Raw genomic sequence first — 57,671 nt, forward strand, 5'->3', positions numbered from 1 at the left:
AAGTAAAACAGACACAACCAACACCCCCGGGAAAACGGGACATGCCAGCTGCACAAAATTTGAAACCAGCTGTAAAAACCAGACCACACCACGGGGTGGCGGATCCAGTCAATTCAACCAATTCAATACAATAAATTGGTATCAACAAACTTGGCACACTATTGAGTTCTCAAACAACAGACACACCCGGCACCACCACAACCACAGGTCGCAGATCGCTCCGGAGCAACTTCACAAACTTACCGGGCCGCTTCACCCTTGNGGGCCGCTTCACCCTTGTCAAATCGGTGCCCCGACCCGTTCTCGCCGTGAGGCTTCTGGGTCTTGGTGGCCGTTCAACTCCGGGGAGCAGCGCGGAAATAAACTCTACCACCACTTTGCCCCGCTGACAAAAGCAGCCTGACGGCCCTCCTGCCGGGCACCAAAAAGCCCGGAATCGCGCGGATTCCGGGCTTTTCGGGGAAGCCTGGGCTGCCCGATCCGTCTTGCTTGCCGCTCGTTACCCCAAAGGGGTGAAGTACGCGGCGCCCAGCGGCGGCAGCGTGACGGTAAGCGTGGCCGGCTGGCCGTCGATCTCGAGGTCAGCCGCCGTCAGCTTGCCTTCGTTCAGGACACCGGATCCGCCGTACGCTTCCGCGTCGGTGTTCAGCAGTTCCCGCCATTCCCCTGCTGCGGGAACGCCGAGACGGAAGTCGGCGTGCGGGGCACCCGAGAAGTTGAATGCGCACACGACAGGGCTGCCTTGGGCGTCCCGGCGGATGAACGTCAGGACATTGCGGTTTGAATCCCCGCCGTTGATCCACTGGAAGCCAGCGGGATCATTGTCCTGTTCGTAGAGCGCCGGCGTGGCGCTGTACACCTCATTGAGATCCTTGGTCAGCAGCTGCAGCCCGCGGTGCGCCGGGGTCTCGGCCAGCCACCAGTCCAGGCCGTGCTGTTCGGACCATTCGGCCTCCTGGCCGAATTCGGTGCCCATGAAGATCAGCTGCTTGCCCGGGTGCGCCCACTGGTAACCAAGGAACGCACGCAAGTTCGCCAGCTGCTGCCAGCGGTCCCCCGGCATCTTCCGCAGCATCGAGCCCTTGCCGTGCACGACCTCGTCGTGGCTGATCGGCAGCAGGAAGTTCTCCGTGTAGGCGTACACCATCGAGAAGGTGACGGTGCCGTGGTGCCACCGGCGGTTGATCGGTTCTTCCGACATGTACTTGAGCGTGTCGTGCATCCAGCCCATGTTCCATTTGATGCCGAAGCCCAGGCCGCCCTTGCTGGTGGGCGCCGTGACACCCGGGAACGCGGTTGATTCCTCGGCGATCATGACTGCACCGGGGTGGGTCTTGTAGACCGTGGCGTTGACTTCCTGCAGGAAGGAAATGGCCTCGAGGTTCTCCCGCCCGCCGAAGCGGTTAGGCTGCCACTGGCCTGCCTCGCGGGAGTAGTCGAGATAGAGCATCGAGGCAACGGCGTCCACCCTCAGGCCGTCGATGTGGAATTCGTCGAGCCAGTACAGCGCGTTCGCGACCAGGAAGTTGCGGACCTCCCGCCGGCCGAAGTCGAAGATCAGGGTTCCCCAGTCCGGGTGTTCGCCCAGGTTGGGGTCGGCGTGCTCGTACAGGGCCTCACCGTCGAACCGCGCCAGCGCCCACTCATCCTTGGGGAAGTGCGCCGGCACCCAGTCCAGCAGGACGCCGATGCCGGCCTGGTGAAGTTCATCCACGAGGTACCGGAATTCGTCGGGATGGCCGAAGCGCGAGGTCGGGGCGAAGTAGGACGTGACCTGGTAGCCCCAGGAGCCGCCGAACGGGTGCTCCGCGACCGGCATGAACTCCACGTGGGTGAAGCCGAGCCACTTGACGTACTCGACCAGTTCCTTGGCCAGCTCGCGGTAGCTGAGACCGACCTTCCACGATCCAAGGTGCACTTCGTAGACACTCATCGGCGAGTTGTGCGGATCCCGTCCGGCCCGCGTTTCCATCCATTCCGCATCCTTGAACGCGTAGGAGGGCTCCACGACGCGCGACGCCGTCAGCGGCGGAACCTCGGTGCCGAAGGCCAGCGGATCCGCCTTCTCCACCCAGTAACCGTGCTTGGTCCGGACTTCAAATTTGTAGCACGCCCCTGCTAAAACGCCGGGGATGAACAGTTCCCAGACCCCGGAGGAGCCGAGGGAACGCATCGAGTGCTGCCGGCCATCCCAGCCGTTGAAATCGCCCTTGACCCGGACGGACTGGGCGTTTGGCGCCCAGACGGCGAAGGACACGCCGTCGACGTCGCCCAGAGCCGACTTGTAGTGCTGGACGTGCGCGCCGAGCACATCCCAGAGGCGCTCGTGACGGCCTTCACCGATCAGGTGCAGGTCCAGTTCGCCAATCGTGGGCAGGTAACGGTAGGGATCGTCGGCCGGCTGCGGCGCCAGGCCCTTGTAGCTCACTTCCAGCCGGTAATCCGGCACGTGGCCGCTTTCCAGCGGCTCCAGCACGGCAACCCATACGCCGCCGGACTCGTGCTCCATCGGGTACGTTCCGGCTGCGGTCACAACGGAGACTGCTTCGGCGAGGTGTTTGACCGTGCGGATGGTGACGTGTCCGTGGTCGTCCAGGTGCGCCCCCAGAACGGAGTGCGGCGCGTGGTGTTCCCCGGCGGCGACCCGCGCCAGGGTATCCGCGTCCACCGGGAGCGGACTTCCGGGACTATCGATACGGGCTGAACCTGTCATTTTGATACCTTCCGCTGCGGCTTCGGCGGGGTCGCCGGAACCTGTACTTCCGAGGAGACGACGTGACGAATGGACCGGAATGGAGAGCCAGTCCGGCCTGTTGCGTAGTTCGTAGATGACTTCGTAGAGCGCTTTGTCGAGCCAAAGCGCAACGAAGAGGGGCGAATCGCGGTCGATGCCGCCGGGGATGACACCTGCGTACCCGGCCAGGAAGGCCTCGGCGCAGTCGTCCACCCAGGTGGCCGGGACGTTGGCCTCCGGGTGCTCGCGGATTGCGGCGCCGGCGGCGTAGTCAAAGGACCGCAGCATTCCGACGACATCCCGCAACGGGACATCCGGGGAGTTCCGCTCCGAGATCGGCCGGAGTGGCTCCCCCTCGAAGTCGAGGATGGCCCAGCGCGGCGCTTCCCCGGCGCCGCCCGAAACCTGCAGGATCTGGCCGAGGTGCAGGTCGCCATGGATCCGTTGCAGGGGCCCGGCGCTGCTGCCGTCGAGGCGCTGCAGGAGCCTGTCCAGCGCTTCACCGTAAGGCCCGACGGCGGCTCCGGCCTGCGCCCAGGACTGCCGCACCCGCTGGGCCACACCGGGAGCAATGTCGCCGCCCGGGACGGACTCGGAGGCGACGCCGAGCGTCTGGGCCAGGCGGCGGTGCACCGTGGCGGTGGCGGCGCCGAGCGCGTAGGCCTCGGCGGCGAAGCTCCGGCCGATGGTTGCGGCGTCGACGGCCAGCCGCCAGGCATCCAGCCCGCCGGCGAGAAATTCGTGCGCCACGGCCAGTTCGCCGTGCGCGCGCCGGGCGGCGCCCGGCTCCCCGGCAGGGGTCTCCCATTCACCGGTGACCCAGCCAAGGGTTGCGGGCACCTCAGTGGTGCCCCCTGCCGTCAGGGCAGCTCCGATTTCCACTTCGGGGTTCTGCCCGTCGGAGAGAACCCGGAAGAATTTCAGGATCGCGGCTGATTCGCCGTCATCGATGACCACCGAACTGTTGGATTGCTCCCCGGTGAGGACCTTCACGACGCCGGTCGCCCGGGGCAGGCGGTAGCCGGACTCAACGAGGTGGCCGGACGCGTTCCCGGACGGGCTGCCGCCGCGGAGCCGGATGAGTTCCAGCCACGCCGCGATGAACGCCGGGTCGTGGACGCCGTCGTAAATCCACCGGGCTTCGGGCCCGCCGCCGGCGTCGGCGGCCGCACCGGCGGGGCCTGCTCCGGAGAGCTGGCCGATCAGCGCTGCATCGGCCCCGGCGAGGGGCGAGCGGCGGATGCTGAGCGGGACCTGGACGACGTCGGTCCGGGAGCCGTCCGGCGTCGGGTAGCTCACGGCCAGCAGCAGTACCTCGAGTTCGGCTGCGTCGGGCAAGCCGGGACCGCTCCCGAGGCTCAGTCCCCCGGCGGGCTCGAAGCTGAACGCCGCGCTCTTGACGGGGAACCAGCGCTGGCGCGGAAGCCAGTCGCCGAGCAGGCCGCTCAGGGCGGGGGTAAGCGTGGGTCGGGTCATGTCAGCCTTCGATGGACAGGATAGGCATGGCCTGGGTGTAGGGCGACGCGGGGTTGGAGGCGGCCGAGCGGATCCTCAGCCAGAAAAAGTCGTGGCTGCCCAGGGTCAGCGTCAGGGTGCCGTCCTCCGAGATCCCGGGGAACGCCTGCCCGCCGAACACGTCCCTCAGGCCCCGGCCCGCGAACCGCGGCACCCGCAGGGTGGTGGCGACAGGGTGCTGGGAGAGGTTAAAGGCACACAGGATGGTCTCGCTCTCCTCGCCGGCCGAGTTGCCCTCCGGCAACTCCCGCAGGTAGGCGAGGACCACGTCGTGGTCGGCCTCCACATGCTCGAACCCGCCCAGCCCAAAGGCCGGGTGGTTCTTCCGCACGCTCAGGATCTGCCGGGTCCAGCGCAGCAGCGACCCCGAGTGGGCAGCCTCCGCCTCAACATTGGCCATGCTGTAGTTGTAGACCAGCGACTGGATCACCGGAAGGTACAGCTTGCCGGGGTCCGCGCTGGAGAACCCGGCGTTGCGGTCCGGGTTCCACTGCATCGGGGTCCGGACGGCGTCGCGGTCCTCGAGCCAGATGTTGTCTCCCATGCCGATCTCGTCCCCGTAGTACAGGAACGGGCTGCCGGGCAGCGAGAGCAGCAGGGCGTTGATGAGTTCAATCTCGGAGCGGGAATTGTCCAGCAGCGGCGCCAGCCGCCGACGGATACCGATGTTGGCCCGCATGCGCGGGTCCGGCGCGTACCAGCCGAGCATGGCCGCCCGTTCGTCGGCGGTGACCATTTCCAGCGTGAGCTCGTCGTGGTTGCGCAGGAAAGTGCCCCACTGGGCGCCTTCGGGAATTGCCGGGGTGTCCTTCATCGTCTCGATGATGGGTGCGGCCTTCTGGTCCCGCAGCGCATAGTACAGCCGGGGCATAATCGGGAAGTGGAACGCCATGTGGCATTCCGGTTCCGCTTCGGTGCCGAAGTATTCGACCACTTCAGCGGGCGGCTGGTTGGCCTCCGCGATGATCACGCGGCCCGGGTAGTTGTCGTCGACCATCTTGCGCAGTTTCCGCAGGAATTCGTGGGTCTGCGGCAGGTTTTCGCAGTTGGTGCCCTCTTCTTCGAAGAGGTACGGGATGGCGTCGGCGCGGAAGCCGTCGATCCCCTGGTCCAGCCAGAACCGGACGACGTCGAAGAGGGCGTCGATGACCTTGGGGTTCTCGAAGTTCAGGTCCGGCTGGTGGCTGAAGAAGCGGTGCCAGAAGAACTGGCGCCGGATCGGGTCGAAGGTCCAGTTGGATTCCTCGGTGTCCACGAAGATGATACGCGCATCCTCGTACTTCTCGTCCGTGTCGCTCCAGACGTAGAAGTCGCCAAACGGACCCTCCGGGTCCTTGCGCGACTCCTGGAACCAGGGGTGCTGGTCGGAGGTGTGGTTCAGCGGCAGGTCGATGATGACCCGCACGCCGCGGGCGTGGGCTTCCGCAACGAGACGCTTGAAATCGCTGATGGTGCCGAATTCGTCCAGCACGGAGTTGTAGTCCGAGATGTCGTAGCCGCCGTCCCGGAGCGGGGACTGGAAGAAGGGCGGGAGCCAGAGGCAGTCGACGCCGAGCCACTGCAGGTAGTCCAGCTTCTCGATCAGGCCGTGGAAGTCGCCCGAGCCGTCACCGTTACCGTCGGCGAACCCGCGGACCAGCACTTCGTAGAAGACCGCCTTGCGGTACCAGTGCGGATCGTGCTGGAGGCCGGGCGCGTTCAGTTCAAAGGACCCCTTCGGGCTGAAGTGCTGGTTGGGATTGGTCGGGCTGAAACTCACGCGTGCTGCCTCCGGATGCTAAGAATGTGTGCGGGTTCGACATGGGCGTCCAATCGAACGTAGTTGTACTCCCCCCATTCCCAGCTTTCGCCGGTCAACAGATCATCCACCATGAACCGGCCATTGTGCGTGAGGTTCTCCGGGTCCAGTTCCAGCGCCGCCAGATCCAGCGTCACGGTACTCTCGCGGATGCCGTGCGGATCCACGTTGACGACGATGATCAGGGTGTCCTTCGTGCCGTCGGGGAGGGTCTTGTGCTTCGAATAGACGACGGTGGCATTGTCCGTGCTCTCGTGCACCGTCAGGTTCTGCAGATCCCCCAGGGCGGGGTGGGCGTGCCGGATCGCGTTGAGCCGGGTGATGTAGGGGGCCAGCGTGCGGCCGGATTCGGTGGCCGCGTCCCAGTCACGGGCCTTGTACTCGAACTTCTCGTTGTCGATGTATTCCTCGGCGCCGGGCCGGGCCACGTGCTCGTAGAGTTCGAAGCCGGCGTAGACGCCCCAGATGGGGCTCGCGGTGGCGGCCAGCGCGGCCCGGATCTTGAACGCGGCCGGCCCGCCGTACTGCAGGAATTCGGTCAGGATGTCCGGGGTGTTGACGAAGAAGTTCGGCCGGAAGTAGGCCGGGGATTCGTGGCTGACTTCCTGGAAGTACTCCTCCAGCTCCTCCTTGGTGTTCCGCCAGGTGAAGTACGTGTAGGACTGCTGGAAGCCGGCCCGGCCCAGTGCGTGCATCATGGCCGGGCGGGTGAACGCCTCGGCGAGGAAGACGACGTCGGGGTGCTTCATGTTGACCTTGCCGATCAGCCATTCCCAGAACCACACCGGTTTGGTGTGCGGGTTGTCAACGCGGAAGATCTTGACGCCGTGGCTCACCCAAAGGAAGACAATGCGCAGGATCTCGTTGGAGAGGCCGGCGGGATCGTTGTCGAAGTTGAGCGGGAAGATGTCCTGGTACTTTTTCGGCGGGTTCTCGGCGTAGGCGATGCTGCCGTCGACCCGGGTGGTGAACCACTCGGGGTGGCTTTCGACCCAGGGGTGGTCCGGGGCGGCCTGCAGCGCCAGGTCCAGGGCCACTTCCAGCCCCAGCTGTCCGGCCCGCGCCACAAATGCGTCGAAGTCCTCAAAGGTGCCCAGGTCCGGGTGGATGGCGTCGTGGCCGCCTTCCTTGGCCCCGATGGCCCACGGCGAGCCGGGATCGTGCGGTCCGGCCAGCAGGGTGTTGTTCGGGCCCTTGCGGTGCTGGATGCCGATCGGGTGGATCGGCGGCATGTAAATGATGTCGAAACCCATCGCCGCGACGGCATCGAGACGCCTGGCTGCGGTCCGGAAGTTCCCGGAGGTCCACTCGCCGGTTTCATGGTTGCGCACGGCACCCTCTGACCGCGGGAAAAACTCGTACCAGGCGCCCCGGCCGGCGAGTTCGCGCTCCACCAGCAGCGGGTACGGCTCGGACACGGTGACCTGTTCCCGGATCGGCTGGCGCTCGACGACGGCGGTCACCTCCGGGCTGAACCCGGCGGCGAGGCGTTCCTCGACGGACTTGCCGGCGTCGTTGAGCCCGACGACGGCCATCCGGAGCGTCCGCCGGTCGGCGGACGGGCGGGAGGGGTCCTCGGACGCTTCGGCGAGCAGCGCGGCGCCCTCGGCCAGCATCAGTTCGACGTCGATGCCGGCTTCCACCTTGACCTCGGCGTTGTGGTGCCAGGTCCCGTAGCTGTCATGCCAGGCCTCGATCACGAAGGACCAGGCGCCGGTGGCGGACGGGGTCAGGAGTCCTTCCCAGCGGTCGGTTCCCTGGCCGCGGGGGCCCCGGGGCGGTGCGAGACGGACGCGCTGGCGTTCCTTCCCGCGCGGATCGAGCAGGACGGCGCTCACCCCGAGCCGGTCGTGGCCTTCGCGGAAAGCGGTGGCACCCACCACCAGGGTTTCTCCCACCGTGGCCTTGGCGGGGAACTTCCCGCCGTCGACTGCGGGCTGCACGGCGGTGATCGGAAACCGGCCAAAATGGAGACCCTCCGTGATCAGAGCCTTCGGCTTTTGCTTGGACATGGCACTGCTTCGCGAGTTAGTCGTCACAGCCTCGACGTTAGCGACAAATTGGCGAGATTGCTAAGCCTGCTCCGTTTTTCCGGAGGTTTTCCGGACCCCGGTCCGTCATTTACGCAAATGCGACTGGAAGCCGTGACGAGCCCGCCAGTTGTCGGTTAGTGTTTCGCAGGTGAAGGCAATCCGCAGATTTACCGTCCGAACCGTCCTCCCCGAGTCCATCCGGCCGCTGGCCCGCTTGGCCACCAACCTCCGGTGGTCCTGGCACCGGCCCACACGGGAGCTGTTCAAGGGCCTCAACCCGAAGATCTGGGCCGAAAGCGACCACGACCCGGTGAGCTTCCTCGGCCTGGTCAGCCGCGAGGAGCTGCAGCGGCTCGCCGCCGACCTGGACGTGGTGCGCCGGGTCCACGCCGCTGCCGAGGACCTCGACCGGTACCTCGAACAGCCCCGCTGGTACCAGAGCCTCGGCGACGGCGCACCGGCGTGCATCGCCTACTTCTCCCCGGAATTCGGCATCACCGAAGTGCTGCCGCAGTACTCGGGGGGCCTCGGCATCCTCGCCGGCGACCACCTGAAAGCGGCTTCGGACCTGGGCGTGCCGCTGATCGGCGTCGGACTGCTGTATCAGGCCGGCTATTTCAAGCAGTCCCTGTCCCGCGACGCCTGGCAGCAGGAAACCTATCCGGTCCTGGATCCGGACGGGCTGCCGCTGACCCTGCTCCGCGAGGCCTCCGCCGACGGCAACGGCAAGCCCGTCCAGATCTCCCTGCCACTCCCCAACGGACGGCGGCTGCTCGCGCATGTCTGGCGGGCCGACGTCGGGCGTGTTCCGCTTCTGCTGCTTGACTCCAACGTTCCGGGCAACGACGAAGCCGCGCGCGGCATCACGGACCGGCTGTACGGCGGCGGCGGCGACCACCGCCTTCAGCAGGAGCTGCTGCTCGGCATGGGCGGGGTCAAGGCCCTGCGTGCGTTCCAGAAAATCACCGGCAGCCCCGCGCCGGAAGTGTTCCACACCAACGAAGGCCACGCCGGTTTCCTCGGGGTCGAGCGGATCCAGGAACTGATGGCCGCCGACGAGCCGCTGAGCTGGGAGGAAGCCCTGGCCGCGGGCCGCGCCTCGACTGTCTTCACGACCCACACCCCGGTCCCGGCCGGCATCGACCGTTTTGAAGTCTCGCAGATCCAGCACTTCTTCGACGCCGGGCTGGCCCCCAACGTGCCGGTGGGCAAGATCCTGAGCCTCGGACGCGAGGACTACACCGACGGCAACCCGTTCGTGTTCAACATGGCGGTAATGGGCCTGCGGCTGGCGCAGCGCGCCAACGGCGTGGCCAAACTGCACGGCGTGGTGTCCCGCGGAATGTTCTCCGCGCTGTGGCCGGGATTCGACCACTCGGAAGTGCCCATCACGTCCGTCACCAATGGCGTGCACGTGCCGACCTGGGTGGACCCGCGGGTGTCCGCACTGGCACGGGACCAGTTCGGCGCCGACGCGGAAACGCAGGGCCGCTGGGACCTCGCCTACAACGTCAGCGACGAGGATGTCTGGTCCCTGCGCCGGGAGATGCGCATGTCCCTCGTTGAGGACGTCCGGCGCCGCCTCCGCGCCGCCTGGAAGAAGCGCGGGGCGGCCGACGCCGAGCTCGCGTGGACCGATTCCGTGCTGGACCCTGATGTCCTGACCATCGGCTTCGCCCGGCGTGTGCCGACCTACAAGCGGCTCACGCTGATGCTGCGCGAGCCCGACCGGCTCAAGGCCCTGCTGCTGCACAAGACGCACCCGATTCAGCTGGTTATCGCGGGCAAGTCGCACCCGGCGGACGACGCGGGCAAGAAGATGATCCAGGACCTCGTCCGGTTCACCGACGACCCGGCCGTGCGGCACCGGATCGTGTTCCTGCCCAACTACGACATCGCCATGGCGCGGACCCTGTTCCCGGGGTGCGATGTGTGGCTGAACAACCCGCTGCGTCCGCTCGAGGCGTGCGGAACCTCGGGCATGAAGGCAGCCCTGAACGGATCGCTCAACCTCTCCGTGCTCGACGGCTGGTGGGATGAGATGTTCGACGGCGAGAACGGCTGGGCGATTCCGACCGCCAACAACGACGCATCGCCCGAGGAACGCGATGACATCGAGGCGGCCGCGCTGTACGAGCTGCTGGAGAAGCAGGTCGCCCCGCGCTTCTACGGGCTTACGGTGTCCGACGGCGCCGGCGCGGCAGGGCCCTCGCAGCCCGGCCGGCAGGCGGTCCCCACGCACTGGGTGTCGATGATCAAGCACACCATGTCGCACCTGGGCCCGGCCGTCTCCGCCGACCGGATGCTCAAGGACTACGTCAACGTCCTGTACCGGCCGGCCGCCGTCGCCGGCCGCCGGGCCGGACAGGACAATTTCGCCGAGGCCAAGGCCCTCGCGGCCTGGATTTCCCGGATCCGAGCCGCGTGGCCGCAGATCCAGGTGGAGCATGTGGACTCGGTCGGCGTCTCGGAGGACCCGCAGATCGGCGACATCCTCCAGGTCAACGCCTACGTGGCGCTGCACGATCTCACCCCGGACGATGTGTCCGTAGAGGTGGCATACGGCAGGGCGGAGGACAGCGACGAACTGGCCGACATCACGGTGGCGGAGCTGAAGGCGGCCGAAGACCTTGGCAGGGGCCGGCACCTTTTCAGCGGCACCCTGGTGATCGACCGCTCCGGTTCCTTCGGGTACACCGTCCGGGTGCTCCCCAAGCACGACGCCCTCGCGTCCAAGGCGGAACTGGGCCTGATCGTCAACGCCTGAGCCGCAGGCAGCCGGCGCTGGCGGCATGCGGCTGGCGAGGGCAGCTGGCGCCAGTTGCCAGCTTGCTGGCGCACCAGCCATCAACAGCGCCGCACCCCGGATGGCCGGGGCGCGGCGCTGTGGTTTGTTCCGGCGCTTGTTTTAGTGCCCGGCTACAGGCAGACGGCGATGACGGCCAGGTTCTTGCCGGCGTACCGCTCGGCGTCCTGCAGGATTTCGCAGACGACGCCGAAGGACCGGTCGGAACGGAAGGCGGCCGGGACCTCCCAAATGAAGGTGATCGGGGTCTGGCCGTCGTCGGCGACCGCGTCGGCGAAGTCATGCAGCGAGTCGTTGAGGGCGTCGAGGTTCACGCCGTAGTCCGGCGGGAAGTCCAGCGTCTCGGCGAACGTTTCGAGGACGCTGCGTTTGGTGTCGGCGGCGGGAATCAACACGGCGCGCCGTCCGGCGTCGGCCACGAGCGCCTGCAGTTCCTCGTTGGTCCAGGTGTCCGCGGAGTAAATTTTCAAGGGTTCCCTACTTGCCTTCGACGATGAATTTGAACGAGTTGTAGTGGTCCGGAGTGTAGTACTTTTCGCCGGCTTGGCCGGCCACGATCCGGCGGGCTCCGCGGTCCGATTCACCCGGGGTTTTGACCGTGTATTCCTTGTAGTAGCCGGAGGATTTCCGCGGAAGAATCCGCTCGAAATTTCCAAACGTGACGTCATCCCGGGTATAGGGATACGGGCCGCCCCGGGCGATGAGCGCCAGGGTCTCGCGGGCTTCGGCGGGAAGCTCGGAGGCCCTGACCTCCGGCAGCCCGGACTGGTTGGCAATGGCGCGCGGCGGGGCCGGGGCGGGCGCAGCAGGCTCCGCGGTGCTGGGCTGGGCCCGGCCCGGCTGTGCTGCCGGGCCCGTTGCGGCGGTGCTGCTGCCGGAACTGGTGGTTCCGGCCCCGGGCGGGGTTCCCGTCGTCGGGACACCTGCCAGGACGAACGCCAGCACTGCGAGTGCGGCCAGCAGGGCAAGCAGGGCCGTCAGCCGCTGGACCTTCATTGTGAGTTTCCTTCTGAATCCAAGGCCGGGCTAGGTGCGGTAGATGCTGATGGAATTGGCCTGCACGACGTCCCGTTCCCCGGAAGCGACCCGGACGCCCTGGCGCAGGTCGTGGAGCCCGGAGGTGGTCAGGCGCAGTTCGAAGAGCCGGTTGCCGGTCCCGTCCTCATTGCTGAGCCGCGGCAGCGTGACCTTGACGTCCCTGGCGTCGCCGTTGACCACGACGAGGCCGTCCATGTGGCCGTCGTCGGAACCGAGCAGGAGCTGCACCACCCGGTACCCCGGATCCTGCCAGCGCTCTCCGGCCATCGGCTCGCCATGTTCGTCGAACCAGTGGAAGTACGACTGCAGTTCGCGCGTCGGGTAATCATGCGGCTGACCGGCCAGGAATTCCTTGCGGGCCCGGATCACTCGCTTAGTGGTGCGGAGCATGGAGTGTGATTCGGGAGTGCTGGTCCAGTCGATCCAGTTGATGGGGTTGTCCTGGCAGTAGGCGTTGTTGTTGCCCTGCTGGGTCCGGGCGATCTCGTCGCCGGCGGTGATCATCGGAACGCCCTGGGAAATCATCAGCGAAGCCATCAGGTTGCGGCTGGACTGCGCACGTTTGGCCAGGATGTCCTCGTCCTCCGTGGGACCCTCGAAGCCGTGGTTGTAGCTGCGGTTGTCTCCGTGGCCGTCACGGTTCTGTTCGCCGTTGGCCTCGTTGTGCTTGCGGTCGTAGGACACGAGGTCAGCCAGGGTGAAGCCGTCATGGGCGGTGACGAAGTTGAGCGAAGCGAGCCGGGACCGGCCGGATGGCTCAAACAGGCGCGCGGAACCGGAGAGCGCGTCCGCCAGACGCGCCACCGAGCCGCCCTGCCCGCCGGCGTCGATCGCGGCGCGGTCCGCAAGCCAAAAGCTGCGGACGGCGTCGCGGAAGTGATCGTTCCAGTCCACCCAGCCCGCCGGGAAACGGCCGGTCTGCCAGCCGCCGTAACCGACGTCCCAGGGCTCGGCGATGAGCTTCGTCGCGGACAGCACCGGATCGGCTCCGACCGCGACCAGGAACGGGTGCCGCGGATCGAACTCGTTGGCAGCGTTCCGCGCCAGCGTCACCGCAAGGTCGAAGCGGAAGCCGTCGATGTGGAACTCCGTCACCCAGTACCGCAGCGAATCCAGCACCAGCTGCACCACGCGGGGATCACCGAAGTTTAGGCTGTTGCCGCATCCGGTGGTGTCCACGTATCTGCCGTGGCCGTCATTGCGGTAGTACGTCATCTCGCCGAGGCCACGGAAGCTGAGCGCCCGGCCGTCCCTGCCGCCCTCGGCCGTGTGGTTGTAGACGACGTCCAGGATGACTTCGATGCCAGCGGCGTGCAGGAGTTTGACCATGCCCTTGAACTCGTCCTGGACGGCCTGGGCGCCCGCAGCCTGAGCTGCCTGCGTGGCGTAGCCGGGGTGCAGGGCGAAGAACGCGGCCGTGTTGTAGCCCCAGTAGTTGGTCATTCCGAGATTCTGCAGGTGTGGTTCGTCCACGTGGAAGTGCACCGGAAGGAGCTGGACGGCGGTAATGCCCAGCGCGATCAAGTGCTCGATCATGGCCGGGTGCGCCAGCCCGGCATAGGTGCCCTGGAGGTGCTCGGGAACGTCCGGGTGGAGCTTGGTCTGGCCGCGGACGTGGGCCTCGTAGATGATCGTGTTGCGCCACGGAATCCTGGGACCGCGGTCGTGGCCCCAGTCGAAGCCGCTGTGCACCCTGACGCTTGTAATGAAATCCTCGCGCTCGTCCACGGCGCGGCCGTAGGGGTCCAGCAGCAGCGGCTGCTCACCGCCGGCGTCGAAATCCGGGGCGGGCATGGACAGCGGGAGGGCCTCGTGGTCCGGGGTGGCCCGGAAACCGTAGCGCGAACCGGTCGGGATGCCTTCGACGATGCCGTGGTGCACGCCGTCGGACACGTTTGGCAGGGTCTTCAACTGCCAGGTGCCGCCGGGAGCCTGATAGGCGATCTCCAGGGTCGTCACTCCCGGCGCGTAGACAGCGACATTAGCTAAGGCACCCCGAGGATCGTCCATTGCCGGCGAACCGGTGTTCGGATCGCTGAGTCCCAGCGGAAACGCACGCGAGGCGTCTACGGTGGAAGCTGTGTCTACGTAGGGCATAACCATTGCTTAAAGTTTAGCGGGACCGAACAAATAGCCCCTGATTCCGTTTTCCTGACGAAGTGCAGTTTACGGAATGGCGGCGTTGCATACTGGAACCGGCGCCAAAATTTGGAGGTAATTGTGCGGATTGCACTCGCTCAAATCATTACCGGACGCGATCTAGCCGGAAATCTTGCCCTCGTGGAGGACTATGCGGCCCGCGCCAGGGCCGGCGGCGCTGAGCTGGTGGTGTTCCCCGAGGCCACGATGCGGGCCTTCGGTAACTCGCTGCTGGACATCGCGGAACCGCTGGACGGCCCATGGGCTGCCCGGGTGCGCACCATTGCGGCGGAACAGGACATCGTGATCGTCGCGGGCATGTTCACACCCGGTGCCGCGGGCGACGGCGCCAAAGTGCGCAACACGCTGCTGGTCACCGGCAGCGGGGTGGAGGCCAGCTATGACAAGATCCACCTCTTCGATGCCTTTGGTTTCGCGGAATCGGACACCGTGGACGCCGGGACGGAGCCCGTCACCTTTGAGTTCGACGGCGTGACGTTCGGCTTGGCCACCTGCTACGACATCCGTTTCCCGGACCTGTTCACCGAGAACGCGGACCGCGGCGCCGAGGTGAACATTGTGTGCGCCTCCTGGGGCTCCGGTCCCGGCAAAGCCGAGCAGTGGAAGCTCCTGGCCCGCGCCCGTGCCGCGGATTCCACCACGCTGGTCCTGGCCTGCGGCCAGGGCGACCCGGCCAGCCAGGGACTCCAGTCCAAGGGCGCGGCGCCCACCGGCGTCGGGCACTCCCTTGTCGTGTCACCTTTCGGTGAGGTCCTGGAGGAGCTCGACGGCGCCCCGGGGCTGCTGTTCGCCGACCTGGACCCCGCCGTCGTCGAGGAAGCCCGCGCCAAGCTCCCGGTCCTCGCCAACCGCCACAAGTTCTAAGCCTGCCACGGGGCTTGCCTTGGCGGCTTTCGCGGACGCCAGCGCCTTGCCGTCACTCTGACGCGGCGCTTTCAGCCTGGCGACGCGCGGCTTCCCTGACGCGTCCGAATACCCGTAGCGCCAGAAGAGCTTGCGCGTCACAGGAACGTTTGCGCGTCGCAGGAGAGGGGCTGCGCGCTTCCAGGAACGTTGGCGCGTCCTGTCTAGCGCTCCACGCAAGACCCCGGCGCCCGCCTGAACATCCGGCACCGCGCCCCAAGGTACGTCAGGCCAGAACCGCTCCCCTGATGCCGCGGATTAAATGCCTACGCTCCCCCACGAGACGTGAGGGAGCGTATGGGCATTGCGCGCCAAAAGTGCGGGAGCGCTTGGGCATTGCGCGCCAAAAGTGCGGGAGCGTATGGGCATTGCGCGCCAAAAGTGCGGGAGCGTCAGAGCCGTAACTTGCGGGGACTACTTGGCGGAGCGCTGCCGGGAGATCTCGTAGAGGGAGATGCCGACGGCCATGGAGGCGTTGAGCGACTCCATTGCGGAGTCGATCGGGATTGAAACGATCTGGTCGCAGTTTTCGCGGACCAGGCGGCTGAGGCCCTTGCCCTCGGAACCAACGACGAGGCAGACCGGCTCGGTGGCCAGGGCGAGGTCGGGCAGCGAAACGTCGCCGTCGCCGTCGAGCCCCAGAACATAGATGCCCATGTTCTTGAAGGCCTTCAGCGTGTTGTTCAGGTTGGCTGCGCGTGCCACCGGAACGCGGACGGCTGCGCCGGCGCTGGTCTTCCAGGCCGAGGCGGTGACGCCGACGGAGCGGCGCTCCGGCACGATGACGCCGTGGCCGCTGAAGGCCGAGACCGAGCGGATGATGGCGCCAAGGTTGCGCGGATCGGTGATGCCGTCGAGCGCGACGAAGAGCGGCGCATTGCTGACGTGGCCCTTCTTCCAGCTCTCAAGGGTCTCCTCGGCCAGCTCGAAGGCGTCCTGGTATTCGTACGGCGGGATCTGCAGCACAAGGCCCTGGTGGATGGCGTCGTCGGTCATCCGGTCCAGCTCGGGCTTGCCGGTTTCGAGCAGCGGGATGCCCCGTTCGGCGGCCAGCTTGAGGGACTCCTTGACCCGGTCGTCCATCTCGATGCGGATGGCGACGTGCAGGGCCTTGGCCGGGATGCCGGCGCGCAGTGCCTCGACCACGGAGTTGCGTCCGGTGACGACTTCCTCGGTGGCACGGCCCTTGGGGCCGGAGCGTGCGCCGGCGCTGCGCGGGGCGCCCGGCCGTTTGGCTGCGGAGCGTTCCGCGAGCTGCTTGTTCTTGTGAGCCTTGTGGTAGGGACGGTCCTCCGCCTTGGGAGTCGGGCCCTTGCCTTCGAGAGCCTTGCGGCCGTGACCGCCGGTTCCGACGCTGGGGCCCTTCTTCATTTTGACCGACCGGCGACCGTTGTTGGCCATAAGTTTCACCCTTTTAGATACGCGATTCGTTAATAAGTCTGAACTCCAGTCTACTGACTCGGGTTAAATCCTGAACCGCAGGGTCAGCCGGGGCCCAATCCGGGCGCCGGAATGGTGCCGGATCCGGGCCGGAAGGGCGCCGGAACGGCGCCGGAACGGCTCGGGAACGGCGCCGGATCAGCCCCGCTTGAGGCTCCAGCTTGCGCCGTCCGCGCCGTCCTCGACGACGACGCCGGCGGCGGCGAGCGTATCGCGGATGGAGTCCGAGGCGGCCCAGTCCTTGTTGGCGCGGGCCAGGGCGCGGGCGGCCAGTTGCGCTTCGACGAGGACGCCCAGGGCCGTGCTGCCCTGTTCGTCAACCTCCGGTCCGGCGGTATCGCTGATACCCAGCACACGCAGCATGTCGTTGACGCTGAGGAGCGCCTGCCGGGCGGCGTCGAGTTCCCCGGCGGTGAGGGCGGTGTTTCCGGCGCGGACGGTTTCGTGGAGCACCGCCAGGGCCTGCGGGACGTTGAGGTCATCGTCCATCGCGGCCGCGAAAGCGTCGGGGACGGCGCCGTAGCTGGCGAAGCCGTAGCCTGCAGGGGTGCCGCCGTCGACGCCGGCAAGTGTCCGGACGGCGCGGCCGATGAAGCCGTCGATGCGTTCCACCGCGGCGCCGGCCTCCTGCAGGGACGTCGGCTGGTAGTCCAGCACCGAGCGGTACTGCGCCTGGCCGAGGTAGTAGCGGACCACCCGCGGTGACGCGCCTTCCAGCATTTCGGCCGGGCTGACGGTGTTGCCGATCGACTTGGACATCTTCTCACCGGCGTAGGTGACCATGCCGTTGTGCATCCAGAAGTTGGCGAAGCCGTGGCCGGCCGCCTGGGACTGGGCCATCTCGTTTTCGTGGTGCGGGAACCTCAGGTCCAGCCCGCCGCCGTGGATGTCGAACTCGGGGCCGAGGTATTTGGTGACCATTGCGGAGCACTCCAGGTGCCAGCCCGGCCGGCCGGCGCCCCACGGCGAGGCCCAGCTCGCCGTCGCCGGCTCGCCTGCTTTGTGGCCCTTCCAGAGCGCAAAGTCACGCGGGTCCTTCTTCCTGTTGCTGAACTGGGCCTCGACGTCCGGGGCCCCCTGCATGTCGTCGATCTTCTGCCGGGTCAGTGAGCCGTACTTGTCCCAGGAGCGCACGTCGAAGTACACGTCCCCGGAGTCATCAAGGGCGGGGTAGGCGTGGCCGCGGTCGATCAGCTGCTGGATCAGGGCGTGCATTTCCGGGATGTGGCCGGTGGCGCGCGGCTCATAGGTGGGGCGGGAAACGCCGAGGGTGTCGTAGGCCTTGAGGAATTCCTGCTCGTAACGGTAGGCCAGCGCCCACCATTCCTCCTCGCGGACAGTGCCCGGCTCGCCCTCAAAGTCAGGGGCGAAGGAATCGGCCGACTTGGCCAGGATCTTGTCATCGATGTCGGTGACGTTGCGGACCACCGTGACGCGGAATTGCCGGTACTGCAGCCAGCGGGTGAGCTGGTCGAAGGCGATGGCGGAGCGGATGTGCCCGACGTGCGGCATGCCCTGCACCGTGGCGCCGCAGTAGTACAGGCTCACTTTGCCCGGAACGAGGGGGACGAAGTCGCGGACTTCGGCGGATGCAGTGTCATAGAAGCGCAGGGTCACCGCTCCAGATTAGCCGATGGGGCCCCGGACCTGGCGTGCGGGCTGCCCGGCGGGACTACTTGCAGTGTTCGCCGATCTTGTTCATTTGTTCGGCGAGTTGTTTGTCCTGTTCGGCGCTCTTGGCCCCGAGGGACGTGCCGGAGACTGCTTTCATGATGTCGGCCATCTTCTGGATCGGGGCCGCCACCTCGGGCGCCACCTTGTCCGCGACTTCCTGGTAGTGCTTTGAGATCTGTTCAGCCTGCTGCTGCTGGTTTCCGGTGGGGACGAACGTGTCCTCATTCAGGAACGCGCAGCTGTCCGGGATGTTCATTTTCGGGGTCCCGGCGCAGCCGGTGAGCAGCAGTCCGGCCATAAGTACGACGGCGGGCAGCAGCTTCTTCACGGCGGGTCTCCTGGTGTTATGGAAAGGCATATGTCCGTTAAGCCTAGGCGACGGACGTCGGGGACGCCGCGACGGACGGGTAGACGAGGGCCGTAGCCGTGGCCGAGATCCCTTCGCCGCGGCCGGTGAAGCCGAGACCGTCGCTGGTGGTTGCCGAGACGCTGACCGGGGCGCCCGCGGCCGCACTTAGGACGCGCTGTGATTCCTCCCGGCGCGGCCCGAATTTCGGCCGGTTGGCAACGAACTGCACGGCAATGTTCCCGATCTCGAAGCCCGCGGCGCGGACGATCCGCGCAGCCTCGGCCAACAGGGTCACGCCGGAGGCCCCGGCGTACTCCGGGCGGTCGGTGCCGAAGTGCGTCCCGAGGTCACCGACGCCGCAGGCGGAGAACAGGGCATCGGCGGCGGCGTGCGCGACGGGGTCGCCGTCGGAGTGGCCGGACAGTCCGCGCTCCCCGTCCCACAACAGCCCACCGAGCCAGAGCGGTTGGGGCGCGTCCTCGGGCGCGTAGGCGTGGACGTCGATGCCGATGCCGGTCCGCGGGATGGGTGGCAGCGGGGTGTTCTGGGTTCCGGACATGCTCAGCCTTCCACCCAGCGGGCGCCCAGCGGTCCCTCGAGGAGCCCCTCGGCGATGATCAGGTCCAGCGGCGTGGTGATCTTCAGCGACTGGCTGGCGCCGCGCACCGCGTGGACCGGGACACCCAGGAGTTCCACCAGCATGGCGTCGTCGGTAACGGCCGCTGCCTGGCCGGCGTCGAACCCTGACGCGGCCTCGTGGGCACGTTTCAGGGTGGCCAGTTCGAAGCCCTGCGGCGTCTGCACTGCCCGGAGGGTTTCCCGGGCTGCGGTACCGGTGACGAGCTCCGGGGCGATCGAGGCGCCGTCGCCGGTTGTCGGTGTCACCGTCTTGACCGTGTCCACCACAGGGATGACCGGGATGACGGCCAGGGCGCCGGCCGCAAGGGCGTGGGAGACCCGGCGGAAGACACCCTCGGGCGTCAGGGCACGGGCGGCGTCATGGACCAGGACGGCTTCCGTGGCAGGCAGCAGCGCCGCCAGCGCGGCCCGGACCGATTCGGCGCGGCTTGCGCCGCCGTCAACAACGGTCACCACGGGGATCTGCACGCCGTCCCCCGGGGCGCCCGGGTGCCCGCGCTCCACTTTGAGTTCCTGCTCGAAGGCCGCACAGAGCGCCCGGACTTCCCGATCCCCGGGCGGGATGGCGATGCAGATCTGCTGCGCGAGGCCTGCAGCGGCGACACCGCGCAGGGCGTGGGTGAGGATGCTGTCCCCGCCCAGCGGAACCTTGGCTTTTGGCAGGCCGTAGCCCAGCCGCTGGCCGGAGCCGGCGGCGACGACGATGACTGCGGTGACGGGAGTTCTCGATGCAGAGTCCATGCGCACAAGACTACGTCGCGGCGGCCCGGGCATCCCGTTGCGCTATCACTCCGGGTCCTAAACGGGCCCCCAGAGGGACCGGACCTGATAGGGCAACCCGCCGGCCGGGCCTGAAGAGGGCGAAAAGAAACCCCGGCAGCGTTGCGCTACCGGGGTTCGATTCTCGTCTGTTCAACTCCTGTTAGGAAGCCAGGACCTCGTCGAGAACGCTTGCGGCCTTCTCTTCATCGGTCTTCTCAGCAAGCGCCAGTTCTGAAATCAGAATCTGGCGTGCCTTGGCCAGCATGCGCTTCTCCCCTGCGGAGAGACCCCGATCGTGATCACGGCGCCACAGGTCGCGAACGACCTCTGCCACCTTGATGACGTCACCGGAAGCAAGCTTTTCCAGGTTTGCCTTGTAGCGACGTGACCAGTTGGTGGGTTCTTCGGTGAACTCGGCCCGCAGCACTTCAAACACGTGCTCCAGACCTTCTTTGCCCACCACATCCCGGACGCCAACCAGATCAACGTTTTCTGCTGGAACTTCAATGGTCAGATCACCCTGAGCCACCTTGAGCTTGAGATACATCTTCTCTTCGCCCTTGACAGTGCGCATCTTGATTTCTTCAATTTTCGCTGCACCGTGGTGAGGGTAAACTACTGTCTCGCCGACCTCAAAAACCATGTGGACATTCCCCTTTCCCGCAGACCAGTTTATCACGGTTAAGGCATACAACTACGACACAAGACGCCCAAGAACCGCATGAATACGGGGAAAATGGCCTTAATCGGGCCCCTTGGACCCCTTGACGAACCCGGATATTAGTGCATGGGCGCTCCCTTTGCCAAGGGCGCAGACCCTCCCCGGGCGCCTGCCGGTGCAACCGCCGACGGCATTGTGCACCGCATTGTGTACGGCCGGAATCATCGTTTGGCGCGGATTGCCGATAGGCTATGGCTGAATAATGTTCCAAGACTCTCAAGGGGTGCGTGACGTGGGTTTCACTGCGATGAACCGGGGCCAGCGCGGCAAGCTGGCAATGGCAACGGCTGTTCTGGGGGTCGGCCTGCTGTCCGTAACTGGCTGCAGCTACATCAACCCCCAGGCGACGTCCGCGCAGTACGCGGCTTCGGACGGAATCCAGGCCAACGTCGGTCCGTTGCAGCTGCGGAACATGATGATCATCTCCGCCGGCGAGGACAAGCCCGGCCGGGTGATCGGCGCTGTTTACAACTCCTCCTCCGAGGATGTGAAACTGACCATCGCCGGTTCCGGTGGTTCCCAGACCCAGATCCCGGTCAAGCAGAACTCCTACGCGCTGCTCAACGATTCCAGCAATGAGGCCATCCTGAGCAGCACGGGCGGCGTTCCCGGGTCCCTCGTCGAGGTCAGCATCACCGAGGACGGCACCAACCAGAACGCCAAGGTCAACGTTCCGGTGCTGGACGGCACGATCGCCGACTACAAGCAGTACCTCCCGGCCGGCAGCGAGCCGACAGGCACGGCCACGCCGACGTCGACCCCGTCGCCGACGGCCAGCGCGAACCACTAGCGCGAACCACCAGCTTCCACACAAAAGGAGGGGCTCCCGGTCAGGGTGCCCCTCCTTTTTGCGTGTTGTCCGGTTGCCGGCCTGCGGGAGTTAGGGCTCGAACTTGTAGCCCAGCCCGCGGACCGTGATCAGGTGCCGCGGCGCCGAGGGATCCGGCTCAACCTTGCTGCGCAGCCGTTTGACGTGCACATCCAGGGTCTTGGTGTCCCCCACATAGTCCGACCCCCAGACCCGGTCGATCAGTTGCCCGCGGGTCAGGACCCGGCCGGAGTTCCGCAGCAGCATTTCCAGCAGCTCGAATTCCTTCAGCGGCAAGGAGACCGGTTCGCCGCTGACGGTCACCACGTGCCGCTCGATGTCCATCCGCACCGGCCCCGCCTGGACGGTGCTGGACACCAGTTCCTCGGGCTCGCCCTGGCGGCGCAGCACGGCCCGGACCCGGGCCACCAACTCCCGGGACGAGTACGGCTTGGTGACATAGTCGTCGGCGCCGAGCTCCAATCCCACCACCTTGTCGATCTCCGCGTCCTTGGCCGTCAGCATGATGACCGGGACGGACGAGCGCTGCCGCAGTTGCCGGCAAACCTCGGTGCCCGACTGTCCGGGCAACTGCAGATCGAGCAGCACCAGGTCGGCGCCGTTGCGGTCGAATTCGGTGATGGCGTCGAGCCCGTTGTCCACCACCTCCACCTCGAACCCTTCCTTGCCCAGTAGGTAGGACAGCGGGTCGCTGAACGACTCTTCGTCCTCGACAATCAGAATCCTGCTCAAGCGGTAGCTCCTTGCTCGTGGACGCCGGCGGCGTCACTTCGTAGTGTTCTGGGATTCTGGGAGGGGCCGTGGGGCGCGGGCTGGACGTCCGCTCGTGCCGCCGGCTGGCGTGCCGGGGGAACGCCGTCGACTTCCTGGCCTTCGAGTTCCGGCAACCGGATGGTGAAGGTGGAGCCCTGGCCGGGTTTTGACCACAGGGTCACCTCGCCGCCATGGTTGGCGACGACGTGCTTGACGATACTCAGGCCAAGGCCGGTGCCGCCGGTATGCCGGGACCGGGCGGCGTCGACGCGGTAGAACCGTTCGAAGACGCGCTCCTGGTCCTCCGGCGAGAGCCCCTCGCCCTGGTCTGTCACCGAGACCGCAACGAGGCCGTCTTTGGTCCGGATGCCCACTCCGACCCGAGTGTTCTCCGGGGAGTAGCGGATGGCGTTGTCGATCAGGTTCCGCAGCGCCGTCACCAGCAGGTCCTGGTCGCCGTAGACCATTGCGTCCGTGTGGCCGCCGACGACGAGTTCGATGTTCTTGCTTTCCGCCGGCAGCTGGGAACGGTCCACGGCCTCGGACACCACCGTGTTGATGTCAACTGCCCGGCCCTGCTGGTTAACGTTGGTGCCCTGCAGCCGGGAGAGTTCGATGATGTCCTGCACGAGAGCGGCCAGCCGGGCGGATTCCTTGTGCATCCGCTGGGCGAAGCGCCGGACGGCGGCCGGGTCATCCGCCGAGGATTCGAGCGCCTCCGCCAGCAGCGAGATGGCCCCTACCGGCGTCTTCAATTCATGCGAGACGTTAGCCACGAAGTCGTTCCGGACTTCCTCGGTCCGGGTGAATTCGGTCCGGTCGTCGGCTAGCAGAAGGATGTACTCCTCAGCGACCATGGCCGCACGCACCTGGACAATGATGGTGCCCTGCCCCAGCGGACCGCGCGGCAGTTCGAGCTGCTTTTCCAGGATGACACCGTCGCGCCGCACTTTGGCCGTCATTTCCAGCAGCTGTTCGTGGACCAGCGTGTGCCCGCGGACCAGCCCGTAGGCATAGGCGGCGGGACTGGCCCGGACGACGCCGTCAATCGCGTCCACCACCACGAAGGCCCGGCCGATGACGGCCAGAACTTGGGCGGCTCCCTCTGGAATCGACGGGTCCTCGAACTCGACGTCCACGAGTTTGCGCTGCTGCTCGCTGACCCTGAACGCGAGCACGCCGAAGATGCCAAGCGACAGGCCGACCAGGCCGGCGATCACGCCGATGAGCATTGGATCCACGGCTCCAGCTTATGCTCTGCCCCGCTTCAGAAACTGACATCTACCGCTATTCGTGCTTCGGTTCAGCTAACGTTCACCTATTGGGGCGTAACAGTTCACCGGACGCTGAAAGACTCGACAGTTGAAGCGACGACAGGTGAACAGAAACGGACCGGCCACTTTGGTGGCCGCCATTTCCGAGGAAAGGACGCACACGTGCGCAAGGTTTTTCAGGAAGAGCTCACCCAGGTAGGGGAACAGCTCGTCGAAATCTCAAAGCTGGTCAGTGAAGCCATAGAGAAAGCGACGACGGCTTTCGCCGGCGCTGACATCGATCTGGCCGAGGACGTCATCGCTGCCGATGCACGGATCGATTTCCTGCAGAACAGCCTCGACGAGCGCGCCATCGACATCCTCGCCCTGCAGGGCCCCGTGGCGAGCGACCTGCGCATGATCGTGGGCTCCCTGCGGATGAGCGCCTCGCTGGAACGGATGGGCGACCTCGCCCGCCACCTCGCGCAGCTCGCGCGTCTCCGTTATCCTGCCACGGTGGTTCCCGCCCAGCTCCGTGAGACTTTCAGCAGCTTCGCCGAGCAGGACCTGCTGATCGCCGAGAAGCTCACCGTCCTGCTGGAGACCCGCGACCTCGGCGTGGCCCGGGACATCATGAAGGCCAACGCGGCCGTGAACGATCTGCACCTGAGCGTCTTCAAGGCGATCGCCCGCAGCGACTGGCAGGAGTCCCCGGCCACGACCGTCGACGTCGCCCTCGCCAGCCGCTACTTTGAGCGTTTCGCGGACCACGGCGTCTCCGTGGCGCAGAAGGTCACCTACCTGGTCACCGGCGCCTGGCAGCCGAGCGGCATCGAACACAGCTAGCCCTGTCCCGCGGCGGGTCAACAGCGCTGGACAGCAGAACGTACGACGCCGGCCGGTCACCTTAAGAGGTGGCCGGCCGGCGTCGTTCATTCCGGGTCAGGTGAAGAGCTACTTCTTGCCCTGGTTCGCGACGGCCAGGATGGCCTCGGCGGCGGCGTCGGGATCGAGGTAGGTGCCGCCCGGGTTCAGCGGCGTGAAGTTGTCGTCGAGCTCGTAGACGAGCGGGATGCCGGTGGGGATGTTCAGCCCGGCGATCGCTTCGTCGCTGATGCCGTCAAGGTGCTTGACGAGGGCGCGCAGCGAGTTGCCGTGGGCCGTCACCAGGACGGTCTTGCCGGCCTTGAGGTCTTCCTTGATGTCGGATTCCCAGTAGGGCATCAGGCGGACGAGGACGTCCTTGAGGCACTCGGTGCGGGGCAGCGCATCACCAAGGTCCGCATAGCGCGGATCGTTCGCCTGGGAGAACTCGGAATCGTCGGCCAGGGGCGGCGGCGGGGTGTCGTACGAGCGGCGCCAGGTCATGAACTGCTCTTCGCCGTACTCGGCGAGGGTCTGGGCTTTGTCCTTGCCCTGCAGTGCACCGTAGTGGCGTTCGTTGAGCCGCCAGTCCCGCTTCACCGGGATCCAGCCGCGGTCAGCCTTGTCGAGCGTCATGTTGGCAGTGTTGATGGCCCGCTTCAGCAGCGACGTGTAGACGATATCCGGCAGGATGTTGTGCTCCACGAGAAGCTCGCCGCCGCGGATCGCCTCGGCGCGGCCCTGGTCGTTGAGGTCAACGTCCACCCAGCCGGTGAACAGGTTCTTGGCGTTCCATTCGCTGTGGCCGTGGCGCAGCAGAATCAGCTTGTAAGTCATGGTTTTCATCCTAGCGGAGCGATCCCGGCCGGCGCCGAGCGTTACACCGCCCGCGCCACACTCCAACGCGGGGTCACGTGTCGCCCATCCCGGGGGCTCCATGGGCCGGATCCGACCCCGCGTTGGAGGATCGCGGTGGAGGGATAGTGTTGACTTGTGGTGCAGAAGGCTGAGCGGGTGGCGTCCCCGCGGAACCAGGGCGTGGAAAAACGCGGTGTGGCGAACAGCGGACCGCGCGCCGGCCGTCCGGTGGGGAATATTACCCGCGGCACCACCAACCCCAACCGGATGCGGCGGCTGGACCGCTGGCTGACCGGCCCGCAGGCCTGGCGGCTGCGCACGGCGGCCGATCCCCTCGTGGTGGATCTGGGCTACGGCGCTTCGCCGGCCACCGCCGTCGAACTCTTTGACCGGCTGTCCGCCATCCGGCCCGATGTGCGGGTGGTCGGAGTGGAAATCGAGCCGGAACGGGTCCGCCTGGCCAAGGAACTGGAACGGCCCGGGCTGAGCTTCCAGCTGGGCGGCTTTGAGCTGCCCGTGTCCGGCCGGCCCGTCCTGGTGCGGGCGTTCAATGTGCTGCGGCAGTACGAGGAAGCCGACGTCGCGGCTATCTGGCGGCTGGTGCAGGGGCGCCTGGCCCCGGATGGACTGTTCATTGACGGCACCTGCGACGAGATCGGCCGCCGGGTCACCTGGGTGGCGCTCGACGCCGAGCGGCCCCTGAGCCTGAGCCTGTCCATGCGGTTCGGCAGTTTTGTCCTGCCGTCGGAAGTGGCCGAGCGGCTGCCGAAAGCCCTCATCCACCGGAACGTGCCGGGCGAGAGGATCCGGGCTTTCCTGCAGGCAATGGACAAGTCCTGGCTGGAGGCTGCCCCGCTCGCCTCGTTCGGCAGCCGGCAGCGCTGGACGGCTATGTGCCGTTCACTGCGCGACGGCGGCTGGCCGGTTCAGGACGGCCCGTCCAGGTGGCGGCTGGGTGAGCTGACGGTGGGCTGGGAAGCGGTGGCGCCGGGTCTATAGCGGGCGGGGTCTATTGCTGCAGGGTCACCAGGGGCCGTAGGGACCGGCGTTGCGGCTCCCGCCGCGGCCCGCATCGTTGACGGCCGGGCGGACATCGGCGAGGTAGACGGACGCTGCCGTCACGGCGACAAGCCCGAACAGTCCCAGCGGACCCAGGATGCCGCCTCCCCCGCCGCCTACCAGGGAGAGCACCCCCACCGCGAGGGCACCGCCGGTGAGGGCCAGCCAGAACGTCTTGGTGCGTTTGGACACCGCTTCAAAGGCGTTCCCCTTGTGCCGGAGGCAATCGAAGAACGCCCAGACTTCAAGGGCCAAGGCTACGAGGGCCAACAAAAAGTAGATCCCGGTCTCGACAAAGTCAATTAGCGCTTTTCCGTCCATCACCCCAGCCTAGCGGGACAAGCCCGCGAGGGCCTGCTCCAAATCGGCCCAGAGGTCCTCGACGTTTTCAATCCCGACGCTCAGCCGGACGAGGTTGTCCGGCACACTGACAGGTTCGGCCGTATGCCGGCGGCGCCGTTCGATCAGGGACTCGACGCCGCCCAGTGAGGTGGCCGGCAGCCACAGCTTCAGGGCCCGGATCATCCGGTCCGCCGCGTCCGCTCCGCTGAGGCCCCCGCCGGCGATGGGAGCCATTTCGATGCACAGTATCGAGCCGAAGCCCTTCATCTGGCTCTTGGCCCGTTCGTGGCCGGGATCCGAGGCCAGGCCCGGGAACCGGATGCTGCTGACGCTGGGGTGCGTGCTCAACCGTTCGGCCAGTACCGCCGCCGAGGCCTGCGAACGCTCGACACGCAGGGCCAGGGTGCGCAGGCCGCGCAGCGCCAGCCAGGCCTCGAAGGGCCCGGCGATCCCGCCATGGATGGTGCGGTGGTGCAGCAGCGAGGCGCGGAGCCCGGCGTCGGATGTCACCAGCGCGCCCAGCACGACGTCGGAATGACCGGAGAGGTACTTGGTCACCGAATGCAGGACGACGTCGGAACCCAGGGCCAGCGGCTGCTGCACAAGCGGGGTGGAGAAGGTGTTGTCCGTCACGACGACGGCGCCGGCCCGGTGCGCGGCGGCGGTCAGGGCGCGGATGTCCGCGACGCCCAGCATCGGGTTGGTGGGGCTCTCCAGCCAGAGCATGCTGGCGGGCAGTCCGTCCGCCGGCGCGAGCTGCGCCAGGACGGCGTCGGTGTCGGCGATGTCCACCGTGCGCAGTTCCAGGAAGCCCTTCTCGGCGAGTTCCGTGGCCATCACCAGGGATCCGGCGTAGCTGTGCGAGGGCATTACCAGCACTCCCCCGGCCGGAACCAGCGAGAGGGCTGAACTGACGGCGGCGAGGCCGGAGGCGTAGAGCAGGCCGGGGAGTTCGGCGCCCTCAAGCTGGCCGAGGGCTTCCTCGAAGGGGTCCCAGGTGGGGTTGGAGTACCGCCCGTAGCCGCGGTCGCCGTCGCCCAGCGGTCCCGTGCCGAAATAGGTGGAAGACAGCACCAGCGGAGGGTTGACCGGCGCATCGCGTACACGCGGCGGGCGGCCCGCCGCCACAACGACTGTTTCTGCGGAGAGCGCGGCTGCCTGTTGTTCGGAAAGACTCATGGTCACAGGGTACTTTGGCCCCGGGCAGGGCGCCCACGTCGTGACGCCCGGGCGCATTACTGTCGGGGATTGTCGGTAGGCTAGAGCAGTGAGTACCCAGAACCCCGGACTGTTTATCGCTTTCGAGGGCGGCGACGGTGCCGGCAAGTCCACGCAGGCAGCCGAGCTGGCTGCGGCCCTCGAATTCCGCGGCCTCACAGTGCTGCGGACCCGTGAGCCGGGTGGCACTCCGATCGGCGAAAAACTGCGATCCCTGGTCCTGGACCACGGCCACGGCCACATCGACGCGCACACCGAGGCCCTGATGTTTGCGGCCTCCCGCGCCGCCCACGCCAGCCAGGTCATCCGCCCCGCCCTGGACCGCGGCGAGATCGTCCTCACCGACCGCTACATTGATTCCTCGGTCGCCTACCAGGGCGCCGGCCGGAATCTGGGCACCGACGCCGTCCGCGACATCAATGACTGGGCCACCTCCGGCCTTACCCCGGATTTGACCGTGCTGCTCGACGTCGACCCCGAGGTCGGCCGCCGGCGGCGCACCGCGGGAGATGCGGCCGAGGACCGGCTGGAATCCGAGGCAGACGAGTTCCACGGCAGGATCCGGACCGCGTTCCTCGAGCTCGCCGCGGGCCGGCCGGAGCAGTATCTTGTCCTTCCCGCCCATCTCCCGGTCGATGAATTGGCCGCGCGGATCCTCGAAAGGGTCGAGCCGCTCCTCGCCCTGCCCCGGGGCGTGACTGCATGAACGTCTGGGACGACCTCCAGGGCCAGCCCGCCGTCGTGGCCCAGCTAAAACAGGCAGCCCAGGGTGAAGGGCTGACCCATGCGTGGCTGTTCACCGGGCCGCCGGGTTCGGGCCGGTCGAACGCGGCGAAGGCCTTCGCCGCCGCCTTGAACTGCGACCAGGAGGATGTCAGCCTGCGCGGCTGCGGCGAATGCACGGCCTGCCTCACGATCCTGGGCGAAACACACTCCGACGTTGCCTTTGTCCGCACCGAAAAGGTCACGATCACCATCGACGAGGCCCGCGAGCTCGTCTCCACTGCCGGAAACCGGCCGGCTTCGGCGCGCTGGCGCATCATCGTCGTCGAGGACGCGGACCGGATGGCGGAGCGAACCACCAACGTGCTGCTCAAGGCGATCGAAGAACCCACTCCGCGCACCATCTGGATGCTGTGCGCGCCTTCCCCCGCCGACGTCCTGGTCACCATCCGCTCCCGCTGCCGCACGGTAGCCCTGCGGCTGCCGCCCGCGGCCGACGTCGCCGCCCTGCTGGTCAAGCGCGACGGCGTGGATCCGGCCGTCGCCGAACGTGCGGCCCGGGCGGCGCAAAGCCATGTCGGGATCGCCCGCCGGCTGGCACGGGATCCGGAAGCCCGTGAGCGGCGGCTCGAAACAGTGCGGTTCCCCCTGGGCCTCCGCGGGGTGACCGCCGCGGTCCTGATGGCGGAGAATCTCGTCAAGATCGCCACCGAGGAAGCCAACAGCTCCAACGACGAGCGTGACGCGGCCGAGAAGATCGCCCTGCTCGCCACCCTCGGCGCGCCCGAAAGCGGCACGCTTCCGCCGGCCATGCGGGGCCAGGTCAAGCAGCTCGAGGACGACCAGAAACGCCGCGCGAAGCGTTCCGTGACGGACTCCCTCGACCGCACCCTGACTGATCTGTTGTCCTTCTACCGGGATGTGCTGATCATCCAGATGGGGAACGCCGTGGAGCTGGTCAACGTTGAACTCAGGGGTGAACTCACTGAGTTCGCGCGCCATTCCAGCGCCGAAACCACACTGGTCCGCATGGACGCCATCAACAAGGCGCGCACACGGATTACGACGTCGAATGTGGCTCCGCTGCTGGCGATCGAGTCCATGGCAGCAAGCCTCATCTGAGGGATCATTAAGTTTCTATCCTCCAAGGAGAACCGCATGAAGTCTGCACGAGCAGTGCCCGCCAGATCCCGATCCATTGTGGTCGGCATGCGGGCAGCAGGCGCCATGGCCCTGGCCGTGGTGCTCTCCTCGTGCGCCCTTTTCGGTGGTGACAGCGGCGCCAAAACCTCCAGCACCCCGGATCCGCAGATCGCTTCCGCCGCGCCCGCCGAGCTCCGAAGCTACTACACCCAGCAGGTCGACTGGGCCCCCTGCGAGACTGACTTTAAATGCGCCAACATCAAAGTCCCCTTGGACTACAGCAAGCCCGACGGCGACAGCATCGAAATCGCGGCGCTCAAGCTGTCCACGAAGGGAACCAGCCAGGGCAGCCTGCTCATCAACCCGGGCGGACCCGGCGGCTCCGGCTACGAATTTGTCAAGGACGCCGGCGCCACCCACTTCTCGGAAAAGCTTCGTGCCAACTTTGACATCGTTGGCTTCGACCCGCGCGGCGTCCAGCGTTCCTCCCCGGTCACCTGCCTTACCGACCAGGAACGCGACGCGTCCCGCGCGAAGATCTATGCCCTGGACACGGACCCTGGCCTGGCCGAGACCTTGGCGGACAACAAGGTGATCGCCGCCAAGTGCGAGGACAAGACCGGGCCGGTGATGGGGCAGATCGACACCGTCAGTTCCGCCAAGGACCTGGACATCCTGCGCGCGGCCCTGAACGACACAAAGCTGAACTACATGGGGTTCTCCTATGGGACGTTCCTCGGCTCAACGTACGCCTCGCTGTTCCCCGACACCGTCGGCAGGATGGTCCTGGACGGCGCGATGGACCCGTCCCTCAGCTATGAGGAGCTCACCAGCGGCCAGGCCAAGGCCTTTGAAAAAGCACTCCGCGCCTATGTGGAACGCTGCCTCCAGGCCGGGGGCTGCCCGCTGAGCGGAAGCGTCGACGACGGGATCCGGCAGATCCAGGCCCTGATCGCGGCCGTGGAGGCAAACCCCCTGCGCGCCAAGGACGGCCGGCTGGTCTCGGCGTCCACCCTGGTCACGGGCATGATCGTCCCGCTGTACAACGACGACAACTGGCCGCTGCTCACGCAGTCCCTTGCCGCGATCCTGAAAAACGACGCGACGCCGTTCCTGAGGCTGGCCGACTTCAACGCCGAGCGGGAACCCGACGGCAGCTACTCCTCGAACAGCACCTTTGCCTTCACCGCGATCAACTGCCTGGACTACCCGATGGTGACGGACACCGCCGGAATGCGCGCCGACGAGCAGCAGCTGCTGGCGGATTCGCCTACCTTCGGCAAGTACTTCGCCTACGGCGGCACCAACTGCAAGGACTGGCCGTACAAGAACGTCCGGACCCCGGCGCCGGTGGAATACAAGGGTTCGACCGACATCGTCGTGATCGGCACCACGGGCGACCCGGCCACGCCGGTGGAATGGGCCAGTTCGCTGCGCAAGCAGCTGGGTCAGGCCTCGCTGCTGACTTGGCAGGGTGAGGGCCACACCGCCTACGGCCGCTCCAACGACTGCATCGGCAATGCCGTGGACGGTTACCTCGTCGATGGCAAGACCCCTGCGGACAACACCGTCTGCTGAGGCGTCGACCACTCATTTTGACCCGGGCCTGAGGACTCAACTACAGTTATCTCTGGCATGAAGCGCCCGGGTCGCCGGACACTTCAGGCGGTTGCTTCCTTAGCTCAGTTGGTAGAGCGTCTCACTCGTAATGAGAAGGTCGCCAGTTCGATTCTGGCAGGAAGCTCTGGTCTCCAGAACTATCGGCCCCGGCGCAGTCGTCGGGGCCGTTTCTTTTGCCCGCCAAGGGTGAGTCTGCCCCGGGCGAAGAACAAGGCACCTCGACGCCTGGATGAAGCACGCGGCCAGCCGCCAGGCGCGCCGGTGTGGAAGCGCCGACGGCGGCTGCGGCACCCGCCGCGGTGCTGCCGGCGTCGACCGGCTCCGCGCCCAAGCCGCTCGGAGTCCCGGGCGCGTGGTCGCAGACCTTCAGCGACGACTTCAACGGAACCGCGCTCGACACCAGCAAACGGTCACGTTCCCGGTTCGGCGGCGGCACGATGAACAAAGTCAAGACCGGACCGGCCCCGAGTTCCGGACCGGACACACCGTTGCCCGCATCTCCTTCCCGGGCAACGGAAGCGTGCTGCACAACTGGCCGGCATGGTGGACCACCGGACAGTCCTGGCCGGCGACGGTGAGGACGACATCGCCGAGGATCTCAAGGAAATGCTGACGTCCAATTACCACTCGGGCTCCGGAACGCACAACCGGGGCACCATTCCCGGCGCCTGGGGGAACGAACACCACACCTACGGGCGGTGGCGGAAGGGCAACCTCTCCGAGGTCTACGGGTCGACTACATCCGGGCCTGGCAGTAACAAGAAAACCCAGGTGCCAGTCAGCGCTGCGTTCCGGCTGGGCGCCGGCGGACTTGCCGTGGGCGTTCCCCGGCCGGCACCGTCCGGGCCCCTACGATGGATCAAGTGAAGACCACGAAAGGGGCCAGCTACACCGCCACGGCTGCGCTGATGCTGGCATTGGCCCTGCTGATCCTCGCCCTCCCGGCCGCTGCTGCCCCCTGCGGTAACGGCAACGGGGCCGGGCCGGCGCGCGTCTGCCCGACGCAGCCGGGCCGTCCAGGTCCCCCCGTGGCGCCTGTCCCGGCGGCAAGCTCCTTCGTAGTGCCATCGCCCCCGTCGATCCCGTCCGCGACCGCCCCGGCACAGCCGCCCTCCGCGGCCCCCGATCCGGCCGCCACGACGGAGTCGGCGCCCGCCGTCGACCCCGGCGTCCTGCCACCGGCCCAGGCACCACCGGCCACTGCTTCCCCTGCCGTGGGCGCACCGGCTCCGGCCGCAGGTCCGGCAGCCGCAGCGACGCAGACCTCCGGAGACCGCGGCGTTCCCGGCGCGATCCTGCTGGCGCTCGGCGGCCTGCTGGTCGCGGTGTGTGCGTTCCTGGACATCCGGAAGGCGGGCTAGCAGAACGCTGGCCCTTGGTCTCTTGCTCTTCGACGGAACGTCCGCGAGTCTGGGCAAATGGGCCGGCCCCACCGAAATCTGACAGCCCGCGAGCGGGTGAGGTTCTTTGCCCTGCCCGGCTCAGGCCGGCGGTTCGTCTGGGGTCCCGTGATTGGCTTCGGGCTGGTCAGTCTCGCCGCCGACGTCGTCTCGGACGGCGCTCGGCCGCTGGCTGGCCCCCTGCTCGCCCAGTTGGGTGCCTCCGCGCTGCTCGTCGGCCTCGTGACGGGCGGCGCCGAGGCTGCGGCGCAGGGACTCCGGCTGGTGTTCGGGCCCTGGGCGGACCGGACCCGCAGGTACTGGACGTTTACGCTGGCGGGTTACGCGCTCACCGCTGTCTGCGTGCCGCTGCTCGCCGTGGCGCCCTGGGCTGGAGAAGCCGGACTGGTTCTGGCAGCGGTTCTGATCATCGGGGACAGGGTCGGGAAAGCGGTGCGCAGCCCGGCCAAGACTGTCCTGCTGGCCGAGGTCGCCAAGCCCGTCGGCCGCGGCCGCGGCTTCGCCGTGCACAAGTCCCTTGACCTCGTTGGAGCCCTGCTGGGTCCTGTCCTGGTCGCCGCAGTACTCGCCGCCACGGGAAACCTGCAGACGGCCTTCGCGGTGCTGGCTGTTCCGGCGGCGGGGGCCCTGCTCCTGCTGTTCTGGCTGCGCCGCCGGGTGCCGGGTCCCGGCCGTGGCCCCGGCCAGCCTGCGGCGCCCGAAGTCCTCGGGGGCCGGCAAGCAGCCGTTGAACCGGCGCCCCCGGCCGGCGCCGGCCGCCCGGCGTCGCTGGTCAGGGGCAGTTTTGCCCTGTTCGCTGTCGCGGCCTTCTTCTGGAGCGCCGGGCTGGTGGCCTTCGGGGTCATTTCGTTCCACCTCACGACGACGGCGGCCGTTCCGGTGGCTGTTGTCCCGCTGCTGTACGCGGGTGCGATGGCCGCGGCGTCCCTGGGCGCCCTGGCCACCGGCGTCCTCTACGACCGTTCCGGTGCCTGGGTGCTGCTGGCCCTTCCCCCGTTGATCGCCGCGGTACCGGCGCTGGCTCTGGCGCCGGCCGCCGGGCTGGCGTTTCTAGGTGTCCTGGTCTGGGGCACCGCGCTGGGGATCCAGGACTCGACCGTCAAGGCGCTGGTCGCGGATCTGGTCCCGGAACGGCGCCAGGGCACGGCCTACGGGGTTTTCGCAGCCTTCGAAGGCGCCGGAGCGCTGGCGGGCGGGGCACTGTACGGCGCGCTTTATGACACCCGTCAGCTGTTGATCGCGGCGGTAGCGGTCCTGCAGCTGATCGCCTTCGGGGTGCTGATACTGGCACTCCGCAGGGCCCGCCGCCCCTCGTGGCAGCCGTAGGGCAGCGATCCGCCGTCGTACGTCATCGGGTGGGCTGCGCGGCCCGGCGACGTTCACCGCTCCGGAGGACGATCTTGCGGAGCTCATCGAACCACAGCACGGTCGAGGCCATGGCGACGCAGACGGCCCACTGGCCAGGCTCCAGTGACGCTGTCCCGAAGGCACGCTGCAGGAACGGCAGTTCGACGACGGCCACCTGTAGCACCGCGGCCAGGAGCACGGACCCCCAGAGCCATTTGTTCACGAACAGCCGGCGGAAGGCCGTCGTCGTCTCCGAACGGGAATTGAAGGCGTTGAACAGTTGGGCAAACACAAGCGTGGTGAACCCCGCGGTCCGTGCGACGTCGAGCGAATCGGTGCCGCCCGGGACCACGCCGCCGGGCAGGAAGATATCGATGGTCAGCAGCGATACAACACCCATCACCAGGCCGATACTCAGGATGCCCAGCCACATCCGGGTGCCGAGGATGCGTTCGCCACGTTGGCGGGGACCGCGCGACATAACGTCGTCAATTTCAGGGTCGATGCCCATCGCGAGTGCCGGGCCGGAGTCGGTCACGAGATTGATCCACAGGATCTGGGTGGCCAGCAGCGGTACCGCGATTTCGCCGGCGCTGGCCCCGGACAGGCCCATGGCACCGGCGAACACCACGCCGAGGAAAACCGTGAACACTTCGCCCATGTTCGAGGACAGCAGGTAGCGGAGGAATTTCTTGATGTTCTCGAAGATGACCCGACCCTGGTGCACCGCCGAGACGATGGTGGCGAAGTTGTCGTCGGCCAGGATCATGTTGGCGGCCTCCTTTGTGACCTCGGTGCCGGTGACACCCATGGCGATGCCGATGTCCGCGGTTTTCAGTGCCGGCGCGTCGTTGACGCCGTCCCCGGTCATCGCGACCACATTGCCCTGGGCCTGGAGGGCGGTGATGATCTGCAGTTTGTTCTGCGGCGCCACCCGCGCGTACACCGAGGTGTCCCGGGTGAGCGCGCGCAGGCCGCCCTCGTCCAGTTCGTCCAGTTCGGCGCCCGTGACTGCCCGCTCCCCCGGCGCGGCGATCCCCAGGTCACTGGCGATCCGCGCGGCGCTGAGCGGGTGGTCCCCGGTGATCATCACCACGCGGATGCCGGCCCGCCGCGCCTTGGCCACCGCAACCGCCGCCTCGGCCCGGGGCGGGTCCAGGATCCCGACAACCCCGATGTACACGAGCGTGCTCTCGTCTTCCTCATCGAGCACGTCCACTTCGTGGCGGTCCGCATCGGTGTACCGCCGGTAGGCCACCCCGAGGGTGCGGAAGGCCTGGGCGGAGAGCTCCTCGATATCGGCCAGCGCACGGGAGCGCCGGTCCTCATCCAGCGGGACAACCTCCCCGCCGACCTGCAGTCCGGTGCAGCGTTCCAGGAGCACGTCCGGTGCGCCCTTGGTGACCAGCGCCAGGGTGCCGCCCTCCCGGTGGTGGGCCAGCGCGGACATCAGTTTCCGCTCCGACGTGAACGGGACTTCGCCGCGCCGGTCGAACTCCCCTACGCGGTCCGTAACGCCTTCCAGCTTCCGGGCAGCGACGAGGAACGCCGCCTCCGTGGGGTCGCCCTGAATCTCCCAGTCGCCGTCGTGCTCCCGAAGTTGCGCGTTATTGGCGAAGGAGCCGCCGGCAAGGACCATAAGAGATTCCTGGAGCAGGGCGGGATCTCGCAGTTCCTGCCCGTTGTGGAGCACGCCGCCTTCCGGCCGGTAGCCAACACCGGTGAGCTCGACCGGGCCCGAGGCGGTGATGATCCTGGAGATGGTCATCTCGTTGCGGGTGAGGGTTCCGGTCTTGTCCGAGGCGATGACCGAGGCGGAGCCCAGAGTTTCCACCGAGTGCAGCTTCTTCACGACAGCCTGGCGTTTGGCCATGTTCTGGACGCCGATGGCGAGGACGACGGACAGGATGGCTGGCAGCCCTTCGGGCACCGCCGCCACTGCGAGCGAGACCCCCAGCAGCAGGACGGCCACGAGACCGCTCAGCGAGGACACCCCGTTGACGGCGATGATGGTGGCCATCACGACGACGGCGATCGCGATCACTGTAATGCCGAGCAACTTGCTGACGCCCGCGATTTCCTGCTGCAGCGGCGTGGGCGCGTCCTCTGCGGCGGCCAGCATCCCGGCGATCGCGCCGACTTCCGTGTCCATTGCGGTTCCGGTGACGACCGCACGGCCCACACCTCGAGCGACAGAGGTCCCCTTGAAGACCATGTTGAGCCGGTCACCGAGGACGACGGTGCCGCTCAGGGTGCTGGGGTCCTTGAAAACGGGCGCGCTCTCGCCGGTCAGCGAGGATTCGGCGACGCCGAGGGAGCTTGCCGTGATCAGCCGGGCATCGGCGCCGACGGAATCGCCCTCATTAAGGACCAGGATGTCCCCCGGCACCAGCTCCGCGGACGGCACTGTTTTTAGGTCTCCGTCGCGCAGCACCATGGAATTCGCTGCCGTCATCAGACGCAGCGCGGCGACCGCGCTCTCGGCTTTGTTCTCCTGAACAAAGCCGAGGACGCCGTTGAACAGGACCACGGCACCGATCACGATGGCATCAACCGGCACCCCGGCGGCCCCTTCGACAGCCCAGGCGAGGGCCGAGATGGCGATGGCGGCCAGGAGCAGGTAGATCAGCGGGTCTTGGAATTGCCGCAGGATCTTCCGCCACAGCGGCACGGGTGGGGCGGAAAGGAGCTCATTGGCGCCATAGATTCCGAGTCGTTTTTCTGCCTCGTCGGAGTCCAGACCGGTTTCGGGGTCGACGTCGAGAGTGTGCAGGGCTTCCGTGGCCCGTCGGAGGTGCCACGGCAAGGCAGGCGTGCCGCGCTCGGCGTCGACGGGCCCTGCCCCCTGTGCAGGCTTGTTCACGGTGCCCAAACGGACGCGGCGCCGGAGTGGCCCGTGATGATGCTCTGGTAGATGAAGAAGGCCCCGGCAGCCGCCGCGACGGCCAGAAGGGCTACGCGGACGGCCGGGTTGGTCCGAAGTCGGCCCAGAAAGGCGAAACGCCGGCCGAGCGGCTCAAAGCTCACGATCAGAGCCGCCGCGACGACTGCGAAAAACAGCACGGAAACGGCCTTCAGAACGTCCCCCTGTTCCGCATGGTCCCGGATCAGGGCGGACGAGGGGCGGGCCTTCTCGAGTTGCTCCCCGGCCTGCGCCGTGAGCAGGGACAACGGAACGAGTCCCAGGGAGAGCACCGCCAGCGGCCAGGCCAGGTAGTTCCGCCACCGTGGCGCCACGGCATAGACAATGGCGGCAAGACCCGCGATCGGCGCCAGCACCACGATCGCGTGGATGAGCAGGATGTGGGCCGGCAGCCCGGCTATTTCGATCATTTTGTCCCGTTTCTCCGCCTATCTGCCCGGCAGCGGCGGCATCGCCAGGGCGGGGCTTCTATGATTCTTGCATGGCAGAGCAGTGGCTGGCGGACGTTGCGGCACGGCTCTATGCCCTCCCGTTCGACGATTTCGTCGCTGCCCGGACAGCCGCCGCGAAGGACGTTTCCGCTGAGAAGGGGCAGCGTTCCCGTGCCACAGACGTACGCTCGCTGCCCAAGCCGTCGGTGGCTGCGTGGACGGTGAACATGCTCGCGTCCCGGCGGCCGGAGATCCTCCGCGAACTCGCCGCGCTGGGGCAGTCGATGCGGGCGGCACAAGCCTCCCTCGAGGCCCCGGAACTCCGCCGGCTGGGATCCGAACGCCGGCAACTGCTGGGCGGCGCGGTCAAGGAAGCCAGGGTGGTCGCCGAAGAACAGGGTCGGAAGATCAGCGCCGCGATCGCGTCTGAGGTGGAAGAGACGTTGCGTGCGGCGACTGCGGATGAGGGCGCCGCGGCTGCCGTGCAGTCCGGCCGTCTGCTCCGGGCCCTGTCCGCCGACGGGGTCGACGTCGTGGACCTTAGCGGCGCCGTTGCGCTGCCGGGTCTGCAACCTCCGGCACCGGCACCCCCGGTCCCTGCGCCGGCAGCGCACGGGCCGGCGTCGCCCGCGTCCACCCCCCGGAAAGAGCCGGAGCAGCCCCGGTTGCGGGCAGTCCGGCAGGAACCCCGAAAAGCCGCACCGTCAGCCCTGGTGCGGGCCCGGGCGGCGCTTAAAGACGCGGAAGAGGAAGCGCAGGCGGCCACGGGAGAAGCCCTGCGGCATCAGCAGGAGGTAGCCTCGACCACCGTCCTGACTATGGAACTCTCCGAGACCGTGCGAAGCCTGCGTGAGCAGCTTGCCGAGCGCGAACAGGAGCTCAAGGCAGCCAGAAAACGCCGCGAACTGTCCGTCGCCCAGGCGCAGCAGTCCGCGCGGGCCGCCGACAGAGCCAGACGGACCGAGGACCTGGCGCGGGAACGGGTGTTGCGGCTGGGCAACACGCCGGACTGATGACCTGGGAGTGTCGTAGGCCGGCTGCACACTTGATTTATGGAAACCAACCAGTACTTTGAAGTCACGTATTTGGACACGGACTGCGGCCGCGTCCGGGCTGAGACCTTCGATGACCTTTCCGACGCCGAACGCTTCGCCAGCCGCCGGGCCGCGGACGAGCATGGCTGGGCCATCGTCGACGCGGTGCCCGTCAAGGAAAGCCGCAAGGCCGCGTAGCCCGACCGCGGAAGTCGCCCGGACAGCAGCAGGGCCTCCATCCGGTTTCGGATGAAAGCCCTGCTTCGGTTGACGCCGGGCGCCGGCTGTCCGTGCGGCCTGGTTTAGGCGAAGTCGGAGACTGCCGGATCGGCGCCGATGCGGCCGGCACCCTCGGCCGAGTTGTCCATGCCGTTGATGGCCTGCAGGTCGGTCTCGTCCAGGCTGACATCCAGCGCGGCGTAGTTCTCGCGGATGCGGGCTTCGGTGACGGACTTGGGGATGACAACATTGCCGATGGCCAGGTGCCAGGCGATGACGACCTGCGCCGGCGTGGCGTTGTGCTTTGCCGCGATCTGGCCGATGACCGCACTCTCCAGCAGCTCGCCGCCCTGGCCTAGCGGCGACCAGGCCTCGGTGAGGATGCCTTGGGACGCGTTGAACTCCCGCAGCTCCGCCTGGTTGAAGAACGGGTGGAGTTCGACTTGGTTGATGGCCGGGACGACGCCGGTTTCGTCGATCAGGCGCTGCAGGCCTTCCTTGGTGAAGTTGGAGACGCCAATGGTCTTCACCCGGCCCTGCTTCTGCAGCTCGATCAGTGCCTTCCAGGTGTCCACGTATTTGTCCTGCTTCGGCTGCATCCAGTGGATCAGGTACAGATTCAGCGTCTCAAGGCCCAGCCGCTCCATGGACTCCTCGAATGCCTTCAGCGTGGACTCGTAGCCCTGGTCCGCATTCCACAGCTTGGTGGTGATGAACATTTCCTTGGGCTTCAGGCCGGAACGCTCAATGGCGCGTCCCACGCCTGCCTCGTTGCCGTAGATTTTCGCCGTGTCGATGTGGCGGAAGCCAGCCTCAAAGGCCTGCACGACCACCTTCTCGGCGACGTCGTCTTCAACCTGCCACACGCCGTAGCCAAGCTGGGGGATGGTGTTGCCGTCATTGAAAGTCAGTACCGGTGAAAAAGTCATCCAACTATCCTGCCAACGCCGGCCCCGGATCACCAGCGGTTGGGGGCGGCTATGCTAGGCGCTTAACCGGGAATTTCAGGCCCTGAAGTAATTCAGGGCACCGCCGGGCCGCTCAGTCCCTGGCCGCAGCCTCTGAAAGCCGGCGTTCGGCGTCGTTTACCTGCTCCAGCACCGACGCGGCACGGCGCCGCACCGACTCAGCCCCTGCCGGTGCCGGGCCGAGCGAGAGCCGGAGCATCGCTGCCGCCTCGGCCGTGGTTGCCAGGGAGTTACCGGCTGTCGACAGGGCGCGGTGCACTCCAGCCAGACTTCCCGGAATGTCGAGTCCCTCGCTGGGGGCGCGCCGCTGGGCCGCCACGCAGACCTGCCGGACCCGCCCGGACAGCGCGGACAGCTCGTTTCCGATCTCCAGGAGTTCGGCGTAAAGCGCCTCGTCCTCCACACCTTCGAGTATCTGGTGGTAGCGGTCGAGGCCGCGGATGAAGCGGTCGTGGGCTCGGCGCCAGAGGCCCTTGCCGAGCTCGGCATCGTCTTTCCGTCCTTGCCGCGCGGCGCTAAAGAATCCCAACGGTGCCTTACAAGTATTGGCCGGGACCGTGGTCCGGGTCTGCGGGGACGGGAGTTTGCGAGGGATCCGCGCCGGGCCTTGGCGCCGCGGCGCGCTGGGGCTCGCCGTTTTCGCCGATGATCACGCCGGGCGCGATTACCGTTCCGGGCGGCAACTGGCGGAGCTGTGCCTGGGCAGCGGCGTGTTCGCGGGCGGCATGCTGCGCCGCGAGGGCGGTCTGGATGCCATGGAAGAGACCTTCCAGCCAGCCGACCAGCTGGGCCTGGGCAATCCGCAGTTCGGCGTCCGACGGGGTTCCGTCCGCGGGGAAGGGGAGGGTGATCCGTTCCAGCTCCTCGACCAGTTCCGGCGCCAGTCCGTCCTCGAGTTCCTTGATCGATCGTTCATGGATTTCGGCCAGCCGTGCCCGTGCGGCGTTGTCGAGCGGGGCGGATTTCACTTCGTCCAGGAGCTGCTTCATCATCGTGCCGATCCGCATCACCTTCCCGGGTTCGTCCACGAGATCCTGCAGCTGGCTGGGCCTTGCCCGCCCACCGGCGGATGCCGCGGACGGAGCGCGTGGCCCGGGCTGTCCCTGTCCCGCGGGCTGGGCTGGCCGGGAGTCCAGTGGGGTGCCCTCGACCGGGGCATCGACGGCTGCCTGAGTGTCGTTTGGATCGCTCATGGCTTCATACTCTCACGAGCCCGGAGCCGGACAGCGAAGGGCGCCGCCGGGCACTGGTGTGCCCGGCGGCGCCCTGTCGTTAGCGGCAGCGTCGATCAGCAGCGAGTCAGCAGCACCGGCCCTGCGGGTTGGCTTCCTGACGATCCGTCTGGTCGCGCCAGAATTCCCGCTCGGTCATCGGTGCGGAACCGTGACCGGCCTCGGCATGGTGTTCCAGGTACTTCGCATACGCATCCGCACCCATCACTCCGCCCAGGTACCGGGTGAATCCCCGGAAGCCTGCGACTACAGCGTTCATTTCTGTCTCCGTACTAGTGGTGCGCGGCCTTCTTGGCCCGCTTGTCCGCCGGCAGTTGGTTCCACTCGGCCATGAGCTCACGCTCGGCCGCTGTCGGAACCGGACCGGCCGGGGCGAAGACGCGGGACGGCAACGCCGGATCCTCGTTGCCGGTGTCGACCAGACCGGCCTGGGCGTGGCGGAACGCCTTGTAGGTGGCGATCAGCGCCGTCGTGATGACGATGATGCTGAGCACCACGAAGATAACCGAAAGCCAGCCCTGGATCGCGGTGTTACGGATTACGGCCTCCATGGCCGGAACGGTCTTGGCCGAACCGAAGGAGGTTTTGCCCTCCGCGAGTGCCTTCGAGAAGGCTGCGTTGTTCGCGAAGTAACCAACCGCGGGGGTGGAGGAGAAGATCTTCTGGTAGCTGGCCGTGATGGTCACGACGGCCGCGAAGGCCATCGGAAGCGCCACGATCCAGAGGTACTTGAAGGAGCCCTTCTTGGCCGCGATGGCAAGGCAGACGGACAGAGCGATGGCGGCCAGCAGCTGGTTGGCGATGCCGAACAGCGGGAACAGCGTGTTGATGCCGCCCAGCGGGTCCGTGACGCCCATCAGCAGAACGGCTCCCCAGGCCCCGACCATCACAGCGGTGGCAAGCCAGGCGCCGGGGCGCCAGGAGTGCTCCTTGAACTTCGGGACGAAGTTGCCGATCGAGTCCTGCAGCATGAAGCGCGCAACCCGGGTGCCGGCGTCGACCGCCGTCAGGATGAACAGAGCCTCGAACATGATGGCGAAGTGGTACCAGAAGCCCATCATGGCGGTGCCGCCGATGAACTGCTGCATAATGTGGGCGAGGCCCACGGCCAGGGTCGGAGCGCCGCCGGTGCGGGACACAATGCTGGCCTCGCCGACATTGGCGGCCGTCTCGGACAGCAGGTTCGGGCTGATGTTCACGCCGGACAGTCCCAGGCTGTTGACCCAGGCTGCTGCCGTTTCAACGGTTCCGCCGGTGAGGGCGGCCGGGGCGTTCATTGCGAAGTAGAGGCCGCGGTCAATGGAGATCGCCGCAACGAGGGCCATGATGGCCACAAAGGACTCCATCAGCATTCCGCCGTAGCCGATGTAGCGGGTCTGGCGTTCCTTCTCGATCAGCTTCGGCGTGGTGCCTGAGGAAATCAGGGCGTGGAATCCCGAAAGTGCACCACAGGCAATGGTGACGAAGAGGAACGGGAACAGCGCGCCCGGGAAGACCGGACCGTTGTCACGGCTGGCGAATTCGCTGAAGGCCGGGACGGAGATTTCCGGCCGGACCACGATGACAGCCAGCGCCAGCATCACGATGACGCCGATCTTCATGAAGGTGGAGAGGTAGTCACGCGGGGCCAGCAGGAGCCAGACCGGCAGGATCGCGGCGATGAAACCGTAGACGATGATCGCCCAGGCGATGGTGACCTTGTCCAGCGTGAAGAAGGCGTCGCCCCACTCGGTGGCGGCGACGGCGCCGCCACCGATGATGGCGGCCATCAGCAGCACAAAGCCGATCAGGGAGACTTCCATGATCTTGCCGGGCCGGATGAAGCGCAGGTAGACGCCCATAAAGAGGGCAATCGGGATCGTCATGCCGACGGAGAAGACACCCCACGGGCTCTCGGCCAGGGCGTTGACGACGACGAGGGCCAGGATGGCGACGATGATCACCATAATCAGCAGGGTGGCGATCAGCGCGGCGGTGCCGCCGATGACACCGAGTTCTTCGCGGGCCATCTGGCCCAGGGAGCGTCCGCCGCGGCGCATCGAGAAGAACATCACGACGTAGTCCTGGACTGCCCCGGCGAGCACGACGCCGATGATGATCCAGATGGTGCCCGGGAGGTAGCCCATCTGGGCTGCGAGGATCGGACCGACCAGGGGGCCGGCGCCAGCGATGGCGGCGAAGTGGTGGCCGAAGAGGACGTTGCGGTCCGTCCGGACGTAGTCCTTGCCGTCTGCCTTGTACTCCGCGGGGGTCGCCCGGCGGTCATTCGGCTTGAGCAGGTACCGCTCGATGACCTTGGAGTAGAAGCGGTAGCCGATCAGGTAGGTGCACACCGCGGCGAACACGAACCAGATGGCGTTGACCGTCTCACCCCGGACAATCGCGAGCATGAACCACGCCACGGCGCCCAGCAGGGAGATTGCCGCCCAGAGTGCGATCTTGGCCGGCGTCCATTTGCGGTCTTCGGCGTCGACCACGGAGGCGTCCACGGCGGTGGCCGGCAGTGTCGGGTCCGGCGTTATGCCGTCGTCGACCAGTAAGTTTTTTGGCGTGCCATCTGGCATTGTGCCCATGTCTCCTCCTTGAGAAACCCCAACTGGGCAATCCACTTGACAGATGTGCCCGAAAGTACACTACCAACGGCGTGGATTCTTGGGTATGGGTTTACGCAAGCCGTCCATAGCGGGTCGATGAACGGTCAGGCCAACGCGCCGAACGGCGGCCCGGGATACCGGCGGGTACAGCGTGCGGTACGCGGTCGGTTCCGGCTAAAGCGTCAGGCGGGCGGCCCGGCCAGCTGCATGAGCCGGGCCTCACAAAGGTCCAGCCAGCGCACCTCGGCTTCAGTCTGGAAGATGAGGGAATCCAGCACCAACAGCCGGGCGGTGTCGGCGGCCCGGTGCTGGGACGCCATGTCCCGCCGGGCTTTGGTGTAGTCCTGCAGGGCCCGGATGGAGACGGCACGCTGGGCGTGGATGGCGGCGCCGACGTCGACGCCGGGGAGGGTGAGCCCCAGGGCGAGTTTGATGGCCAGTTCATTCCTCGGAGGGCTGGTCCGCGGCACCGGCGAGGTGAACCAGTCGCGGACCTCGTCGCGGCCCTCAGGGGTGATGCTGTAGATCACGCGCCCCTCGTCGTCTGCGGCATCCTTGCGGACAAGGCCGTCACGTTCGAGACGATCGAGGGTGGTGTAGACCTGCCCGATATTGAGGGGCCAGGAGGACCCGGTGCGGCCCTCGAATTCGATTCTGAGCTGGTAGCCATAGCGCGGGCGGTCCTGCAGAAGGGCGAGGAGGCTGTGCCGGATGGTCATGATGCTCCCGGAGGGTAGCGGGACGACAGCATACACGCGCCCCAAGACGCGTGTATACCGCGTATGGAATTACATTACCGTTATTCGCCAGCGCGAAGCAATTCGGGATATTCCAGGACTGGAATATGTGTCCTGCCTAAACCGGGCCTTCATAACCAGTCCTACATAACCAGGAGAATTTTCCCCACGTGGTCGCCGCTGTCGAAGTACCGGTGCGCGGCGCCGGCCTGCTCCAGCGGAAAGGCCTTCGCCACCAGCGGCCGGATCCGGCCGTCGGTGAGCAGCGGCCAGACCGCATCGCGGACAGCGTCCATGATGACGGTCTTCTCGCCCACCGGCCGCGGGCGCAAGGCCGTCGCAATGATCGCGGCACGCTTGCTCAGCAGTTTGCCGAGGTCCAGCTCCCCCTTGGCGCCGCCCTGCAGCCCGATCACCACCAGCCGGCCGTAGTCCGCGAGCGCGTCCACGTTTCGGGCCAGATACTTTGCCCCGACGACGTCGAGGATGACATCAGCGCCCTTGCCCCCGTTCTGCGCACGCAGACTCTCCGGGAAATCCTCCTCGGCGTAGTTGATCGCAATATCCGCGCCCAGGAACGCTTTGGCGGTGCCGACCTTTTCAGCGGTTCCCGCCGTGGTGGCCACCACGGCTCCAAAGGCCTTTGCGAGCTGGATGGCCATCGTGCCGATGCCGCCGGTTGCCCCGTGGATGAGCACCGTCTCGCCTGGCTGCAGCTGGGCGGTCATGATCAGGTTGGAGTAGACCGTCGCCGCGACTTCAGGCAGGGACGCGGCCGTGACGAGGTCGATTCCCTCCGGGACCCTGAGGACCTGGCCCGCCGGAACGGCCACCTGTTCGGCGTAGCCGCCGCCGGAGAGGAGGGCCACGACCTTGTCCCCGACTGAAAACGGTTTGGTCACCCCTGGCCCGAAGCCGGCGATCCGGCCGGAGACTTCGAGCCCGGGAATCTCCGAGGCACCCGGCGGGGGCGGGTAGTGGCCCTTGCGTTGTTGGACGTCGGCGCGGTTCAGCCCCGCGGCGACGACGTCGATCAGCACCTCACCGGTTCCGGGCACCGGTGACGGGACCTCGCGGACCTCAAGGGTCTCGGGTCCACCCGGCTTTGAGATGTAGACAGCCTTCATGGACAACTCCCGATCGGTAACAGACTTCGTGCGGCTTCTTTGATGCACCCTCGGCACACCAGGTCCGAAGCGCATTCTTCCAGAGTAGGTGGAGGAGCGTCCCCCCGCCCGCGGGCGCACCGCGTTTTTGTGGCTGCCGACAGCCTATGAAACACTACTCGTTAGGGAAGGTTGTCCGAGCGGCCGATGGAGCTGGTCTTGAAAACCAGTGTGCGGTAACCCCGTACCAAGAGTTCGAATCTCTTACCTTCCGCGAATAATGCCCCTGCCTGAGCGCTTGCGCCGGAGCAGGGGCATTTTTGCGTGCTCGGCCGGGTGGGATTGCTGCGGGCACGGACGGCTTGCAACGCTCAATGACCCCACCGGGGCGATGTTCAAGCTCATTGCAGACACCGCACAGCAAGCCGCTGATGCCCCGGAGGCGCCGTAACCCGCAGGATAGCAAGCACCCTTCGCACCCTTTAGAAAAATTGCTGTAAGAAATACCGGCCAGCCCCTTCCACTTGGGCTACTGGCCGGTATTCTTTTGGAATGCCCGGCCCTCCAAGGGGCCGGCACAGTTACCCGACGCAGGTCGGGAGCTGCACCAACTCCGTCGCTGGGGCGCACCGTTGGTTGCCCCGTGCCGGCTGTGGCACGTCCCGCTGGGGGACGTCTCGCCGAATGCACACACTAGACACGTCGTGTTCATTCACCCCTGTTTTGATGTGCCGGGACTGCTTGACCAGGAGCAGGAACCGGCCGGTCCGCGGGCATCACCCGGACATCCTCCACCAGCCCTTACCCGGGCACCTAATGAGAGTTAGAGCGGATGAAACACATACCTTGGAAAACCGCGCTGGGCACAGCGCTGTCGGCGGGGCTCATCGCAGCCCCGCTGGCCGCTGTGCCGGCGTTCGCCGTGGAGGTCTCCCCGGCAGCGGCTGGCACTTCGCCGGTCATCATCAACGAGGCGTACCTCAGCGGCGGCAGCGCCGGCGCAGCCTACAAGAACAAGTTCGTTGAGCTGTACAACACCTCGGACGCCCCGGTCTCGCTGGACGGCTGGTCACTCCAGTACCGGTCATCCACGGGTACCGGCGCGCCCGGAAACGTCGTCCCGCTGACCGGCAGTATTGCCGCCAAGAGTTTCTACGTGATCAAGGCGACCGGCAACAATTACGCGACGTCGACGGCGCCGGAATTGGCGGCGTTTGATCTGGACGCTGGCACCAAGTTCACCCCCAGCGGCACCACCGGAACCATTGTGCTGGCCAAACAGGCCACCGCCCTCAACCCGCTGGCCGACGGCTCCGTTATCGAGCCGGCCAACGTCGCTGATCTGCTCGGCTACGGGACCTCCAACACCTTCGAAACCGTGGCCGCCAGCGCGCCGGCGGGCAATACCGACGTCAAGAGCTTCAACCGCAGCAACGGCGTTGACAGCAACAACAACTCCGCAGACTTCACCCTGAACGCCACGATCACCCCCAAGGCCGTCAACGGTGTAGCCACCCCCGTCGAGCCTCCCGTCGACCCCGGCACTCCCCCGGCGGTCAAGACCATTGCCGAGATCCAGGGCAACGGCGCCGCGAGCCCGCTCGTAGGAACCTCGGCCACCACCCGCGGCAAGGTCACCGCGACGTTCCCCACCGGCGGTTTCGCCGGCTACTACATCCAGACCCCCGGCACCGGCGGCGACCTGACCCCGGCCAGCCACACGGCGTCGGACGCGATCTTCGTCTACTCGGCCGCCACGGCCGGCTCCGTCCAGATCGGCGACTACGTCGAAGTGACCGGCGCCGTCAGCGAATACTTCGGCATGACCCAGCTGACGGTCACCGCCGCGGCGGACCTGAAGAAGCTCACCGAGGCTGCCCCCGAAGTCAAGGCCACCGGCTTTGCGCTCCCGGCCGAGGAGTCCTTCCGCGAAGCGCTCGAAGGCATGCTGCTGACGCCGCAGGGGCCCGTGACGGTCACTGACAACTACTCGCTGAACCAGTACGGCGAAATCGGCCTGGCCGGCGGCACCACCCCGCTGGAGCAGCCCACCGCCGTCGCGCCGTTCGGTTCGGCCGAGTACACCGCCACGGTCGCCGCCAACGCGGCCCGAGGCATCAAGCTCGACGACGGCGCCACCACCAACTTCTTCAAGGACGCCGCCACCAAGGCTTTGGAGCTGCCGTACCTGACCACCGCGGACCCTGTCCGGGTGGGGGCACCGGTGAACTTCAAGACCGACGTTGTGCTCAGCTACGCCAACAGCTCCTGGAAGTTCCAGCCGCTGACCCACCTGACGCCCGCCAACGCGGACACGGTCCAGCCGGCGAACTTCGGCACCACCACCCGCACGGAGGCGCCGGCCGCCGTCGGAGGCAACCTCAAGATCGCCTCGTTCAACGTGCTGAACTACTTCCCCACCACCGGCGATCAGCTCACCGGGTGCACCTACTACACGGACCGCGCCGGCAACCCGATCACCGTCCGCGGCGGCTGCGACGCCCGCGGCGCCGCCAACGCTGAGAACCTCCAGCGCCAGCAGGACAAGATCGTCGCCGCCATCACCAAGTCCGGCGCCGATGTCGTGTCCCTGATGGAGATCGAAAACTCCGCAAAGTTCGGCAAGAACCGCGACGATGCCCTGGCCAAGCTGGTCGACAGCCTGAACATCGCCACACCGGGGATCTGGGACTACGTCCGCACACCTGCCAACGCACCGCCGCTGGCCGATGAGGACATGATCCGCACTGCTTTCATCTTCAAGAAGGCCGCAGCGGAGCCGGTGGGCCCGTCCATCATCCACAACGACACCGTCGCCTTCGCGACTGCCCGCAAGCCGCTGGCCCAGGTCTTCAAGCCGGTCGGCGCCGCTGATGACAAGCAGTTCATCGCAATCGCCAACCACTTCAAGTCCAAGGGCTCGGCCGCCACACCGGACGATACGGACCTGGGCCAGGGCGCGTCAAACTTCGCCCGCACGGCCCAGGCCAAGTCGCTGCTGGCATTCTCTGATGAACTGCAGAAGTCCGAGGGCACCGACAAGGTTTTCCTGATCGGCGACTTCAACGCCTACGCCAAGGAAGATCCGATCAACGTCTTCACGGCCGCGGGGTACGTGAACCAGGACGAGAAGGCCAAGAACGCCGACGGTTCCGCCAAGCACTCCTACCTCTTCGGTGGCCTGGTGGGCTCGCTGGACCACATCCTCGCCTCACCCGGCGCCAACGCCATCGTCACCGGCGCCGACATCTGGAACATCAACTCCGTGGAGTCCGTCGCCCTGGAGTACAGCCGCTACAACAACAACGTGACCGACTACTACGCGCCGGACCAGTTCCGGGCCAGCGACCACGATCCGGTGGTCGTGGGTTTGGACCTTCCGGCCACCCCGGCCAGCGTTGAGCTGAATCTTCTCGGCATCAACGACTTCCACGGCCGGATCGATTCCAACACCGTGTTCTTCGCGGGAACCATCGAGAAGCTGCGGGCCGCGGCTGCCCCCGGCGCCACGGCATTCCTCTCCGCGGGCGACAACATCGGCGCCTCGCCGTTCACGTCGGCCGTTGCCAAGGACCAGCCGACCATTGATGTGCTGAACGCCCTGGATCTGCGGACCTCGGCCGTGGGCAACCACGAGTTCGACGGTGGCTGGGCCGACCTGCGCGACCGTGTCATCGCGGGCGGCAGCAATGCCAAGTTCCCGTACCTCGGCGCCAACGTCTACAAGAAGGGCACCACCGAGCCGGTCCTGCCGGAATCCACGGTGCTCGAGCTGAACGGCGTCAAGGTCGCCGTCATCGGAACCGTCACGCCGGAAACACCCTCGCTGGTCACCCCCGCCGGGATCGCCGACCTTGAGTTCGGCGACGCCGTCGACGCCATCAACCGCGTCGCCGCCAAGATCAAGGCGGACAACCTCGCCGACGTGATCGTGGTGGCGAACCACGACGGCGCCGGTTCCGGCGCGCCCGAGGGTTCCACCCTGGAGCAGGAAGTCGCCGCCGGCGGCCCCTTCGCCAAGATGGTCACCGAGGTCACCCCGGACGTTGCGGCCATCTTCAACGGCCACACCCACAAGCAGTACTCCTGGGATGCGCCGGTCCCCGGCGTTGAGGGCAAGACCCGCCCGATCGTCCAGACCGGCAACTACGGCGAGTACATCGGCCAGATCCAGTTGACCATCGACACTGCAACCATGTCGGTCACCGGCTACAAGGCCGGCAACGTCAAGCGGACCACCTCCGCTGACCAGCCGGCAGCGGACCTGGTGGCCGCGTACCCGCGGGTCGCGGCGGTCAAGACCATCGTTGACACGGCTATCGCCGACGCAGCAGTGGTCGGCAACCAGCCGGTCGGCGCGGTGACGGCTGACATTACGACGGCGTTTGCCGGTTCCCCGGCCAAGCGCGATGACCGGGCCAGCGAGTCCACCCTGGGCAACCTCGTGGCCGATTCCCTGGTTGATTCGCTCCAGACCCCGGAACTCGGCGGTGCCGAGATCGGCGTCGTCAACCCGGGCGGCCTGCGCGACGAGCTGTACTACGCACCGGACGGGACCATCACCTATGCCGAGGCCAACGCGGTCCTGCCGTTCGTGAACAACCTGTCGACCACCTCGCTGACCGGTGCGCAGTTCAAGACGCTCCTTGAGCAGCAGTGGCAGACCAACCCGGACGGCACGGTACCCAGCCGCGCCTACCAGCAGCTCGGCCTGTCCAAGAACGTCAACTACACCTACGACGCAGCCCGCGCCGCCGGTGACCGGATCACCTCGATCCGGGTCAACGGCGCGCTGATCGACCCGGCCAAGTCCTACCGGATCGGAACGTTCAGCTTCCTGGCAACGGGCGGCGACAACTTCCGCGTCTTCACCTCCGGCACCAGCACCAAGGACTCCGGCCTCGTGGACCGCGACGCGTGGATCAAGTACCTGCAGGCGAACAACCCGGTTTCGCCGGACTTCGCCCGCCGCTCCGTCGCCGTGGTGAACACCACCGCCGCCGAGGTCAAGGGCGGGGAGGCCATCACCCTGGCCATCGCCAAGCTGGACCTCACCTCGCTGGGCAGCCCGGTGAACACCTCGCTGCGCGCCGAGTTCACGGACGCGAACGGCACCGTCACGGCACTGGGCACGGTTCCGGTTTCCGCCGGCGCCGCCACGGTAAACGTGACGGTTCCCGCCGGGGCCGCTGCCGGCACGGGCACCCTGGTGCTCACCGCCGTCGAATCCGGCACCGTAGTGAAAACGGCCGTCCTGGTCGCAGCCAGCGTTCCGGTCCCGCCGAAGTGCACCGCCCCGGTCAAGCCGCGGTTCGCCGACATCGTGGGCCAGGTCAGCTATGGAAAGGCCATGGCGGACTACCGCAAGTGCCTGAAGGGCTAACCCCCTAGCCCTACACCAGTGGACATGCCCTCCCTGGGCTGCAGCACTGGACATATAGCCCATATGTCCAGTGCTCAGCCCGGACGGAGGGCATGCTCATTTGCAGGGCGCGGCAGCGGAGGGCATGCTCACTCGTGGGGCGCGCCGGCTGTACCCAGTCAGCGTCCGAGGATGGCCCGGGCAATCTCGTCGGCGTCCCGCAGCGTGCGCTGGCCGCTGCGGTAGACGGGTCCGCTCTTCTGCCGGGCTTCGGCCGCAATGGCGGTACCCCACTGCACGGCGGATAACTGCAGGCCCAGGACGTACAGGTCTTCCGTCACCGAGCCGTTCGAGCCGAGCGGCCGGTAGGGGTGCGGCGTGACATCCAGCCCGGAGGTCGGCACCGGGGATCCCTCGGCCGTCATCATGAGCCGGGGGCGGACCAGGCCCTCGGCAAGCAACTGCTCCAGCAACGGGGACTCGTTGACCCCGACCTTGTTCGCCGGTGCCAGCGCCTCGACCATGGCCACCGCCGTCACGACTTCACCACCGCCGCCGTCGGCGTTGTTCCCCACCCACGGCGACACCGCGGTGAAAGTCCCCGACTTGCGGTCCACCCCGAACTTCGGGTCCGGCCCGACGAAGCGCACGACGCCGGCCCGGACCAGTGCCGCGAGCTGTTCGGCACGCAAGGCCGGCGGTCCGCTGGCGAGGCCTTCGACGAAGGATTCGAACCAGCCGCGGAGCCCGGCGACCCAGGACTCGTCGGTGATTCCGCCGTCCGCGACCGCCGTCTTCAGCGCCGCCCGGCCATGGTGCAGGGCGCCGATGGTCATCTTCACCGGGTCGTCCTCGCCCACCGCGGAACGCCGGGCGTCGTCGAGCAGATAGTCGACGACGGCGGCGTCGAGTTCGGCGCGGGAGGCGAACGACCGCCCGGCCAGCGGAGCCGCGAGTCCCAGCAGGTTCAGCCGGTGCGGGGGCCGGAGATGGACGTCGAGCACGGAGTCCACCAGATCCTCCCACTTCGCGGAGGAATGTGCGTGCGGGCGCAGGGCCTCCTCCAGCGCCTTCAGGAACTCCTTCGGCTCCGTCAGGATGGCGCCGGGCTGCGAGCGGGCCAGCGTGGAGTAATAGGCCCAGAGGGCGTCGCGGTGCAGGAGGGGCCAGAGATCGTGGTCGAAGGCGGGCCGTATGCCTGCCTCCGCGAATTTCGCCAGGGCGCTTTCGGTGCAGTACCGCAGTGTCACCGCGTCGGGATAATAGCCGGACAGGGTCGCCTTGGCCCGGTAGGGCGTGCCGCGGCGCGAGGCGGCGATGATCAGCGGTTCACGGCCGGAGGGAAGGTAGCTGAGGACGCCGTCGCCGCCCGGCAGGAACCGTCCGCCGCGGCCTTCGGTCAGCTGGCCCATCGCATCAAAGAAGTTCAAGCCCATGCCGCGCACCAGCACCGGCTTGACGGCCGGTACCAGGGACCAGTCGACGTCGGCCGGAACAGCCGGCGGCAGGTACAGCAGCCCGAATTCCTGCGCCGCCGCCCGGAGCTCGCGCTGTTCGGGGTTGAGCCGCGCGTCAAGGTGGCCGAGGGCCAGCACCACGGAATCGACAGTGAGGACCGCGCCGCCGGCCAGTCCGACGTCGAACCTCACGCGTCCGTCGCCGCCCGCGTCCCCCGCGCCGCCCGCGTCCCCCGCGCCGCCCGCGCCCACTACGTCTCCCGCGTCTTCGCGAGCGGCAGCGTGGCGGACCGACGTCGCCGCCGTGTCGTGGAAATCGACCGTGGCACCGGCGGGGAGTCGGGACAGCAACTCCTCCAGGGTGGAGCGAAGGTAGCGCCCGTAGAGGGCCCGGCTAGGGAAATCGGCCGAACCCAGCCCGGCGAGTTCGGCGCGATCCTCCGCGGTGAGGGAGGGGTGCGGCCGGTCCTGCTGCAGTTCCCGCCAGCGGTCGAACGAGTGGCCGGCCAGCGGCCGCGCGAGGCCGGGGTCCTCCGGGATCACCGTGGGGTAAAAGGACTGCGTGTTCATGAGGTAGTGCCGGGACTGGCCGGGCTGCCAGACATGTCCGGGCCCCGCCGGCCAGGGATCAATAACGTCAATGTGCAGGGTGGCGCCCGGACCGGACGGCACCCAGTTGGCCAGCAGCCGCTCCAGCGCGCTCGTGCCCCGGGGACCGGCGCCGATCACTGCGGTCCGGATGCTCTGCGATTTGCCCACGGCATCCAGCGTATCCGCAACGGGCACCCGGCCCGGACCGGCCCGGCGCACCCGAGCCGCGTGCCGCACGGCCGCGGCGGAACTTGCCTCCGGCGCGCCGATGTTGCTTGGATGGAAAAATGACCACCGCTGAAGCTGCACCCCTTCCCGCGCCCGAACCCGTCGACGAGAACATCTGGCTTGAGGAGATCTACGGTGAGGAACGGCTTGCCTGGGTCCGCGAACAGAACGCCCGCACCGAGGAGCTCCTGGAGGATGCGGAGTACACCCGGCTGGAAAACAGCATCCTCGAGGTGCTCGATTCCACCGACCGGATCGCCATGGTCGGCAAGCACGGCGAGTGGTACTACAACTTCTGGAAGGACCGGGCGAACCCCAAGGGCCTGTGGCGCCGGACCAGCTGGGACAGCTACCGCGGCGGAGCGCCGGAGTGGGATCTGCTGCTGGACGTGGACGCGCTCGCCGCGTCGGAAGGCGAGGAATGGGTCTTCCACGGCGCCAACTTCCTCCGCCCGGCTGAGGGCGGGATACACCGGCGGGCCCTGCTGGCCCTCTCCCCCGACGGCGGCGACGCGAACCGTTACCGCGAGTTCGACGTCGAATCCCGCAGCTTTGTGGACCCGGCGGCCGGGGGCTTTGACCTGCCGACGGCCAAGGGAAACGTTTCCTGGCTCGACGCGGACACCCTGCTGGTCTCCTCCACGGCCGCGGGGCTGCCCAGCACCACATCCTCCTACGCCCGGACCGGCGTCAGGCTGCGCCGCGGCGGATCCCTGGCCACGGCCGAGCGGCTGTTCGAGATCCCGGAGGACCACATGATGGCGCTCGTGGCGCACGACTCCACCCCGGGCTTCGAGCGGACCTTCGCCGTGGACTGGATCAGCTTCTTCGAAAAGACGACGTCAGTGCTGCGCAAGGGCCAGTGGGTGCAGATCGACGTCCCGGCGGACGTCAACCTCAGCTCGCACCGCGACTGGCTGCTGTTCCGGCCGCAGCAGGACTGGACCGTCGGCGGCACGACCCACCCGGCGGGATCCCTGCTCGCGGCCGGCTTCGAGGCCTTCCTGGCCGGCAGCCGGGACCTGTCCGTGCTGTTCACCCCTGATGAGCACACCTCCCTGCAGTCCTGGAGCTGGACGCGGGACTTCCTGCTGCTGAACCTGCTGCGGGATGTCTCCTCGGAGATCCGGGTCCTCGATCCGCGGCAGCCCGGCACGGACACCGCCTGGGCCGCCACCGTGCTGGACGCCTGCCCGCCGCTTCACGACGTCAATGCCTACGCCGTCGACGACGAGGACGCCGCCGACGATTCGGACGACGATGGCACCGACGGCGCTGCACCGGTCACCGGGGGCGAGGCGCCGGGCGCGGGCAACGACTTCTGGCTCGTGGCGACCGGTTTCACCACGCCGAGCACCCTCACCCGCGGCACGCTCCAGCGCGGCGCCGACGGCGGCGTGGTCAGCACGCACGAGGTGATCCGGTCCTCGCCGTCGTTCTTCAACGAGGCAGCCTATGAGGTCCAGCAGCACTTTGCCGTGTCCGCGGACGGCACCCGGGTGCCGTATTTCCAGGTGGCGTCCAAGGACCTCGCTCTGGACGGACAAAACCCAACGCAGCTCTCCGGCTACGGCGGGTTCGAGATCTCCCGGACCCCTGCCTACAGCGGCGCGATCGGCCGAGCCTGGCTGGAACGCCGCACCGGGGAATCCGCCGGGACCGAGGGCGATGCCGCGCACACCCGCGGCGGGGTCTACGTGGTGGCCAACATCCGCGGCGGCGGCGAGTACGGCCCCTCCTGGCACCGCGCCGCGCTGCAGGACAAACGGCACCGGGCCTACGAGGATTTCGCCGCGGTGGCCGCGGACCTGATCTCCCGCGGGGTGACCTCCCGCGAACGGCTCGGCTGCGTCGGCGGGTCCAACGGCGGCCTGCTGGTCGGGAACATGCTCACGCGGTACCCGGAACTCTTCGGCGCCGTATCCTGCGGTGTTCCGCTGCTGGACATGCGCCGCTACACCAAGCTGTCCGCCGGCTACTCCTGGATTGCCGAATACGGCGATCCGGACGTACCCGAACAGTGGGACTTCATCCGGACGTTCTCGCCGTACCACCTGCTCCGGGACGGGGTGGACTACCCGGAGACGTTTATCTGGACGGCCACGTCGGATGACCGGGTCGGTCCGGTCCAGGCGCGCAAGATGGCCGCCCGGATGCAGGCGATGGGCATCCCCAACGTCTGGTTCCACGAGGCGCTGGAAGGCGGCCATGCGGGAGCGTCGGACAACCGGCAGGCCGCGGCGCTACAGAGCCGCAGCCAGCACTTCCTCTGGCGGTCCCTGGCCGGCGGGGACGCCTGACCCGACTGGAGCTGGCCCGCGCGGTACCGCCAACCCGGCCAACGCGGGGTCATTTCCGGCCCATGCGAGGCCCAGACATGGGCGCGCAGTGACCCCGCGTTGCTCGTTTTGCACTGCATGGCCCCTTCTGCGTATCCTTGGTTGGCTAGTTACTAGCAATTGGAGACGTGCCAGAGCGGCCGAATGGGCTTCACTGCTAATGAAGTGTGGGGCACAACTCCACCGGGGGTTCAAATCCCCCCGTCTCCGCGTTTGGCCCCGGTCCCTGGACCGGGGCCTTTTGCGTACGCGGGGAATCTTCGCGGCGGGTCGCCACGAGCGGGCAAGTGAAGACGGATGCCGCGGGCTGCGGCGTACCGGCCGCGCCCGTCCGGGTGCCGGACACCGGGCGCCTTGCCTTGGACCGGGATGGCAGGATTAGCCCATGTCACGGAACACCATGTCGAGGAACACCGCGTTTGACGCAATCATCGTAGGCGGCGGCCACAACGGTCTGGCTGCGGCAGCGTACCTGTCCCAAGCCGGCCGGAACGTCCTGCTGCTGGAGAAGCTCGAACATCCCGGCGGCGCCGCGGTGTCCGCCCAGGCGTTCGACGGCGTCGACGCCCGCCTCTCGCGGTATTCCTACCTCGTCAGCCTCCTGCCGCAGCAGGTCGTTGACGACCTGGGCCTGCGCATCCGGCTGGCCCGGCGGCGGTATTCGTCCTACACACCCGATCCGCACGACAGCAGGAAGGCCCTGCTGGTCGATAACGGTGATGCCGCGGCGACCGCGGCGTCCTTCGCCGCGGTCGGGGCGCCCGACGGCGAATTCCGGGCTTTCGCCGATTTCTACGCCGGCTGCCGCCAACTCACCGAGGCCCTCTGGCCCACCATGACTTCGCCGCTGCCGACCCGCTCCGAAGCGCGGAAACTCGCGGCCGGAGCCGGAGCGGAAGCAGCCTGGGATGCCATGATCGAACGGCCCATCGGTGACGCCATCACCCGGGACCTCCAGCACGACCTGGTCCGCGGCGTGGTGCTCACGGACGCCCTGATCGGAACCTTCGCCCGGGCAGACGACGAGGACCTGCAGCAGAACATCTGCTTCCTCTACCACCTGATCGGCGGCGGAACGGGCGACTGGGACGTACCCGTCGGCGGCATGGGCGCCGTCTCCGGCGAACTGGAACGGGCCGCCCGAGAAGCGGGGGCAACAATACTGACGTCCGCGGACGTCACGGCCGTCCGCCCGGGGGGTGAGGTCAGCTACCGCCACGCCGGCACGGAGCACACGGCCACCGCGTCGTGGGTGCTCGCCAACGTGGCCCCGGTGGTGCTGGACCGGCTCAGGGGGCACGACGGGCCCACCAACACCCCGCGGAACCCGAACCATCTCCGGGAGGGCGCCCAGGTCAAGGTGAACCTGCTGCTGAAACGGCTCCCCCGGCTACTGGACCAAGGTGTCAGCCCGGAGGCGGCCTTCGGCGGGACGTTCCACATCAACGAGACCTGGTCGCAGCTCGACGCCGCCTACCTCGCCGCCGCGGCCGGTGCCATCCCCGACCCGCTGCCCTGCGAGATCTACTGCCATTCCCTCACGGATCCCAGCATCCTTTCCCCCGAGCTGCAGTCCGCCGGGGCGCAGACCCTGACCGTGTTCGGCCTGCACGTCCCGGACCGGCTGATTACGGCGGAAAACAACGAGCACCGACGGGCGGAGCTGCAGGCAGCGGTCCTGAAGTCGCTGAACTCGGTCCTGGCTGAACCCATCGAGGAGCTGCTGCTGAGCGGCCCGGACGGACGGCCATGCATCGAAACGAAGACGACCCTGGACATCGAGCGGGCGGTCGGCATGCCGCGGGGCAACATTTTCCACGGCGGCCTGGACTGGCCCTTCGTCGAGGACGATGCGCCCCGGGACACCCCGGCGCGGCGCTGGGGCGTTGCGACGGATGACCCGCGGATCCTGCTCTGCGGTTCCGGTGCCCGGCGCGGCGGTGCCGTGAGCGCGATCGGCGGGCACAACGCGGCCATGGCGGTGCTGGAGTCCACCGCTCCCGCATGAGTGAGCCTTTACCGGGCCGGCCCGCGTCCAGCACCGCCGCGGACGTATGGAGTCCCCGGCTGGCCCTGCTGGTCGCCGCGACGTTCTTTATGGAATTTCTGGACGGCACCGTCCTGACCACCGCGATCCCCAGCATCGCGGCGGACTTCTCCGTCCCGTCAGCAGACGTCAACATCACCATGACCGCCTACCTCATGACGGTGGCGATGGGGATCCCGCTCAGCGGCTGGCTGGCCGAGCGTCTCGGGGCGCGGCGGGTGTTCTGCCTCGCCATAGCGACGTTCACCGTGGCCTCGCTGCTGTGCGCGCTCAGCCAGGACCTGACCATGCTCACCCTCAGCCGGGTGCTGCAGGGCGCGGGCGGCGCCATGATGGTGCCGGTGGGCACCCTCGTGGTGCTCCGCGGAACGGCCAAGAAGGACCTGCTCCGCGCCACGGCCTACCTGGTGTGGCCGGGGCTG

Annotated in this window: 44 protein-coding genes and 3 tRNA genes (1 of these 47 running past the window's edge); 20 read left to right on the plus strand and 27 right to left on the minus strand. The window is 67.4% G+C overall.

Annotation, left to right across the window (positions count from 1 at the left end):
- Positions 1-499: 499 nt before the first annotated feature.
- From AC50X9_RS11765 to AC50X9_RS11775, 3 genes are read right to left on the minus strand one after another with little or no spacing between them, the layout of a single operon-like run.
- A complete protein-coding gene (locus AC50X9_RS11765; RefSeq protein ID WP_494893780.1) occupies positions 500-4,210 on the minus strand; it encodes a 1,4-alpha-glucan branching enzyme in 3,711 nt (1,236 codons plus the stop codon).
- Position 4,211: 1 nt separating this feature from the next.
- Positions 4,212-6,008 carry a maltose alpha-D-glucosyltransferase gene (gene treS / locus AC50X9_RS11770; RefSeq protein WP_494893781.1) on the minus strand — a complete coding sequence of 599 codons (1,797 nt, stop codon included), beginning with the start codon at positions 6,006-6,008 and terminating at the stop codon, positions 4,212-4,214.
- Entirely contained in the window at positions 6,005-8,059 is a 2,055-nt protein-coding gene (locus AC50X9_RS11775; RefSeq protein WP_494893782.1) for an alpha-1,4-glucan--maltose-1-phosphate maltosyltransferase, read from the minus strand. Before AC50X9_RS11775 ends, treS begins: the two co-directional genes overlap by 4 nt.
- Before the next feature lie 169 nt (positions 8,060-8,228).
- Between AC50X9_RS11775 and glgP the strand changes: the two genes are divergently transcribed.
- Positions 8,229-10,847, plus strand: a complete 2,619-nt coding sequence (gene glgP, locus AC50X9_RS11780) for an alpha-glucan family phosphorylase (protein ID WP_494893784.1) — start codon at positions 8,229-8,231, stop codon at positions 10,845-10,847.
- A 152-nt stretch (positions 10,848-10,999) separates the two neighbouring features.
- Here glgP and AC50X9_RS11785 read toward each other — a convergent pair whose 3' ends face one another.
- The 3 genes from AC50X9_RS11785 to glgX are packed head-to-tail and all read right to left on the minus strand — an operon-like array spanning position 11,000 to position 14,027.
- The gene (locus AC50X9_RS11785) at positions 11,000-11,356 is read right to left on the minus strand and encodes a barstar family protein (RefSeq protein ID WP_494893786.1); all 357 of its coding nucleotides are present in this window, start codon (positions 11,354-11,356) and stop codon (positions 11,000-11,002) included.
- A 7-nt stretch (positions 11,357-11,363) separates the two neighbouring features.
- Complete coding sequence (locus AC50X9_RS11790) at positions 11,364-11,882, minus strand: guanyl-specific ribonuclease (protein ID WP_494893788.1); 519 nt, start codon at positions 11,880-11,882, stop codon at positions 11,364-11,366.
- Between the two features lie 30 nt (positions 11,883-11,912).
- Complete coding sequence (gene glgX / locus AC50X9_RS11795; protein ID WP_494893790.1) at positions 11,913-14,027, minus strand: glycogen debranching protein GlgX; 2,115 nt, start codon at positions 14,025-14,027, stop codon at positions 11,913-11,915.
- 117 nt (positions 14,028-14,144) lie between these two features.
- Here glgX and AC50X9_RS11800 point away from each other — a divergent pair, with 117 nt between their 5' ends.
- A complete protein-coding gene (locus tag AC50X9_RS11800; protein ID WP_494893792.1) occupies positions 14,145-14,948 on the plus strand; it encodes a carbon-nitrogen hydrolase family protein in 804 nt (267 codons plus the stop codon).
- Between the two features lie 453 nt (positions 14,949-15,401).
- Here AC50X9_RS11800 and rlmB read toward each other — a convergent pair whose 3' ends face one another.
- From rlmB to AC50X9_RS11830, 6 genes are all read right to left on the minus strand, one after another.
- A complete protein-coding gene (gene rlmB, locus AC50X9_RS11805; protein ID WP_494893794.1) occupies positions 15,402-16,388 on the minus strand; it encodes a 23S rRNA (guanosine(2251)-2'-O)-methyltransferase RlmB in 987 nt (328 codons plus the stop codon).
- A gap of 177 nt (positions 16,389-16,565) precedes the next feature.
- The gene (gene cysS, locus AC50X9_RS11810) at positions 16,566-18,044 is read right to left on the minus strand and encodes a cysteine--tRNA ligase (protein WP_494893796.1); all 1,479 of its coding nucleotides are present in this window, start codon (positions 18,042-18,044) and stop codon (positions 16,566-16,568) included.
- A gap of 55 nt (positions 18,045-18,099) precedes the next feature.
- A complete protein-coding gene (locus AC50X9_RS11815; protein WP_494893798.1) occupies positions 18,100-18,429 on the minus strand; it encodes a hypothetical protein in 330 nt (109 codons plus the stop codon).
- Positions 18,430-18,472: 43 nt separating this feature from the next.
- Positions 18,473-19,009 carry a 2-C-methyl-D-erythritol 2,4-cyclodiphosphate synthase gene (gene ispF / locus AC50X9_RS11820; RefSeq protein ID WP_494893800.1) on the minus strand — a complete coding sequence of 179 codons (537 nt, stop codon included), beginning with the start codon at positions 19,007-19,009 and terminating at the stop codon, positions 18,473-18,475.
- Between the two features lie 2 nt (positions 19,010-19,011).
- Positions 19,012-19,830, minus strand: coding sequence for an IspD/TarI family cytidylyltransferase (locus AC50X9_RS11825; RefSeq protein WP_494893802.1), 819 nt, complete (start codon positions 19,828-19,830; stop codon positions 19,012-19,014).
- Between the two features lie 181 nt (positions 19,831-20,011).
- A complete protein-coding gene (locus tag AC50X9_RS11830; RefSeq protein WP_024367191.1) occupies positions 20,012-20,494 on the minus strand; it encodes a CarD family transcriptional regulator in 483 nt (160 codons plus the stop codon).
- 325 nt (positions 20,495-20,819) lie between these two features.
- Here AC50X9_RS11830 and AC50X9_RS11835 point away from each other — a divergent pair, with 325 nt between their 5' ends.
- Positions 20,820-21,362: a hypothetical protein gene (locus AC50X9_RS11835; RefSeq protein ID WP_494893995.1), complete on the plus strand. Its 543-nt coding sequence runs from the start codon at positions 20,820-20,822 to the stop codon at positions 21,360-21,362.
- A gap of 90 nt (positions 21,363-21,452) precedes the next feature.
- On the opposite strand, the gene AC50X9_RS11840 is transcribed toward AC50X9_RS11835, so the two are convergent.
- Positions 21,453-22,133: a response regulator gene (locus tag AC50X9_RS11840; RefSeq protein WP_494893805.1), complete on the minus strand. Its 681-nt coding sequence runs from the start codon at positions 22,131-22,133 to the stop codon at positions 21,453-21,455.
- Positions 22,130-23,386 (minus strand): sensor histidine kinase, encoded by a 1,257-nt coding sequence (locus AC50X9_RS11845; RefSeq protein WP_494893997.1) that lies wholly within the window; start codon positions 23,384-23,386, stop codon positions 22,130-22,132. Before AC50X9_RS11845 ends, AC50X9_RS11840 begins: the two co-directional genes overlap by 4 nt.
- 204 nt (positions 23,387-23,590) lie before the next feature.
- Between AC50X9_RS11845 and phoU the strand changes: the two genes are divergently transcribed.
- A complete protein-coding gene (gene phoU / locus AC50X9_RS11850; RefSeq protein WP_494893807.1) occupies positions 23,591-24,253 on the plus strand; it encodes a phosphate signaling complex protein PhoU in 663 nt (220 codons plus the stop codon).
- Between the two features lie 108 nt (positions 24,254-24,361).
- Here the strand turns inward: phoU and AC50X9_RS11855 are convergent, their stop codons facing one another.
- Positions 24,362-25,108, minus strand: coding sequence for a phosphoglyceromutase (locus AC50X9_RS11855; protein WP_494893809.1), 747 nt, complete (start codon positions 25,106-25,108; stop codon positions 24,362-24,364).
- A 156-nt stretch (positions 25,109-25,264) separates the two neighbouring features.
- Between AC50X9_RS11855 and AC50X9_RS11860 the strand changes: the two genes are divergently transcribed.
- A complete protein-coding gene (locus tag AC50X9_RS11860) occupies positions 25,265-26,128 on the plus strand; it encodes a class I SAM-dependent methyltransferase (RefSeq protein ID WP_494893811.1) in 864 nt (287 codons plus the stop codon).
- A 24-nt stretch (positions 26,129-26,152) separates the two neighbouring features.
- Here the strand turns inward: AC50X9_RS11860 and AC50X9_RS11865 are convergent, their stop codons facing one another.
- On the minus strand, positions 26,153-26,509 hold the full coding sequence (locus AC50X9_RS11865; protein WP_494893813.1) for a DUF2516 family protein: 357 nt from the start codon (positions 26,507-26,509) through the stop codon (positions 26,153-26,155).
- Positions 26,510-26,518: 9 nt separating this feature from the next.
- Positions 26,519-27,709: a trans-sulfuration enzyme family protein gene (locus AC50X9_RS11870; protein ID WP_494893815.1), complete on the minus strand. Its 1,191-nt coding sequence runs from the start codon at positions 27,707-27,709 to the stop codon at positions 26,519-26,521.
- An 88-nt stretch (positions 27,710-27,797) separates the two neighbouring features.
- Between AC50X9_RS11870 and tmk the strand changes: the two genes are divergently transcribed.
- The 7 genes from tmk (at position 27,798) to AC50X9_RS11905 (ending at position 33,960) form a co-directional block, all read left to right on the plus strand.
- On the plus strand, positions 27,798-28,454 hold the full coding sequence (tmk, locus tag AC50X9_RS11875; RefSeq protein WP_494893817.1) for a dTMP kinase: 657 nt from the start codon (positions 27,798-27,800) through the stop codon (positions 28,452-28,454).
- Positions 28,451-29,593 (plus strand): DNA polymerase III subunit delta', encoded by a 1,143-nt coding sequence (locus AC50X9_RS11880; protein WP_494893819.1) that lies wholly within the window; start codon positions 28,451-28,453, stop codon positions 29,591-29,593. The genes tmk and AC50X9_RS11880 overlap by 4 nt, the downstream gene beginning before the upstream one ends.
- 36 nt (positions 29,594-29,629) lie before the next feature.
- The gene (locus AC50X9_RS11885; RefSeq protein ID WP_494893821.1) at positions 29,630-31,192 is read left to right on the plus strand and encodes an alpha/beta hydrolase; all 1,563 of its coding nucleotides are present in this window, start codon (positions 29,630-29,632) and stop codon (positions 31,190-31,192) included.
- 93 nt (positions 31,193-31,285) lie between these two features.
- Positions 31,286-31,358: transfer RNA gene (locus AC50X9_RS11890), tRNA-Thr, on the plus strand.
- A 416-nt stretch (positions 31,359-31,774) separates the two neighbouring features.
- Positions 31,775-32,101 carry a hypothetical protein gene (locus AC50X9_RS11895; protein ID WP_494893823.1) on the plus strand — a complete coding sequence of 109 codons (327 nt, stop codon included), beginning with the start codon at positions 31,775-31,777 and terminating at the stop codon, positions 32,099-32,101.
- On the plus strand, positions 32,098-32,595 hold the full coding sequence (locus AC50X9_RS11900) for a hypothetical protein (RefSeq protein WP_494893825.1): 498 nt from the start codon (positions 32,098-32,100) through the stop codon (positions 32,593-32,595). Before AC50X9_RS11895 ends, AC50X9_RS11900 begins: the two co-directional genes overlap by 4 nt.
- Before the next feature lie 57 nt (positions 32,596-32,652).
- The gene (locus tag AC50X9_RS11905; RefSeq protein WP_494893829.1) at positions 32,653-33,960 is read left to right on the plus strand and encodes an MFS transporter; all 1,308 of its coding nucleotides are present in this window, start codon (positions 32,653-32,655) and stop codon (positions 33,958-33,960) included.
- 22 nt (positions 33,961-33,982) lie between these two features.
- On the opposite strand, the gene AC50X9_RS11910 is transcribed toward AC50X9_RS11905, so the two are convergent.
- Together AC50X9_RS11910 and AC50X9_RS11915 are read right to left on the minus strand one after the other, a co-directional pair.
- The gene (locus AC50X9_RS11910) at positions 33,983-36,844 is read right to left on the minus strand and encodes a cation-translocating P-type ATPase (RefSeq protein ID WP_494893833.1); all 2,862 of its coding nucleotides are present in this window, start codon (positions 36,842-36,844) and stop codon (positions 33,983-33,985) included.
- Complete coding sequence (locus tag AC50X9_RS11915) at positions 36,841-37,314, minus strand: hypothetical protein (protein WP_494893836.1); 474 nt, start codon at positions 37,312-37,314, stop codon at positions 36,841-36,843. Before AC50X9_RS11915 ends, AC50X9_RS11910 begins: the two co-directional genes overlap by 4 nt.
- A gap of 71 nt (positions 37,315-37,385) precedes the next feature.
- Between AC50X9_RS11915 and AC50X9_RS11920 the strand changes: the two genes are divergently transcribed.
- Positions 37,386-38,348: a hypothetical protein gene (locus AC50X9_RS11920; RefSeq protein ID WP_494893838.1), complete on the plus strand. Its 963-nt coding sequence runs from the start codon at positions 37,386-37,388 to the stop codon at positions 38,346-38,348.
- Between the two features lie 39 nt (positions 38,349-38,387).
- A complete protein-coding gene (locus tag AC50X9_RS11925) occupies positions 38,388-38,567 on the plus strand; it encodes a hypothetical protein (protein ID WP_494893840.1) in 180 nt (59 codons plus the stop codon).
- 104 nt (positions 38,568-38,671) lie between these two features.
- On the opposite strand, the gene AC50X9_RS11930 is transcribed toward AC50X9_RS11925, so the two are convergent.
- The 7 genes from AC50X9_RS11930 to AC50X9_RS11960 all read right to left on the minus strand — a co-directional run bounded on the left by AC50X9_RS11930 (position 38,672) and on the right by AC50X9_RS11960 (position 45,246).
- On the minus strand, positions 38,672-39,517 hold the full coding sequence (locus AC50X9_RS11930; RefSeq protein WP_494893842.1) for an aldo/keto reductase: 846 nt from the start codon (positions 39,515-39,517) through the stop codon (positions 38,672-38,674).
- 112 nt (positions 39,518-39,629) lie between these two features.
- Positions 39,630-40,085, minus strand: coding sequence for a hypothetical protein (locus AC50X9_RS11935; RefSeq protein WP_494893844.1), 456 nt, complete (start codon positions 40,083-40,085; stop codon positions 39,630-39,632).
- Positions 40,086-40,092: 7 nt separating this feature from the next.
- Positions 40,093-40,749 carry a bacterial proteasome activator family protein gene (locus AC50X9_RS11940; RefSeq protein ID WP_494893846.1) on the minus strand — a complete coding sequence of 219 codons (657 nt, stop codon included), beginning with the start codon at positions 40,747-40,749 and terminating at the stop codon, positions 40,093-40,095.
- A 106-nt stretch (positions 40,750-40,855) separates the two neighbouring features.
- Positions 40,856-41,047, minus strand: a complete 192-nt coding sequence (locus AC50X9_RS11945; RefSeq protein ID WP_494893848.1) for a YbdD/YjiX family protein — start codon at positions 41,045-41,047, stop codon at positions 40,856-40,858.
- A 13-nt stretch (positions 41,048-41,060) separates the two neighbouring features.
- Positions 41,061-43,361 (minus strand): carbon starvation CstA family protein, encoded by a 2,301-nt coding sequence (locus tag AC50X9_RS11950; RefSeq protein ID WP_494893850.1) that lies wholly within the window; start codon positions 43,359-43,361, stop codon positions 41,061-41,063.
- 203 nt (positions 43,362-43,564) lie between these two features.
- Positions 43,565-44,101 (minus strand): PadR family transcriptional regulator, encoded by a 537-nt coding sequence (locus tag AC50X9_RS11955; RefSeq protein ID WP_494893854.1) that lies wholly within the window; start codon positions 44,099-44,101, stop codon positions 43,565-43,567.
- 161 nt (positions 44,102-44,262) lie between these two features.
- On the minus strand, positions 44,263-45,246 hold the full coding sequence (locus AC50X9_RS11960) for an NAD(P)H-quinone oxidoreductase (protein ID WP_494893858.1): 984 nt from the start codon (positions 45,244-45,246) through the stop codon (positions 44,263-44,265).
- Positions 45,247-45,411: 165 nt separating this feature from the next.
- Between AC50X9_RS11960 and AC50X9_RS11965 the strand changes: the two genes are divergently transcribed.
- Both AC50X9_RS11965 and AC50X9_RS11970 read left to right on the plus strand, forming a co-directional pair.
- Positions 45,412-45,499, plus strand: a tRNA-Ser gene (locus AC50X9_RS11965).
- Between the two features lie 558 nt (positions 45,500-46,057).
- Positions 46,058-50,608, plus strand: coding sequence for an ExeM/NucH family extracellular endonuclease (locus AC50X9_RS11970; RefSeq protein WP_494893861.1), 4,551 nt, complete (start codon positions 46,058-46,060; stop codon positions 50,606-50,608).
- 158 nt (positions 50,609-50,766) lie between these two features.
- On the opposite strand, the gene AC50X9_RS11975 is transcribed toward AC50X9_RS11970, so the two are convergent.
- Positions 50,767-52,803 (minus strand): FAD/NAD(P)-binding protein, encoded by a 2,037-nt coding sequence (locus AC50X9_RS11975; RefSeq protein ID WP_494893863.1) that lies wholly within the window; start codon positions 52,801-52,803, stop codon positions 50,767-50,769.
- 119 nt (positions 52,804-52,922) lie between these two features.
- On the opposite strand from AC50X9_RS11975, the gene AC50X9_RS11980 reads away from it, so the two are divergent.
- The 4 genes from AC50X9_RS11980 to AC50X9_RS11995 all read left to right on the plus strand — a co-directional run.
- A complete protein-coding gene (locus AC50X9_RS11980; RefSeq protein WP_494893869.1) occupies positions 52,923-55,163 on the plus strand; it encodes a prolyl oligopeptidase family serine peptidase in 2,241 nt (746 codons plus the stop codon).
- A 161-nt stretch (positions 55,164-55,324) separates the two neighbouring features.
- A tRNA-Ser gene (locus tag AC50X9_RS11985) sits at positions 55,325-55,412 on the plus strand.
- A gap of 175 nt (positions 55,413-55,587) precedes the next feature.
- The gene (locus tag AC50X9_RS11990) at positions 55,588-57,210 is read left to right on the plus strand and encodes a phytoene desaturase family protein (RefSeq protein WP_494893871.1); all 1,623 of its coding nucleotides are present in this window, start codon (positions 55,588-55,590) and stop codon (positions 57,208-57,210) included.
- A protein-coding gene (locus tag AC50X9_RS11995; protein WP_494893874.1) for an MFS transporter crosses the window boundary here: on the plus strand, positions 57,207-57,671 show its 5' portion. Its footprint extends 1,017 nt past the window's final position; the window shows 465 of its 1,482 coding nt (coding positions 1-465); its start codon is at positions 57,207-57,209; its stop codon lies beyond the right edge, outside the window. Before AC50X9_RS11990 ends, AC50X9_RS11995 begins: the two co-directional genes overlap by 4 nt.

The organism is Pseudarthrobacter sp. HLT1-3 (genome assembly GCF_059383535.1).

Excerpts from the sequence above, each read along its gene's own strand:
- AC50X9_RS11775 (WP_494893782.1), bottom strand. The coding sequence starts at position 8,059 with ATGTCCAAGCAAAAGCCGAAGGCTCTGATCACGGAGGGTCTCCATTTT.
- AC50X9_RS11945 (WP_494893848.1), bottom strand. The coding sequence starts at position 41,047 with ATGAACGCTGTAGTCGCAGGCTTCCGGGGATTCACCCGGTACCTGGGC.
- AC50X9_RS11980 (WP_494893869.1), top strand. The coding sequence starts at position 52,923 with ATGACCACCGCTGAAGCTGCACCCCTTCCCGCGCCCGAACCCGTCGAC.
- rlmB (WP_494893794.1), bottom strand. The coding sequence starts at position 16,388 with ATGGCCAACAACGGTCGCCGGTCGGTCAAAATGAAGAAGGGCCCCAGC.
- AC50X9_RS11955 (WP_494893854.1), bottom strand. The coding sequence starts at position 44,101 with ATGACCATCCGGCACAGCCTCCTCGCCCTTCTGCAGGACCGCCCGCGC.
- AC50X9_RS11830 (WP_024367191.1), bottom strand. The coding sequence starts at position 20,494 with ATGGTTTTTGAGGTCGGCGAGACAGTAGTTTACCCTCACCACGGTGCA.
- AC50X9_RS11950 (WP_494893850.1), bottom strand. The coding sequence starts at position 43,361 with ATGGGCACAATGCCAGATGGCACGCCAAAAAACTTACTGGTCGACGAC.
- AC50X9_RS11920 (WP_494893838.1), top strand. The coding sequence starts at position 37,386 with ATGGCAGAGCAGTGGCTGGCGGACGTTGCGGCACGGCTCTATGCCCTC.
- AC50X9_RS11925 (WP_494893840.1), top strand. The coding sequence starts at position 38,388 with ATGGAAACCAACCAGTACTTTGAAGTCACGTATTTGGACACGGACTGC.
- AC50X9_RS11835 (WP_494893995.1), top strand. The coding sequence starts at position 20,820 with ATGAACCGGGGCCAGCGCGGCAAGCTGGCAATGGCAACGGCTGTTCTG.
- AC50X9_RS11895 (WP_494893823.1), top strand. The coding sequence starts at position 31,775 with ATGGTGGACCACCGGACAGTCCTGGCCGGCGACGGTGAGGACGACATC.
- AC50X9_RS11865 (WP_494893813.1), bottom strand. The coding sequence starts at position 26,509 with ATGGACGGAAAAGCGCTAATTGACTTTGTCGAGACCGGGATCTACTTT.
- AC50X9_RS11790 (WP_494893788.1), bottom strand. The coding sequence starts at position 11,882 with ATGAAGGTCCAGCGGCTGACGGCCCTGCTTGCCCTGCTGGCCGCACTC.
- AC50X9_RS11885 (WP_494893821.1), top strand. The coding sequence starts at position 29,630 with ATGAAGTCTGCACGAGCAGTGCCCGCCAGATCCCGATCCATTGTGGTC.
- AC50X9_RS11880 (WP_494893819.1), top strand. The coding sequence starts at position 28,451 with ATGAACGTCTGGGACGACCTCCAGGGCCAGCCCGCCGTCGTGGCCCAG.
- glgX (WP_494893790.1), bottom strand. The coding sequence starts at position 14,027 with ATGGTTATGCCCTACGTAGACACAGCTTCCACCGTAGACGCCTCGCGT.
- AC50X9_RS11990 (WP_494893871.1), top strand. The coding sequence starts at position 55,588 with ATGTCACGGAACACCATGTCGAGGAACACCGCGTTTGACGCAATCATC.
- AC50X9_RS11960 (WP_494893858.1), bottom strand. The coding sequence starts at position 45,246 with ATGAAGGCTGTCTACATCTCAAAGCCGGGTGGACCCGAGACCCTTGAG.
- AC50X9_RS11970 (WP_494893861.1), top strand. The coding sequence starts at position 46,058 with ATGAAACACATACCTTGGAAAACCGCGCTGGGCACAGCGCTGTCGGCG.
- AC50X9_RS11905 (WP_494893829.1), top strand. The coding sequence starts at position 32,653 with ATGGGCCGGCCCCACCGAAATCTGACAGCCCGCGAGCGGGTGAGGTTC.
- AC50X9_RS11940 (WP_494893846.1), bottom strand. The coding sequence starts at position 40,749 with ATGAGCGATCCAAACGACACTCAGGCAGCCGTCGATGCCCCGGTCGAG.
- AC50X9_RS11765 (WP_494893780.1), bottom strand. The coding sequence starts at position 4,210 with ATGACCCGACCCACGCTTACCCCCGCCCTGAGCGGCCTGCTCGGCGAC.
- AC50X9_RS11915 (WP_494893836.1), bottom strand. The coding sequence starts at position 37,314 with ATGATCGAAATAGCCGGGCTGCCGGCCCACATCCTGCTCATCCACGCG.
- AC50X9_RS11855 (WP_494893809.1), bottom strand. The coding sequence starts at position 25,108 with ATGACTTACAAGCTGATTCTGCTGCGCCACGGCCACAGCGAATGGAAC.
- AC50X9_RS11825 (WP_494893802.1), bottom strand. The coding sequence starts at position 19,830 with ATGGACTCTGCATCGAGAACTCCCGTCACCGCAGTCATCGTCGTCGCC.
- AC50X9_RS11845 (WP_494893997.1), bottom strand. The coding sequence starts at position 23,386 with ATGCTCATCGGCGTGATCGCCGGCCTGGTCGGCCTGTCGCTTGGCATC.
- AC50X9_RS11870 (WP_494893815.1), bottom strand. The coding sequence starts at position 27,709 with ATGAGTCTTTCCGAACAACAGGCAGCCGCGCTCTCCGCAGAAACAGTC.
- ispF (WP_494893800.1), bottom strand. The coding sequence starts at position 19,009 with ATGTCCGGAACCCAGAACACCCCGCTGCCACCCATCCCGCGGACCGGC.
- AC50X9_RS11930 (WP_494893842.1), bottom strand. The coding sequence starts at position 39,517 with ATGACTTTTTCACCGGTACTGACTTTCAATGACGGCAACACCATCCCC.